Consider the following 57,671-nt stretch of genomic DNA (forward strand, 5'->3'; position numbering starts at 1 on the left):
GCGGTCCACCCGGGTGCGCAGCACTTCGTGGCCCGCGATGATGCCGGCCAGGGCCGCATCCAGCTGCTCGCGGCGCAGCGTCTCGGGCAACCGGATGGCTTCGGTCTGGGCGAGCCTGCGCGGGTCGCCGAATTCGTACAGCCATCGACCGTTGGGCAGCAACGGCATTGGCCCGGTCTCGGTGTCCTGCCGATGGGTGGCGTCCGTGGTTTCCGAATCGATCGCCTCGGCCAGTTCGCGGACGTTGCTGCACTCGAGGATGAGCCTGGCGCGCAGCGCAATTCCGCGTGCTCGCGCCGATTGCACCACCGACAGCGCCATGATGCTGTCCAGCCCCAGCTGCAGGAAGTCCGCGGTGACGTCGATTCGCGGTTGCCCGAGCAACTCGGCGAGCAGTTCGGCCAGTGCGGATTCGGTGGCGGTCTCGGGCTTCGCCGCGCCGACCTCGGACTCGGCGGCGTCGATCGCGGTCAACGCGGTTTCGTCCAGCTTTCCGTTGGGGGTCAACGGAATTTCATCGACCATGACGATGCGTTGGGGAACCATGTAGCGCGGCAACCGGGTGCCGAGCACGCTCCGCAGCTCCGACGCGGTGGGCCGGCCGGTCGCCGGGTCGGTGGCCACGTATGCGGTGAGCCGTGCGACGCCGCGGCGCTGCCGCACCAGCACTCCCGCGTGGCGGACCGCCGGATGCGATTCGAGGGCGGCCGCGATTTCGCCGGGCTCGACGCGGTGGCCGCGGATCTTCACCTGGGCGTCCGCGCGTCCCACGTATTGCACTGAGCCGTCGGGCAACCGGCGCACCAGGTCGCCGGTGCGATACATGCGTTCGGAAGCCGTGAACGGGTCGGCGACAAAGCGCGCCGCGGTCTCCGGGGCCCGGCCCAGGTAGCCGCGGGCCAGCTGGGCACCCCCCAGATACAGTTCGCCCGTCGCGCCGCATGGCACCGGGCGCAGCGCGGAATCCAGTACGTAGCCACGGGTGTGCCGGGTCGGGCGCCCGATGGAGGGCTCGTCGTGCTCGGCGATGGCGGCGACCATGGCCTCGACCGTGGTCTCGGTCGGGCCGTAGCAGTTGTATGCCGTCATCGGAGTGGTGGCGCACGTGTTGCGGATGCGGGCCCACGCCGCGCTGCCGACGGCTTCGCCGCCCAGCGCCAGCACGGTCGGCGGCGCATCGGTCAGCAAGCCGAAAGCCTCGAGTTGGGCAAACATCGACGGGGTGGTGTCGATCATGTCGATGCCCTGCACGGCGATCAGCGCGACCAGCGCCTCGGCATCGGTTTGCGTCTGCTCGTCGACGAGGTGTACGCCGTGCCCGTCGAGCAGGCCGACCAACGGCTGCCAGGCGGCGTCGAAGGCGAACGACCACGCGTGTGCGATGCGCAGCGGCCGGCCCAGTTTGGCTGCCGCGGGCCGTAATACGCGGTCCAGATGATCGTCGGCGTAGGCGCCCACCGCGCCGTGGCTTCCGATCACGCCCTTGGGTTCGCCCGTCGTGCCCGAGGTGAACACGACATATGCGGCCTGCGCGGGTGACACGTCGACGGGGCTGAAATCGTCGTCGCGCGGTTCGCCGGCCTGCAGGAGTTCTGTGGTCAGCTCTTCGTCCAGCACGGTCAGTGCGCCGGATTGGCGCAGGATCGAGTTCACCCGTTCGGGCGGCATTCCCGGCTCCATCGGCACGCACATGCCGCCGGCTTTGAGCACGGCGAGCATGGCGATGATGTACTGCGGGCCGCGCGAAAGCTTGATGCCCACCGGTGTTTCGGGTGTGACCCCACTGCAGGCGAGCCGCGCCGCGAGCCGACTGGTGTGCAGATCCAGTTCGCGGTAGCTCAGTGTGCCGCCCGCCCAGCTGACCGCCGGGTTGTCCGGTGCCCTGGTCACCACGTCGGCAAACCGCGCGTGGATGCTCAATGGCGACAACGGCTTTGGTGCGGCGGTGGGCAGCGGATCGGCCTCGCCCTCCAGCAGCACACTGACGTCGCGCAGCGGGCCCTCCCAGCCTCTCAGCAGCCTCTCGGCGGCGGTCAGCACGCGCTGCCCGAACACGGCGGCCGGAATGGCGCCCAGCGCCCCGTCGATCGCTTCGATCAGCACCACCAGCTCGCCGGCCTCCATGTGGGCGGCGATGGCGATGGGGAAATGCGACAGGGTTTGCAGGGCGGACGGCCGGAATGTCGCACCGCCGGCGGTCAATTCGCCACCCGCGCTCAGTCCGTCCATCGGGAAGTTCTCGTAGACCAACAGGGTGTCGAACATCTCCCCGACGCCGCCGAGGGCCCGAAGTTGGGCGTGCCCGAGGTAGCTGTGCTCACGCAGGCGTGCGGAGTCGCGCTGCACGGCGCGGCATTGCTCGCCGGTGGTCGCGGCCGGGTCGAGGCGCACCCGCAGCGGCACGGTGTTGATGAACAGGCCGACCATCGTCTCGACTCCGGTCAGTTCGGGCGGCCGACCGGAAACCGTGACCCCGAAGACCACGTCGTGAGTGTCGGTCAGCCGCGCCAACACCAGCGCCCACGCCATCTGCATCAGGGTGTTGACGGTGATACCGCGGGAGCGGGTGTCATCGATCAATCGCGCGGTGGTTTCGGCCGGTAGTCGCAGTCGGGTGGTGCGTGGCAGCCCCGTTCGCCGGCCCTCGGTGGTGTCCACGGATCCCAGCGAGGCCGCGAGCAGGGTGGGGCCGGGCAGACCCGCCAGGTGCTCGCGCCAAACCCGCTCGCTGGCTTCCGGATCGCGGCTCGCCAGCCAGCCGATGTAGTCGCGGTAGGGCCGCGGCGCCACGGGCAGTGCGGACAGATCGCCGCCGGCCTGATACAGGATCATCATTTCGTTGACGAACACCGGCAGCGACCATCCGTCGATCACGATGTGGTGCGCGGTGAGCACCAAACGCCATCGTGCGCGGGGCAATTCGATCAGCAGGAAGCGGATGGCCGGCCCGCGTTCCAGCTCGAACGGTCGCCGGCGTTCGCCGGTCTGAAGCGCCGCCACGTCCTCGGGCGTAGCGGTCACCAGCCGCCAGGGCAGTTCGACCCGGGCCGGCACGATCTGTACCGGTCGGGGGATGCCACGGCTAAAGAAGCTGGCCCGCAGATTCGGGTGCCGCACCAACATCTTCTCCGCGCACTCACGCAACAGTGCGACGTCGAGTCCCCCGGAGATGTCCGCGGCTATCCCGATCACGTACGGGTCGTCCGCCGCTTCGCCGTCGGCGAATTCGGCGAGCGTGGTCAGGGAATACAAGCCCTCCTGCAGCGGGCTCAGCGCCATCACGTCCTCGATGTCGGGCGCGGCTTCGGTCTTGGTGGCCGTCATGTCGTGGCCTCGCGTGAGGCCGACCAAAGTTCCGTCACGGCAGCCAGATCCGAGGACGACAGCCCCGAGGTACTCATCGGCTCGAAACGGGTGTCGGTCGCCTGCCCGTCGTGTTCGATGCCGGCCTCCGCGTCGCCGAGGGCGTCCAGCGCGGCCGCCAACTGCTGCACCGTCGGATTCTCGAAGATCATCCGCGGGCTCACGGCCAGACCGGCCACCCGGGCCCGCGAGGCGAGCTGCACGGACAGGATGCTGTCGCCGCCGAGCGCGAAGAAGTCGTCGAACCGCCCGACCTCGGCGGTCGACAGCAGCTCGGCGAACACCTTGGCAAGCGCCCGTTCGGTGCCCGTGCGCGCGGGTTCGGTCTGCCCGCCGGTGCTGACCGCGGGACGCGGCAGGCCGGGCCGGTTCAGCTTGCCCGATTCGGTTTTCGGAAGGGCGTCGAGCACGGTCAGCGACGACGGCAGCATGTAACCCGGCAGGGTCATCGCGATCGCGGCGCGGACCTCGCCGGCGAACGTCGCCCTCTCGGCGTCATCGGCGATCGGCCGTTGCGGCACAACATATCCGGCCAGCGATGTGCCGCCGTGCACCTCCCAGGTGCGCGCTGCCGCGGCGGCGACGCCGGCGGCGGCCGCCAGGGCCGCCTCGACCTCGGCCAGTTCGACGCGGAAACCACGGACCTGGACCTGGTGGTCGGATCGTCCGACGAATTCCAGTCGGCCGTCCTCGGTCCACCGGGCCAGGTCACCGCTGCGGTACAGCCGCGAACCCGGCTCGACACCATAGGGATTGGCGATAAACCGCGTCGCGGTCAGGCCCGGACGTTTCCAATACCCTCGCGCCAGCTGGTCACCGGCGTAGTACAGCTCCCCCACCACGCCGACCGGCACCGGACGCAGCCCGTCGTCGAGCAGGTAGGCCGCCGCACCCGGAACCGGACTTCCGACAAGCGGATTCGGCAGCCCCAACCGCCCGCGGGATACCGCGCCGGAGGTCTCGGTGGAGCCGATGTTGTTCAACAGTTCGGTGCCGGCGCCGTCCTCGTCGGCGCACACCGACACCAGCTGCTGCAGCAGCGACGCGCTCACCGGTTCGCCACCGCACACCAGCCGTGCCAGCGAACGCACGGCCTCGGGCCGGCTGTCCAGCAACGCCGAGACCAGGCTCGGTACCGCGGTCACCTGGGCGACCGAATGCCGATTCATCAAGTCGCCCAGGGCCTCCGGGTCGCGGTGCTCGGCATCGTCGGCCAGGATCATGGTCGCGCCGGCCGCCAGGCCGGCCAGCATCTCCATGCCGCCCTCGAGGAAGGTGATCGAGGCCTGCGCCAGTCGAACGTCGTCGGTTCCCGGCGGGTAGTGCCGCAGTTGCCAGTCGAGCCGCGCGGCCATGGAGCGATGCGTTCCCACTGCGCCTTTGGGCTTGCCGGTGGACCCGGAAGTGAACACCAGGTACATCGGGTCGTCGGGGTGCGGCGGTCGCAGCGACTGCTGATCGACGTCGTCACTATCGATGAGGGCGCGTACCTCGGGATCGTCCAGCGAGATGAGCTCGACCCCGCGCACCTGCGGCATGGTGTCCACCGCTTCGGCGGTCGCGACCACCACCGGCGGCCGGACGTCGTCAAGCATGAATTGCTTTCGCGCCGCCGGATATCCGGGATCGATGGGGAAGTAACCGGCGCCGGCCTTCATAATGGCCACCAGCGCCACCACCAGGTCGATGCTCCGCCGGGTCGACAGCCCCACCAACGATCCCGGGCCGACGCCGTACTTGACCAGCAGCGCGGCCAGGTTGTCCGAACGGCGGTGCAGCGCGCGGTAATCGATGTGCTCGCCATTGCAGCGCACAGCGATCCGGTCGGTTCCCCACGCCCGGCTGGGTTCCAGCAATTCGGGTATGGTGCGCGGCCGGTCCTGTGGCGCGCGTTCACCGCGGCTCCAGTCCTGCAGAATGCGGTGCTGTTCGGAGGCATCGATCAGCTGGACGTCCCGCAAGGTCTGGTCGACATCGTCGGCGAACTCGGTGAGTGCCCGGGCCAGCCATCCGGCCAACCGCTCGATCGTGGATCTGGCGTAGAGCTCGGTGCGGTAGATGACATTGCAGTTGTAGCCGATGCCGCCGGAACCGTCGGTGCCGAAGAAGTTGACGCTCAGATCCGCGTGCGCCATGTCGAAAATGGGATCGAGCGACGTGCACACGGTGTCCTGCTCACCGCTGCCCGCGGGAGCGGCCTCGATGACCCGGGTGGCGGACAGGTGATCCCGGACGTGCACGACGACCTGGAACAGCGGATTGCGTGACAGCGAACGCACCGGGCTGACGCTGTCGACCACCCGGTCGAATGGCAGGTCTTGGTGAGCGTAGGCCGCCAGCGCCGTCTCTCGGGCCCGCTTGAGCAGTTCGCGCAACGTCGGGTTGCCGTCCATGTCGTTGCGCAGCACCAGGATGTTGACGAAAAACCCGATCAGCTGGTCCAACTCGGGTTCGAGGCGGCCGGCGACCGGGGTGCCCAGCGGAATGTCGGTCCCGCCACCGGCTTTGTGCAAGACCACGGCGACGGCCGTTTGCAGCAGCATGAATTCGGTGATGCCCAGCTCGCGGCACAGCTCGCCGAGCTTGGCGCGGGTGGCCGAGTCGATCTGGAAGTCGACGGATTCGCCTTCGCCGCTGGGCACCGGTTGGCGCGGGAAGTCCGGGCGCAGCCCGGTGTCCTCCGGCAACCCGGCCAGCTGACGCGTCCAGTACTCCCGCTGCTCGCCCGCAATGGCGGATTCCTGCCCGCCCGCGTCACCCAGGAACGTCCGCTGCCACGCCGCGTAGTCGGCGTACTGCACACGCAGCGGGGCCCAGGACGGCGCTTCTCCGCCGCGCCGGGCCCGGTAGGCCGTCATCACGTCGGAGAACAGCACGCCCGCCGACCAATGGTCGGAAGCGATGTGATGCACCACCAGTGACAGCACGTGTTCCGCGGTGTTCTCGATGCGCAACACCGCGACCCGGATCGGCAATTCTCCGTCCAGCTCGAAGCAGTGGCACCGTTCGACGTCGAGTTGCCGCCGCAGCCAGGTCTCGTCGGGCCCGTCCTCGCGGCGCACGGGTACCTCGACCCCGACGGGGCCCACCACCTGGTAGGGCACGCCGTCCAGCTCGACGTAGCTGGTGCGCAGGATTTCGTGCCGGGCAACGACATCGCCGACGGCGGCGATCAGCGCGTCGATGTCCCACGGCCCGGTCAGTTTCGCCGCGAAGGGAATGTTGTTGACCCGGCTGGGCCCGTCCACCCGGTAGGCGAACCAGCTGCGCAGCTGCGAGGCCGAGAGCGGCATGGGCTCGTCGTGCGCGGTGGTGATCAGCCGGGGCCGCGACTGTGTCAGTTCGCCCGCACTGAGCTGGTCGATCCGCCCCGCCAATGCGCCGACCGTGGCGAGTTCGAACACGTCGCGGATCCCGATCTCCACACCGCACTCCGCGCGGATCGCGGTGACCAGTTTCGTGGCGACCAGCGAGTGGCCACCCAGATCGAAGAACGAGTCGTCGACGCCCACCCGCTCGTGACCGAGCAGACCGGAAAACAGTTGCGCGATGCGGTGTTCCGTGGGGGTCGTCGGGTCACGGTATTGGGTGACCGGCGCGAGCTGTGGTTGCGGCAGCGCGGCGCGGTCGATCTTCTGGTGCGCGGTGATCGGGATCTCGTCGAGCACCACGTAGGCGGCCGGGGTCATGTAGTCCGGCAGCGCGGCGGCCACCCGGGCGCGGATGCGCTCGACGTCCACCGTTTCCGTGCCGGCGCCCTGGGCCGGCGTCACGTATCCCACCAGGCTCTTGCCCAACTGCGGCAGGTCCATGGCCAGCACGACGGCCTGTCCGACGCTGGGGTCGACCGAGATGGCGGCCGCGATCTCGCCCAGCTCGATGCGGAAACCGCGGATCTTCACCTGCTCGTCGGCGCGGCCGACGAACTCGATGTCACCATTGGCGTTGCGGCGGGCCAGGTCCCCGGAGCGGTACATCCGGCCGCCGGGTGTGAACGGATCGGCGACGAAGCGCTCGGCGGTCAACTGCGGCCGGCGGTGGTATCCGTGCGCGACATGTGTTCCAGCGATGTAGATTTCACCGATCACGCCGACGGGCACCGGCTGCAGCGAGCTGTCGAGCAGATACACCTGCGTGTTGATCTTGGGCCGGCCGATCGGGACCACCCGGGTGCCCTGAGCGCCTTCCACCGGATAGCTGGTGCAGTTCACCACCGTCTCGGTCGGCCCGTAGAAGTTGTACAGCGACGCGTCGAAGGTGGCGTGGAACTTGTCGGCGATCTCGCCGGGCAGGGCCTCCCCGCCGATGGGCACCCGCCGCAGGGTCCGCCACTGGCCGACGCCGGGCAGGGACAGGAAGAGCCCCAGCAGCGAAGGCACGAAGTGCATTGACGTAATGCCTTCGCGGGCCAGCAGATCGGTGAGGTAGCCGATGTCGCGCAGCCCGTCGGGCCGCGGAATCACCAGGCGGGCGCCCATGATCAACGTGCCGAAGATCTCACCCATGGACACGTCGAAGCTGGGCGAGGCGACCTGCAGCAGCCGGTCGGTGTCGTCGATGCGGTATTCCGCACCGAACCAGACGAAGTACTCGGCGATGGGCGCGTGGGGCACCGGAACACCCTTGGGCAGCCCGGTGGAACCCGAGGTGTAGATCAGGTAGGCGGTGTTGTGCGGGCTCAGCGGCCGGATCAACTCGGCGGGCGCGGAGGCCGGATAGCGCGCCGTGTCGGTAACCGGTTCGCGCAGCACCAGTTTGGCGTCCGCATCCTCGAGAATGAAGCTCAGCCGGTCCTCCGGGTAGGTGGGATCCACCGGCAGGTAGACGCCGCCCGCCTTGAGCACCCCGAGCGCGGTGATGACCAATTCGGGAGACTTGTCCAGCAGCACCGCGACACGGTCCTCGGTGCCGATGCCTTGCTCGATGAGCCAGTGCGCCAACCGGTTCGACTCTTCGTCGATCTCCCGGTAGGTGTAGGCGCGGCCCTCGTAGACGACGGCGACCGCGTCGGGCGTCAACGCCGCCCTCCGGCCGACCAGCTCGGGCAACGTGCTGGCCGGGGTGACGAATTCCTCGCCGGTCGACACCGCGCGCAGCCACTCCGCGTCTTCGCCGCTCATCAGCGCGCACGCCGACAGCGTCGCGTCGGGCTCGGACAACAGGCTGTCCAGCAAGGCCGCGTAGTGGCGCAGCAATTGCTCGACCAACTGCTGGTCCAGCACCTCAACCAGATACTCGGCCTCGACCACCGCACCGCCGGCGCGGTCGGGTGTCCGATCGAGCTCGACCATCAGACTCAGCGGCAATTGGTTGAAATGACCGCGCAATTCGCCGCGTTCGCAGCGGACGCCCGGCGGGCAGAAGCCGGTGCCGTCGGGCTCCCGTTGCCCGAAGCTCACCCGCGTCATCCGGTCGGCGCCGTGCCGGCGATCGGGATTCGACTCGCGCACCAGCCAATCCAGGTCGGCGCGGGAATGGGCGAAGGCACCCACCGCGCCATCACGAGTTTGGGCCAGCAGGTCGCGGAAAGTCTGGTGCGACTGCGGCCGCAGCCGGATCACCACGGTGTTGCCGTGATAGCCGATGACGTCCTCGGTGCCCACGCCGCGGTTGAGCACCGGGGCCGCCACCAGGAAGTCGGTCGACTGGGTGTACCGGTGCACGAGCGCGCCGAACGCGGCCATCAGCACCATGTACGGGGTGGCGCCCGTCTCGCGGGCCAGCGCGGCGGCCCGCTCGACGGTGTCCGCCGACAACCGCGCGACGGCCCGCTGGGCACGCCAGGTGGTGGGCACCACCGAGCCGTTGGCGCCGGGAAGCTCGAGGGGCTCCGGGAGGTCGGCCATCAGCGGCCGCCAGTAGTCCAGGTCCGCCGGGCGGATGGCGGTCGAATCCGCGCACATATCCGTCAGTACCCCGCCGTCGGCGAAGTCGCCCGGGTCGGTGTAGGCGCGCGTGAGATCGGCGAAGAACGGTGCCCACGAGCCGTCATCCCAGGCGATGTGGTGGGCGGTGATCAGCAGCATCAGGTCGTCGTCGGCCAAGCGCGCCACCGTGACGCGCAGCGGTGAATCCTTGCTCAGATCGAAGGGCCGCCGAAAGTCCCGCTGCGCCAGCACATCGAGCCGCAGCCGGCGCGCCTGGTCGGTCAGCCCGGCCAGGTCGTGCTCGGCCCAGTCGGGTCGCAGGTCCGCGCGGATCACCGGGTGCGGGTCGCCCGCCTCGTCGGTGCCATACGTCGTGTGCAGCACTGGGTGCCGCGCGGCCACCGCGTCCACCGCGCGGTGCAACCGCGCGGTGTCGACGTAGCCCGAGAGGCGGTAGGAGACGCAGATGTTGAGCAGCGCGCTGTCGGGGTCGACGGACTGCACGAACCACATCCGGTGCTGCCCGACCGACATGCGTGGCCGCTCGCCGGTCGCCACGGGCGCCGCGGCCGTCGCCCTGGCCAGGCCGCGTTCGGCGAGCTTGCGGCGCAGTAATTCCAGGCGCTCATCGTCGAGATGGGTGCTGACGCCGGTGGTGTCTGTCACGCTAGGAGTCCAACCTTTCTAGCATCGCGAGCATTGAGTGGTGCGCGCCGTTGGCGGCGCCGGCGCGCTCGAACGACGCGGGCCCGCCGCCGTTCGAGTCGGTGCGCAGCGCGTCGATCAGCTCCGTCACGGTGATGCCGCCGAGCATGCGGGACACCGGAACCGAGTTGCCTACCGTACGGCGCAGCCGCTTTCGTAAATCGAGTGCGAGCAACGAGTCCACACCCAGGTCGATCAGCGACGCGCCCGGGTCGATCGACAGCGAATCGCCCAGGTGTAGCGTCGCGGCCAATTCGGCCCGCACGACGTCGGCGAGCGGCTTGGCGGCGAAGACCTCGCGGTCCTCGCCCTCTCCCGGGCACGAGACGCTGAATGGCATTGGCATGCCCTGGCTTTCGAAGAAGACCTGGAGCCGCTCGAAGTCCGCGTCGAAAATCAGGGGATCGCCGTCGTAGCGGTACAGACTGGCCTCGATAGCCCGTCGCGGCTCCATTGCCACCAGGCCGGAGCGCTCGGTGCGGGTGATCTCGTCGCCCACCACTACCCCGGCGCCCTGCCACAGGCCCCAGCGGATCGCCGTGCAGTCGCGCCCCGCGGCACGCAACTGGGCGACCAGCACGTCGAGCATCCGGTTGGACGCCGCGTATGCCGCGTGGCCATGGCCGCCCCAGACCCCGAACACCGACGAGCAGGCCAGAATTCGGCAGTCCGGCCGCATCGGCCACACGTCGGCCAGCAACGCCAATCCGTGCACCTTGGCCGCGCATACCGCCGCCACCCCCGAACCGGTCAGGTCCGCATGCGAGCGCGCCTGCGCGATGCCGGCGGTGTGAATCAGCAGGGACGCGCCCGCACCCGCATGTCGGGCGGCGACGGCGGCCAGCGCGACGCGATCGGTGATATCGCACTGCGGGGCAATCACTTCGGCGTCGTTCCGGTCGGCGAGCTCGCGCAGTGCGACCGGATCAACGCCGCCGCGGCTCAACAGGGTGATCGTTCTGGCACCGCGGTCCAGGCAATACCGGGCGTACTGCAGTCCGATGGCTCCGCTGCCCCCGGTGATCACCACGTTGTCGAGGGCGGCGGCATCGAGCGGTCGCCGGGTTGCCGATTCGCGGCACGGGCGGAACGTCCGGACGTGGCGGCGCGGTGATCCGGTGCCCCGCAACGCGACCTCGGCCGAGTCGCCGAGCAGCACGTCGACGACGGCCCGTGCCGTGGCGGTATCGACGTCGCGGTGCTCGAGGTCGAGATGCCCGAAGGCCTGGTCGGGGAATTCGAATCCGACGCTGCGATGCATGCCCGCCACGGCCGCCTGCGCCGGAGAGACGGTGGGGTCGTCCCGGTCGACCCGTTCGGCACCGGCGGTGATCAACCAGACGGCCCGGCATCGGGGGCCGATGAGCGCGGGGTAGTCGGGAAGGCCCGCATCGGGGCGGCCGGCGATCTGCTCGATCGCGGAGGTGGCGTCGAGCTGATCCAGTTCGGGGGCGACGATCGCGAGGATTTCCGCCTCGTTCGGTGGCACCGCTCGGCAGCCACCCTGTGCCGCAACGGCATCGGCGAGGGTCTGCGTCAGCCGCCGCGCACCGAAGAAGCCGATGTCACGAGCGCTCGCGCTCGACGTGATCGGCGCCGTCGCCGGCCGCCAGTCCTCGACGGCCACCGTGAGTGCCGGCGTCGGTGCCGCTTCGGTGACTCGCTGCGGCGCCACCCACAGGTGCACCGCGCGCATCGGCGCGTTCGGGAACCCTCGCAGCGCGGGGCGGTCGACCGTCGGGACCGCGTCGGTCCAGCTGCAGCCGGGGTCGGCGGTCGCGATCGCGACGAGGCTCGCCGACAACGAATCGGTGATGGATCGGTCGCGGTGCCCCGACCCGACGATGACGGTCGACTCGTCGTCGACGATGTCACCCAGCGGGTACAGCAACGACGGGTGCGCCGAGAGCTCCACGAAGGTGTCGGCCCCGCAAGTGCGGGCGTGCCGCACGGCGAGATCGAATCGCACCACGCCGCAGAGGTTTTCGTACCAGTACTGAGAGAAGTCGGCCGTCGCGCCCACCTCGGCGCCCAGCGTGGAACCGATGAACCGCACCGGCCCGTCCCGGAAAGCCGACTTCGGGGTCAGCTCGGCCAGGCCGGCGCGCAACGGTCGTAGCGCGCTGGTGTGTCCGGGATAGTCGACGGACAGTTGCTGGCTGAAGATCCCCCGCTGTTGGGCGAGCCGCACCGCGGCGGCCACCGCCTCATGATCACCGGCGACCACGGTCGATGACGGCCCGTTGACCGCCGACACTTCCAGCCAGCCGCGCGCCTCGGCGAGCAGCGACTCCGCGTTGTCGAGGCCGGTGCCGAGCACCGCCATCGCGTAGCGGCCGGTCAGCTGGTCGACGACGGTCGCGCGCGCTACCACCAAGGCGACCGCGTCCGGCAGCGAAATCGTCTCCGCCACATAGGCCGCCGCCACCTCACCGAGGCTGTGACCGATGGTGATGTCGGGCAGCACCCCATAAGAACGCCACGCTTCGGCCAGGCTCACCGCATGGGTGAACTGCGCGCCCTGGATCTCGGGGCGTGACCAGTTCCGCTCGTCGTCGCCCACCAGGTAAGGCAGCGGGGAGGGGAATCCGGCGGATGCGAACACTCGCGCGCACTCCTCGGCGGCCTCCCGGTAGGCCGGTATCCGTTGGTAGGCACCGGCTCCCATCGCCTGCCACTGATTGCCCTGGCCGGGGAACACGAACGCGATGCGCGGGGGCGTCGTCGTCGCGGAGTGCGAGACCAGCTCGTGTTCCTCGCCGCGGGCGATCGCCGACAGACCGGCGACGAGTTCGGTGCTGTCGGCGGCTCGCACCACCGCGCGATGGCGTCGCGGCCGGCGCAACCGCAGCAGGGTGGCGGCGACGGCGGCGGTCAGCTCGGCCGAGTCGTCGATGCGGCCCAGGTAGTCGACGATCGCCGCGGCTTCGCGGCGGATCAGCTCGGGGTCGTGGGCGCTGAGCAGCACCGGGATGCGCCCGTCCGGCAGGCCACGGGTGAGCATCACGCGACCTCGGGGATGGAGACGATCAGGTGTGCGTTGGTGCCGGCGATCCCGAACGCGGATGCCGCGGCGGTGCGCTGCCCGTCGACGGCCGGCCACGGTGTCAGGGTTTGAGCCAGCCGCAACCCTTGTGCCTCCCAATCGATTTCGGTGCTGGGATCGTCGGCGTGCAGGGTGGCCGGCACGGCGCCGTGTTCGGCCGAGACCAGCACCTTGGCCAGGCCCAGCGCGCCGGCGGCGGCCAATGAGTGGCCCACGTTGGATTTCACCGAACCCAGCAACGCTCCGGCGCCGGATTCGGTATCACCGTAGGTCTGGGCGAGCGAGCGCAACTCGGTCCGGTCGCCGAGGCGGGTGCCCGTGCCGTGGCCCTCGATCATCTGTACCTCGGCGGGCTTGATCCCGGCCTGGTTGATGGCCCGCTGGAACAGCCGGACCTGGGCATCACCGCTGGGAGCGCTGAGCCCCGCGCTGCGCCCGTCCTGATTCATGGCGGTCGCCCGCACCTCGGCCACGATCTGCCGGCCCGCGCGCAGCGCGGCCGATTTGCGTTGCAGCACAAACATCGCCGCGCCCTCGGCCCACACGGTTCCGCTGGCCTGCGCGCTGTAGGGGCGGCAGTATCCGTCGTCGGAAAGCGCGTGTTGTTTGGAGAATTCGACGAAGAAGCCCGGCGAGCCCAGCACGTTGACCCCGCCCGCGATGGCCAGATCGCAGTCGCCGTTCTGCAGGGAACGCACCGCGACGTGGAAGGCCACCAACGCGGACGCGCACGAGGAATCCAGGGTCAGTGCCGGACCGGTCAGGCCCAGCGTGTAGGCGATGCGGCCCGAGATCACGCTGAGCGCGGTGCCGGCGAGCAGATGACCGCTGTGCTCGGAGAACCGCGCCATTTCGGGTCCGTAGCCGGTGGTCGAGGCGCCGACGAAGCAGCCGACCTCGTGCCCGGCCAGGTCGTCGGGGTTGATGCCGCTGTTCTCGCAGGCGCGCCAGGCGACCCGAAGCGCCACCCGCTGTTGCGGATCCATCACGACGGCCTCGCGGGGCGAGATGCCGAAGAACTCTGGGTCGAATGTGGTTGCCCCGTCCAGGAATCCGCCGCGGTCATGAATCTCTTTGAAGCCGTTGCGCCGCGAGCCGGCGAGCAGTTCGCGCACCGCCCAACCGCGGTCGGTGGGAAACGGGCCCAGCGCCTCGCGGCCGTGCGCCAGCAGATCCCAATACGCCTCGGCGGTTTCGATGCCGCCGGGTGCCTCCACGCCCATCCCCACGATCACCACCGGGTCGGCGCGCTCGGCGTCGTAACCATCATCAGACATCGATGTCACCCGGCATTCACCTGCGCGGCGATTGCCTCAACGTGGTCATAGACGTAAAAGTGCCCGCCGTCGTACAGCGACACGGCGAAGGACCCGGCGGTGTGCCTTTCCCACTGCCGCAGCACGCCGGCGGCGATGCGGTGGTCATGATGGCCGCCCAGCACGTGAATGTCGGCACCGATGCGGACGTCGGGGCTGGGGTCATACCCATTGAAGGCCCGGTAGTCGGCGCGCACCGCGGTGGTCAGCAGTTCGGAAAACTCTTCGTCGGCAAGCAGTTCGGGGTCGGTACCACCCAAGTCGGCGATGTCGGCCAGCACCCCGTCGTCACTGGTCGGTAGTTCGGGCATGTCGGCCACGACGCAGGGCGGCGGGCCCGCCGAAACCCAAAGTTTCCGCACGGCCGTGCCGTGCGCTTCGGCGACGCGGGCGAACTCGAAGGCGACGACGGCGCCCATGCTGTGCCCGAACAACGTCAGCGGTGCGACGCCGGGCCATGGTGCGGACTGGAAGAGGCTGATGGCCAGGTCGTGCACGCTGTCGTGCGCGGGTTCGCTGAGCCGGTCGGCCCGTTGCGGGTATTGCACGATGTAGGTGTCGTTGCCCGCGGCCAGCGCCGCGGCCAATATCCGATAGCTTGCGGCGGCCGCGCCGGCATGCGGGAATAGCACGGTGGCGCCGGTGGATGGCTGGTTGCCGCGGCCCGGGGTCAGCTTGATCCAGGACGGAAACGTGGCGGACACGGTGATCAGGTCATTCAATGTCATTGCGCAGTCTACGATTTCGTGGATTGTTGAGAGGCCGCCAGAACCGATTCGGCGTCCATGCCGATCACCTCCAGATACAGCTCCGCGACCTGGTCGAGCCGGCCGGGTTCGTCTTCGGCGGCGCCGAGCACCGTGGCCAGCGCCGAGACCGTCCGGTTGGCGAAGATGTCGGCGACCATGACGTCGGGTGCGTCCAGCCAGGCGCGAATTCGGGCCACCGCCTGGGTGGCGAGCACCGAATCACCACCGAGCGCGAAGAAGTCATCGTCGACGCCGACGTTTTCCCGGCCGAGCAGGTCGCCGACGATCATCGCCAACGCGGATTCCACGGGCGTCGACGCCGCGCGGTGGCCCGGCCGCTGCGATCGCGAGGCGGCGGTTTCCAATTCGCGTGCGGCGGCCCGGCGGTCGAGCTTTCCCGCATCGGTGAAGTCGATCCGCTCCACCATCGCGATGTGGCGCGGAACCATGTGCGGGGGCACGAGGTCGCCAAGCGACTGCCGGATCCGCTCGACGGTCAGCGAGGCGTCGTCGGTGCACACCTGCGCGGCCAGCGCGTCGGACTCGCCGGACACGGCGATCAGCGCGGCTACCGCCGTCCGCACCCCGGGCACGCGCCGCAGCGCCGTCTCGACCTCGCCCAGCTCGACGCGATACCCGCTGATCTTGACGCGGTGGTCGGCGCGGCCGACGAATTCCAGGGTGCCGTCCGGCCAGTAGCGCACCAAATCGCCGGTGCGATACCAGATTCTGCCGTCATGGTGGACGAAGCGTTCGGCGGTGAGGTCCGGGCGCCCGCGATAGCCGCGCGCGATGCCGCGGCCGGACACCCAATATTCGCCGGGGACCCAGTCGGGGCAGTCGGCGCCGGTGTCGTCGACGACGCGGCAGGCGTTGTTGGGCAGCGGGACGCCGAAGGGCAAGGCCGTCCATTCCTCAGGTATCGCACCCGTCACCTCGAAAATGGTGTTGTGCACCGGGGTTTCGGTCGCGCCGCCCAGGCCCGCAAGGCGCAGGTTGGGCGCTTCGGCTTGGAGGCGGCGCACCACTTCGGGCCGGACCCAGTCGCCGCCGGTGGGGATCACCCGCACCGAGGACAGCCGCCCGCGGCCGACTTCGATCAGCATCTCCAGCCAGCCGGGCATGAAGTGGAGCACGGTGACCTGGTGTGTGTCGATGAGCCGGGCCCAGGCGTCGGGATCCCGGCGCTGCGCTTCGTCGACCACCACGATGGCCCCGCCGGTCCGCAGGGTGACGAACACGTCCATCACCGAGATGTCGCCTTCCAACGTCGACAGGGCCAGGCATCGATCCGCGGGGCCGATCTCGAAGTGGCGGCCGATGAATTCGACGGTGTTCATCGCCGCGTCGTGGGTGACCTCGACGCCTTTGGGTTCCCCGGTCGAGCCGGACGTGAACAGCACGTAGGCGAGCTTGGCGGGATCGACTCTGGCGCAGTCATTCTCGGCACCGGCGGGCGCGTCGCGAAGCACCTGTGCGAGCACCAGCTCGTTGACCGGTACGGACAACGGTCGCCCCCCGCACACCAGGGCCAGGCTCACCCCGCCGGATTCGAGGATGCGCTGCGCGCGGTCGCGCGGCTGGTCGACGCCGATCGGCAGATAAACAGCACCGACGGACAGGATCCCCAGCAACGCCGGAATCTGTTCGGCGGTCTTCGGGCCCAGCACCGCGACCGTGTCGCCGGCGGCGATATCGGCCGCGCGCAGCGCCGCCGCCACCGCCAGCGCCTGGTCGCGCAGTTGTGCGTAGCTGAGGTCACCCGTGCTCGCGAACACCGCCGGGGCGTCGGGCTGCCACTGGGCTTGCCGGAAGAACCCGTCGTGCAAGGCTTCTCCGCTGGGCTCGGCGGTGCGGGCGTTGGCCGCCGTGCGCACCGCCCGCTGCGCTTCCGGCAACGCCGCGGGGCCCAGCGCGTCCCACGCGTCGTCGGCGGAGGCCAGCCGGAGCAGCTCGTCGATGTGGTGGGCGAACATGGCGTCGATGACGCCCGGGGGGAACATGCCTTCGCGCACATCCCAATTCACCAGAATGCCGCCGTCGAACTCGGTGACCTGGGCGTCGAGTAGCACCTGCGGCCCCTGGGAGATGATCCATTCCGGGGTGCCGAATTGGCCGGTCACGTCGCGGCTGAACAGGTCGCCGAGCCCCAGCGCGCTGGTGAACACCACCGGCGCGAGCACCTGGGTGCCGCGATGACGGCTGAGGTCGCGCAGCACGGACAGCCCGGGATAGGCGGAATGGGCCGCGGCCGCGCGCATCGCGTCCTGCACCACCTGCGCCCGCGCGGCCGCGGTGTCCGCCCCGGTGAGATCGACGTCGAGCAGCAGCGAGGAGGTGAAGTCACCGACGAGCGAATCGACGTCCGGGTGCACGGGCTGACGCCCAAATAGCGGCACGTTCAACAGGAATCGCGACGTGGTCGACCAGCGGGCCAGGGTGTTGGCGAACCCGGCGGCCAGCGCCATCGCCGGGGTGATGCCGCGCGCCTGGGCGCGGGCGAACAGCGCGCCGCGGGTTTCCGGGTCCAACCAGTGCCAGCGCCGGGTGCTCCGGTTCGAGCCGCGGGCACCGGTCGTCGGTAACGCCGGCGGATCCGGCAGCTCCGCAAGGCGCCGTGCCCACCAGGCCCGGTCGTTCTCGCGCGCCGGTTGCGGCCGCGCGTCTTCGGCCTCGATGGCGTGGCGGTATTGCCGGAAGGTGTAGCCGAGCTCGGGGAGCTCGCGCCCGCGATAGAGGGCCGCCAGGTCGGCCATCAGGGTGCGATAGCTCATCGCGTCGGCAGCCTGCATGTCCAAATCGACGTGCAGCCGCGACCGGGCGCCCGGTAGCAGCGTCACCGCCAGTTCGAACACGGCGCCGTCGAGCTGCTGGTGTGATTTGGCGTCGCGGATGGCGGCGAGCCGCCGCTCGACCTCGGCGGCGCCCAGCGACCGCAGGTCCTCGACACCGACCGGGAAGTCGCCGCTCTCGTCGGCCGGGGTGATGCGCTGGGTGCCGTCGGGCAGGAACTGCACCCGCAGCATGGGATGGCGCCGGGCCAGCGCGGTGGCCGCCGTGCGCAGGCGTTGCGCATCGATCGGGCCACCGTCGAACTCGACGTAGAGGTGTCCGGCCACGCCACCCAGTTGCTGGTTGTCGTGGCGGCCGACCCACATCGCGTGCTGCATCGGCGCCAGCGAAAACGGCTCGTGCTCCCCGGACAGCTCGGCATCGCCGGACCCCTCAGGAAAAGTCTGCGGCTCGGCGCCGTTCCCGCCCGACGAGACCAACCGGGCCCAGGCCTCGATGGTCGGCGTCTCGGCCAGCGTGGCGAAGTCGACGGCGATGCCCTGGCGGCGCCAGCGGCCGGCCAACGTCATGATCCGGATGGAGTCCAGGCCCTGGCCGATGAGGTTGCTACCCGGCTGAACTGCATCGACGTCGACGCCGAGCAAGTCGGCCACCTCCGCCCGGATGTCCTCCGAGCGTGCCGAGGCGTGCACCACAGACCCTCCCTGAATTAGCACAGGCTGCCCTAATTTTTTGGTTACCCTATCCTTACTCCCTGCGTCCCCGCTACTAGCCCTGTTCGAAGCCCCCCGCTGAAGGAGCCATGAGCCCGAACACACCGCAGCCACCGGCCGGAGTCCTCGACGGGTTCGTGCCATTCCCCGCCGACCGGGCCGCCGCCTACCGGGCGGCCGGCTACTGGACGGGACGGACCCTGGACACGCTCCTGACCGACGCGGCCCGGCAATGGCCCGACCGGATCGCCGTCCTCGATGCCGCGGGCGACGCGGGCCTGCGCTATGCCGACCTCGACGACCAAGCCAATCGCGCCGCCAACGGGCTGCGGGGCACCGGTATCGCGCCCGGCGACCGGGTGCTGCTGCAGTTGCCGAACGGCTGCCAGTTCGCGGTGGCGTTGTTCGGGCTGCTGCGGGCCGCGGCGATCCCGGTGATGTGCCTGCCCGGCCACCGGGCCGCCGAACTGGGGCATTTCGCCGCGGTCAGCGAGGCCACTGGGCTGCTGATCGCCGATGCCGCAGCGGGTTTCGACTACCGGACGATGGCGCGCGGTCTGTCCGAGCAGCACGCTGCGCTCGAGCACGTCATCGTCGACGGCGACCCGGGGCCGTTCACCTCATGGGCGCAGGTACGCGATCAGGCGGCCACCGGCACGCCGCCGTCGCGGCCCGACCCGGGAACGCCTGCGCTGCTGCTGGTTTCCGGCGGCACCACGGGCACCCCGAAACTAATCCCCCGCACCCACGACGATTACCTGTTCAACGCGAAGGCCAGCGCCGAACTCTGTGGATTGACCTCCGACGATGTCTATTTGGCGGTGCTGTCGGCAGGCCATAATTTCCCGCTCGCCTGCCCGGGCCTGCTCGGCGCGATGACGGTCGGAGCCACCACCGTCTTCGGCACCGACCCCAGCCCCGAGGCGGCCTTCGCGGCCATCGCACGCCACGGCGTCACAGTGACCGCCCTGGTGCCGGCGTTGGCCAAGTTGTGGGCGCAAGCCTGCGAATGGGAACCGGTGACACCAAAAAGTCTGCGGCTCTTACAGGTTGGCGGTGCGAAGTTGGAACCCGAGGATGCCCGGTTGGTGCGCGGCGCCTTGACCCCGGGCCTGCAGCAGGTGTTCGGGATGGCCGAGGGGCTGCTGAACTACACCCGGCTCGACGACCCCCCGGAACTCACCGAACATACCCAGGGGCGGCCCATGTCCGCAGCCGATGAGCTGCGCGTCGTCGATGCGGCGGGCGAGCCGGTGCCGCCCGGCGAAGAGGGCGAACTGCTGGTCCGCGGGCCGTACACGTTCAACGGCTACTTTCGCGCCGAGCGCGACAATGAACGCAGCTTCGACGCGCAAGGCTTCTTCCGCAGCGGTGACGTGGTGCGGCTGCGCGACGACGGCTATCTGGTGGTGACCGGTCGCGTCAAAGACGTGATCTGCCGTGGCGGGGAAACGATTTCCGCGGCGGACCTTGAGGAGCAGATGCACAGCCATCCGGCGGTCTACTCGGCCGCCGCGGTGGCGCTGCCCGACCCTTACCTGGGCGAGAAAATCTGTGCGGCAGTCGTTTTCAACGGTCGCGAGCTGTCGCTCGCGGAGCTCAACGGCTATCTGGACAAGCGTGGCGTGGCCGCCCACGCCCGCCCCGACGTCGTGGTGGCGATGACATCCTTGCCCACCACCCCGATCGGCAAGATCGACAAGAAGGCGATCGCAAGCCAGGTTTCGGCGCACCGAGCGCAACCGCGCTAGGGCCGCGCGCTTCCCAGCCGGCCGGTCGCAACCGCGCGATCAGCCCATCGCCGCATAGAGATCGGACAGCAGGCCCGCCGTGGTCCGAAAGTCCATGCACTGATCGGTCACGGATTGGCCGTAGACCAGCTCGCCGCCCAGCGACTGGGCACCGGCCACCAGGAAGCTTTCCAGCATCAGACCGGCGATCCCGCGTTCGCCCGCGGCGATGCGTGCGGTCACCTCGGCCGTGACCTCGGCTTGGCGCTCATGGTCTTTGGCGGAGTTGGCGTGTGAGCAGTCGATCATGACTTGCTCGGAAAGCCCTGCCCTGCTCAGCCGTTCGATGGCGGTGGTCACCGAGGCGGTGTCGTAATTGGGCCCGGTGGTGCCGCCCCGAAGGATCACGTGACAGTCGGGATTGCCCATGGTCTCGACGACGGCCGCACGACCGAAGTTGTCGGTACCGAAGAAATTGTGCGGCGCCGCAGCGGCTTTGACGCCGTCGATGGCCACCTGGACGTTGCCGTCGGTACCGTTCTTGAACCCGACCGGCATCGACAGCCCGGATGCCAGTTGGCGGTGCACCTGCGACTCGGTGGTCCGGGCGCCGATCGCGCCCCACGCGACGGCGTCGGCGATGTACTGCGGGCTGGTGGGCTCCAGGAATTCACACCCGACCGGGAGGCCGACGTCGATGATGTCGAGCAACAATCCACGCGCGATGCGGATGCCGCGCTCGACGTCGAAGCTGCCATCCATGTTGGGATCGTTGATGAGTCCCTTCCAGCCGATGGTGGTGCGCGGCTTTTCGAAGTAGACGCGCATCACGATCTTGAGACGATCCGCGTATTCGGCCGAAAGCGGCGCAAGCCGGCGCGCGTAATCGAGTGCGGCGACGGGGTCGTGCACCGAGCAAGGCCCCACCACCAGGAGGAGCCGATCGTCGCCGCCGGCCAGGATCGCCGAGATCTCTTCGCGATCGCGCTGCACGGCCTGGGCACGCCGAGCCGTCAACGGCAGTTCGGTGCGGATCACGGCGGGAGCCGAGAGCTCGCGGAACGAAACGATCCGATGATCGGACGTATCGATGGTCGTCTCGCAATTGATGGTGGACATGGGGGTGTGTGTGCCTTTCTCTACTGGCTCCCAGGGCACGCCCGTTGGTTCCCGATGCCCTGAAAAACGAAAAGCAGCGACCTCATGGTCACTGCTGGGCTCCGGGTATCAGGCGCGCGGTTGCGTCAACCAGACGCTGCATCGCTGGCTCCACCCGGAGCCACGATAAAGCGCCAATACGCGCGCACGCCGATCTTCACGTCGGCGAAGATATCATGCCGGGGCGGGGCCGCCCAACCGGCCGCCGCTTTCCGCTCGTCTACCCCTGGCGCACGTCGCGACGGGCTAGTCAATAGTGTTGGCGCGCAACGCATTCAGCAGTCTGTTCATCACCGCGCCGGCGTCCGCACGGGCCCGGACATGGTCGTCGGCTCGGGCAATGTAGAGCGTCGCCTCGCGCAGTGCCCCCATGATCGTCAGGGCCGTCGCCTCGACGGGCTGACGGGGGATGCTGCCGGACTCGACGGCGTCGGTGAGCAGTCCGGTGACGAATCCGATGTTGTAGCGGTGCCCGATGTCGCTCCAGCGTTCCCATCCCAGCACAGCCAACGCCTCGAGCAGCACGATGCGCTGGACCTCGGGTTCGGCACACGCGTCTAGCCACAGCCCGGCGCACAGCCGCATGATCTCGACCGGATCGGAGTGCCCCGCGGCCGCGACGGCCTCCCCCATCCGGGCGGCCATCTCGCCCTCCACCTGCTCGAATACCGCGGCGAACAGCTCCGTCTTGTCGGCGAAATGGTGGTACAGGGCGCCGCGCGTCACCCCCGCGTTGCGCACGATCGTTTCCAGGGACGCGTCGGCGAATCCCACTGAGGCAAACAGCGGCCGGGCGGCACCGATCAATGCGTCGCGCGTCTCGGCCGCACGTTCGGCCTGCGTGCGGCGACCGTCCTTCGCCATCAGCCCTTACCTTTCACACCGGGTATGCATTCTCCTACATACCGTATGAAGGTCTGGGATGCGCTCGGATCAGAACACCCTGAGCCGGCGAACGATGTCCAGTGTCGGCGGGTCACCGTCGGCCCGCACACCCAAGTTCTCCCAGGTGCCACGCTGGGTGATCCATCGCACGAAGGCCTGGGAATCGGACGTGATGCGCGCCGCGACATCGGAGTGGCTGCCGAGATGTAGGGTCCGGCCGCACATCCCGTCGAGGTGGACCTGCACCCCGGCGGGTAAGTCGTTGAGCAGCTGCACATTCTGCTGGGGCAGTGCCGCCTCGATCCACTCAAGCGTGGGGGCAAGCCGCAGCTCGTCGACGGGCGGCGGGTCCCCCGGTAACGGCCCATTCGGACCGAACAGGTCGTATCGGGTGTGAACGAGAGCCTCGAAGACGAAGGTTGTCGGCACCACCGAGGCCGGGTAGGTACCGACGTCGCCGATGGGTATGTCGACGTCCTGACCCTCTATCGCAGCGAGCACTTCGAGCCCTCGCGCGCTCACCGATTCATAGTCGGCCACAACCTCTTTGGGGGTCATCGAGCGCCGCGAATCGACGTACAGGTCCGCCGCGCGCTCGGCGGGTAATCCGCCGGGATTGGGTAGCGCCGATGGATCGACGGCCAGCCAGAAGCTGCACGCCATGTGGGACACGAGGTCCTGGACCGACCAGCCGGAGCAGCCACTGTTCTTTCCCCACAACGAATCCGGCATCTGCGAGCACAGTTCGAGAACGATGGTGCGTTCTTCCGCTATGGCGTCGAGCGTGGCGGTCATGAGCCCCTCCTCTTCCAGATACATACTGTATGTATGAACATACGCACTGTATGTATGAAGTCAAGGCGTGGGAGCGAAAAAGTTGGGGCGGTGTGCAGACCGCCGCGGACCAGGGGCTCTAGGCGGACACGGACCGCGGGACGCCGATCAGGCTCGACCAACGCCCGCACGACGGATCAACCGGATTAACCGGTGCCGAGCAGCCGCTGCTTTTGTTCGGTGAATTCGGTCTCCGTCAACGCACCTTTGGCACGCAGTTCGGCGAGTTTTCCTAGCACGTCGGTGATTTCACGCAGCTCGGCCGCGGCTCCGCTGGATGCTTGGCGCGGCACCTGGCACCGCTCTTGCAGAACGGCGCCCGCCGGAATCGGGCGGCCCGGCCCATCGCCCGTGCCCGCCGATCGGCGATCCCGGGAATCGGGTGTGCCGCGGGCGGGCAGGGCCATCAGCGGCGCACCGCCCAACAGGGGCGTCTGGCCCAGTAGTCCGGGACTCGGGCGGCCGGCCTGCACGTTGCCGGCGGCGGGCGACTCGAGCGCGGTGAGTCGCAGTTCCGGTGCCGCTGTGGACCAGCCCTGCGGCACCGACATGTTGCCCAGCGAGGCCGCGCGGCCCATTCCCGCGGACACCGTGGTCGCCTTGCCCGACGGACGCGGCGCTTTCGCCTCCGCGGGCTTCTCCGGCGCGGCCTTCGGCCCCGGTTCCGAGATCTTGTGTTCAGCGTCGGAGATGAACCCCGCGGCGCCGGAAACCCCGATCAGCCCCACGCCATTTCCCACAAACCCCGAGCCGAGCGACACCAGGTGTAGGGATTCATGAAACTGGAGAAGTCGCTCAGCCCCGAGGCCGTGGACGAAGTCGTGAGGTGTTGCAGCGCGTTTGGGACAGCGTTCATCGCATTGCCCGACAGCGCGGATTGCACGCGCCCGGCCGAGGTGCCGGCGGCCTGGGCGACCGCGGCGTTCTGCGCGGGGAGCCCGCCCTGGTGGGTCGTCTGCTGCGGCGGGGCGAACGGCGTCAGCTGCGAGGCCGCCTGCGAGGCGCCGGCGTAGCCGTACATCGCGGCGACGTCCTGGGCCCACATTTCGCCGTAGGCGACCTCGGTGGCCGCGATCGCCGGCGTGTTCTGCCCCAACATGTTGGTCGCGACCAGCGACGTCAGCTGAGAACGGTTCGCTGCGATCGCCGATGGGTGCACCGTCATCGCGTACGCCGACTCATAGGCCGTCGCAGCGGCTTTGGCCTGGGCACCAGCCTGCGTCGCCTGCTCGGCGGTGGCGTTCAGCCAGGCGAGCTGCGGGGCGGCCGCGGCCGCCGCCGTTACCGCGGACGGCCCCTGCCACGGCTCATCGGTGAGCCCTGAGATCACGGACTCGATGTCGGCCGCCGTGGCGTGCAGCTCATTGGCCAGCTCGTCCCACGCCGCCGCCGCTGCCAGCATCGACCCCGAGCCGGGGCCTGCGTACATGCGGCCGGAGTTGACCTCCGGCGGCAATACCGCGAAGTGCATTGATTTTCCTCTGGGATCGTGGAGGCGCCGGTCCTACAGCCCCCGCTCACGTTCCCTGTCGTACCACGCACTCCGGATTCTCAATCCTGCAGAAATAGTCGGCACCTCAAAGCGTGGTCCCGCGATGACGTTTGTCGATCGCGGTGCTGCGCTGGCATTTCGACGGGCGATCCAAAGTTGTTGCCTACGGCCACGACTGGCGAATCAGGCGAAAGTGAACATACTCACATCGTCATCCCGGTACCCATCACCGGCGGCCCGCTATTTCGACAGCCGAAGCGTTCACGGGCCGGTGGCGTACTCGGGGAGCCAACGCACCTGCGCGATGCGTTCGGTGAGTTCTGCGTCGCTACGCGCCGGAGCGACACCATCCGAGACGGCCTGCACGGCGACGGCGTGGGCGATCCGGACCGCAATCCCGGGCACATCGGACCACGCAGGCAGCAGCGGCTGGTCGGGATCGGCCAGGGCGGGCGACGCCTCCCCCAAGGTCTCCGCGGCGACCCGCATCATTTCGTCGGTGACGCGAGTGGCCTCGGCGGCGGTCACGGCAAGACCCATCGCGGGAAAGATGTAGACGTTATTGCATTGAGCGACAGAGTGTTCCACACCGTTTCGGTGCAGCGGCGCGAACGGTGAGCCGGTGGCGATCAGGGCGCGTCCGTCGGTCCACTGATCCAACTCCGCGGGGTGGGCTTCGGCGCGGCTCGTCGGGTTGGACAGCGGAAAGATGATCGGCCGCTCCGTCTTGGCGGCGAGCTCGCGCACGATGGGTTCGGTGAAGGCACCGGCCGCGGTCGACAGGCCGAGCAGCACACCCACGTCGACATGGTGAACGACGTCGGCGAGCTGAGCGGGAGCCGACAAACCCCAGCCCGCGACACGACCGGCCGGCTGGGCGAACCCACGCTGGGCGTCGGACAGGTCGGTGCGGTCATCAGTGAGCAGGCCAACCACGTCGACAACCCAGATGCGCTGCGAGGCAGCCTGTTCGGATAACCCCTCATTCATCATCTGCCTGCGAATCATGTCGAGCACCCCGATACCGGCCGAGCCGGCGCCGAGCATGATGACCTGTTGCTGCGAGAGCGGGCGGCCGGCGACCGTGGCGGCGCCGTGCAGCGCTCCGACGGTGACGGCGGCGGTCCCCTGGATGTCGTCGTTGAAGGTGAGGAGCTTGTCGCGGTAGCGGGCCAGGATCGGCAGCGCATGCGCCGTCGCGAAGTCCTCCCACTGCAGCAGCACGTTCGGTAGGTGCTTGCGCACCGCGGCGACGAACTTGTCGATGAACGCGTGGTACGCGTCGTCGTCGATGCGCCGGTGCCGCCAGCCCAGGTATTGCGGATCGTCGAGGAGTTCGCTGTTGTCGGTGCCCACGTCGAGCACGATCGGCAGGGTGCGCGCGGGATCGATGCCGCCGATCAGGGTGTAGAGGGACAGCTTTCCGATCGGGATGCCCATCCCGCCGATGCCCTGGTCGCCGAGGCCGAGGATGCGCTGCCCGTCGGTGACCACGATCACATCGACCTCGCGCTGCGGCCGGTTGTTCAGCACCTCGTCCAGACAATCCCCCTCGGCATAGGACACGAACAGTCCCCGCGGGCGCCGGTAGATCTCACTGAAACGCTGGCAGGCCTCCCCTACGGTGGGTGTGTAGACGATCGGCAGCGCCTCGGCGATGTGGTCGAGCAACACCCGGTAGAACAACGTTTCGTTGCGGTCCTGCAAAGCCCGCAGATAGATGTGTTTGTCGAGATCATCGCGACGAGTGGAGAATTCGTGCCAGCAGTGCTCGGCTTGCTGCTGCAATGTCTTCACCGTCGTCGGCAGCAAACCCAAAAGACCAAGCCGCCGTCGCTCGGCCTCGGTGAAGGCGGTGCCTTTGGTGGTCAACGCATCGAACAGTCTGGCCGGTCCCCGGAGTTCATCGGCCATCGACAACGTCCCTTCTGTGGGGATCTCGCGGCGAGGGTAAACGACGGTCTGTTTAGACCATCTTCGATCATCCTGAGCGCTTTGTCCGCGCGTCGCCGTCCCCGCGCTGCCGCGGCCACCTGCATCCACCAACTTGAGATCAACGCTGAGGACGTTTCGTTTGGCGGACCGCTGGGTTCACCGCGTACGGAACCACCTGCTGAATAGCGGAGTTCGCTGCTCATCCAACTGGCGCGCAGAATTTCGGCTGGCGCTCACGAATTTTCATGCCGTTCTGCGCACTTCGTTTCCCGGATACCCAGGGCGGGACTCAACCCTGGGTCACAGTTTGCTATCGGTGTCCCGGTTCGCATCGAACTTCGTTACGACGGTTGACATCATCAAGGCGTACGACGCAGTAACGCGGCGTTTTTGCGGATCGACGGGTTGTTTGCCCGAATCATCGACGAGAGGAATCTTTGGCTGACACTATTCCAATACGGCCGTAGATCACGATATGGTAACCGAGGCGCGGTTCTGGCAGGCCCGCCGGCGTCACGCGTGGCCTCGCCAAGACAGCGCTCGCTCTTCGGGTGGGAATCGACAGATTGGGTCATCGCGTCGAGGTAAATGCTTGTTTGTCCAGTGGTTCCGTGTTAATCATGCGCAAATTGAATGACCCTCATTTGTCGACTACATCACACGAGCAGCAAACGGTTGGCAGAAATCTCCTGGGCGATTGCTCGGGCCCGAGAGGGGAATCTTATGATTGCGCCGCGGGATCGCCGGCGAGTCATTTATTTGCGCTGCTTGACCCCATGCGGACCGCCAACCCAGACCACAGCTAGTTCACTGAATGGTGCGCATTGGTCGACGCAGCGCGCTGCAAGTCACTTGCTGGGCCTGCGGACGAGGAGCGCTGCGGCCATCAACTCGCTCAGCAAGTCGTGCGCGTTGCCGTTAAGGTCATCCGGACCGGTGTCGCCAGCTGACGAACGAAAGGTAGCGCATGTTCTTGGGCACGGTTGAGGACTGGACAGCCGAGGGCACCGTCGTATCCTGGTATCCCACCGCGGCCACTTATCGGCGCGCCGCTGAGGCGCAATACGATCCCGCCCCGGTGAGTTATCAGCAGTCCCAGCATCTCCGCTATTACCGGCGCCAGGTCAGCCGCGGCCGCGATATCCCGCGGTTGTGCATTGGAGCCTGGGAAATCAGCGGCGTCTGCGATATCGATGCGATGACATACGCTCTGAACACTCATCTGCGGCGGCACGACACCTACCACGACCGATTTGCGTTCGGCGACAACGACGAAATCCTTCGCTACGTCATCGCCGACCCGGAGGTCATCACCTTGGTGCCAACGGATCTCGGCACAATGGCTCCGAACCAGATCCGCAAACTGCTTCTCGATACGCCCGATCCGCTGCAATGGGACTGCTTTACCTTTGGAATCATCCAGGCCGAAGACCGATTCACCATCTATATCGCCGTTGACCACTTGCGCGCCGACGGCATGTCGGCCGGTGTGATCTTCCTCGACATCCAGACGATGTACTTCGCCGCGCTGCAAAAAGCGCAGAATCCGCTGCCACCCGCCGCCAGTCATCGTCAATACAGCGCGAATCAGCATGCGTACACCAGGGGCCTGAACGAGGAGTCGCCCGAGATCCAGTCGTGGCGGACCTTCCTCGCGGCGAATAACGGAGCGCTACCGAAGTTTCCGCTGGAGTTGGGCGAGGCGAACGCGGATACACCCGGGGCCATCGACGTGTTCGACCTGATCGACGACGACCAGGGCCGGCGGTTCGAAGCGGCGTGCCGCGCCGCGGGGGCACGTTTCAGCGGTGGCGTGTTCGCATGCGCTGCCCTGACGGAGCATCGGTTGACCGGCGCCGCAACGTATTTCGGGCTCACACCGTTCGACAACCGGCGCGATCCCGCGCACGCCACCGCGGTCGGCTGGTTGGCCAGTTTCGTCCCGTTGGCCATTCCCACCGCCGGTGCCTCATTCGATGAGGTGGTCGGCGCCGCCCAGGCGTCTTTCGACGGCAACACGGCCCTGGGCGCCGTCCCCTACTATCACCTGCTCGAGTCGACGGACCCCTCGTCGAGCCCCATCGAGGTGCCGGACCGTCCGGTCCCCATGCTGTCCTACATCGATATCCGCAAGTTGCCGTTCGGCGACTACTTCGACGGTCTGCGCGCCGGTGTTTGGGGTGACAACCGGCTGTCGGAGACGGTGTGCATGTGGGTCAATCGCATGCACGACAAGACGCAGCTGGTCGTCGCGTACCCGGGCACCGAGGTCGCCCACAGGTCCGTGTTGCGCTACGTCAAGACGATGCGTGCCGAGTTCGCCCGGGTGTCCGACACCGGGCCGCACATCGATGCGTGACGCGGTTCTGCCGCCGTCAGGGGTCGGAGTATGAGTGCCCTGGTGGCACTCACGCTGCGCACCATGGCGGCCTCCCGGCGCGACGCCGACCTGCTTTTCGCCGCGCTGGCACCCGTGGGCTGCTTCCTGGGGTTCACGTTGGTGTTGGGCGGCCTCATTCACCCCGGTTCGATGACCTACCCGCAATACGTCCTCCCGGTGGTCATCGTGCAGGCGATGCTGTTCGGGGCCATGACCACGGCCGACCGGGCGGCGCGAGACCGGTTGTCCGGCTTCGGTTCTCGTCTTCGTACCCTACCGGTTTCCGCGGCGGTACCGTTGGCCGCGCGGATGCTCTATTGCTTCATACGCTCGGTCATCGCGCTGGTCGCCGCCGTCGCGGTCGGGTGGTCGTTTGATTTCCGGATGGACGGCGGCCCAGGCGATTCCGTGCTGTTTGTGATTATCGTCGTGGCGTTCGCGATGGCGGTGTGCCTCGGTTCGGACGCCCTCGGCTCCCGGGTCGGCTCCGTCGAATCGTCGAGCCAATTGTTACTGCTCCCCCAGCTGGTCCTGGTGCTGTTGTCCACCGGCATCGCGCCCGCGGAGTCATTCCCGGCCTGGCTTGGACCGTTCATTCGCAACCAACCGGTGTCCCAGGTCACCGAGACGCTGCGCGGCCTTTCCGCCGGTGCCGTCACCGGCAAGGAGCTGGCCGTGACGTCGGCGTGGTGCCTTGGGCTGCTGGCGGTTCTCGGCGGACTCGCGGTGCGCATGCAGCGGCGCGTCAGCGCGGGAAGTTCGGGCGCGGCCCGGTTCGCCGGCAAGGTGGCGCGTCAGGACGCCACACCGGCGGGAGACCCGGTCGCAGACCAGCCCGCGATGACGGTGAACACAGATGCGCGGCAGAGGGTCTCGCATGCGACATCGCTGACGGCCTTCGCCAGCCAGAGCGCTTCGGAGGCGGGGCGGCTGCTGCGCCGTTGGCGACGCGACCCGATCGTCGCGGTGCAAGCGCTGTTGTTTCCGACCTTTCTCCTCATCATCTACAAGCTGCTGGTGGGCAAAGCCGTCCTGGCCGTCACCGGACATGACAGCCTGTACGGGCTGGTCCCGATGTGCGCGGTGGTCGGCGCGGTATTCGGCACTCTCGGCGCCGGTTTGGCTTTGCCATCGGAACGGGAGGCCGGCGTGCTGACCAGGCTGTGGGTGCAGCCGGTTCATCGGGCCAGCACCGTGGCGGGCCGGTTGGTCGCCGAGGCCGCCCGCACCACCACGTCCGCCGTCGTGCTCACCGTCTTCGGGATCGCCCTGGGTCTGCGATTCAGTTACGGCTGGATCGCAATGCTGGCCTTCGTGCTGGTGCCCGTGGCGATTTCGGCGGGGATGGCGACATTGGTCATCGCCATCGCCGCCCGCGCGGACGGCAAGGCGATGGTGACCTGGCTGGGCGCGGCATGCGTGGTGCTGCTGTTCCTCAACACCGGAGTCGCGCCCGCCCAGGCGTTTCCGGGCTGGTTGCAACCGGTGGTGCGGTTTTCACCCATCTCACCGACCATCGAGGCGATGCGCGCGCTTGCGGAGGGCGGGCCGGTGCTGTCGCCGCTGTGGCAGGCCGGGCTGTGGGGCGGTGTACTCGTCGCGGTGTTCGCGCCGGCGGCGGTGCGCGGGTATCGCGCTGCGGCCGAGGCGGGGTGCTAGTGGCGAGGCTGGCGCTGCTGGACCAGGCCGCTTTCCTGCGGCTGCGCGCCATTGGTCAAGGCAGCACGGTGCAGTGCACGTGGATCTACGATCGCACCGTCAATGTCGACGAATTACGGTCCTTTGCAGATAATCTCGGTGCCGGGCTGCTCGGACGCCGGATCGAGCGTTCACCGCTGCCGTTCGGGCGTCACCGCTGGGTAGTCGACCACCACTCGCCCGAGATCGCTTGCGAACCACGGCAACCCCGGCGCGAGATCGGCCCTTGGCTCGAAAGACGCGCACTCGTGCGGGTGGACCCCGAGCACGGCCCGACGTTTCACCTCGGCGTCCTGCCGCTCGACGACGGCGGCGCGGCGGTCACCCTGGTGGCATCGCACTGCGTTGTCGACGGACTCGGTATGGCAACCGCCGTCGCCGAAGCGGTGAAGGGGGAACGACGCAACCTTGGCTATGCACGGCCGAATTCGCGCGGCCGGTGGCGCGCGGTGGTTGAGGATCTGGCCGACGCCGTGGCCTCCCTGCCGGCCGCAATCCGCGCGCTGATCGCGACTCTGATGATATTGGCCCGGGCGTCGTCCGGTCAGCAGGCTCAGCCGCAGGCGCGGCGGCACCTCGGCCGTATAGAGGATGGCCAGAACACGTTGCCGTCGGTGGCAATCCAGATCGACGATGCGGCATGGGAAGCGCGGGCGCGCAGCCTCAACGGAAGCAGCAACTCACTGTTCATCGCATTCGCGGCGCGCCTGGCGCACCGGATGGGCAGGGTACTGCCCGACGGGAACTCGGTGACCGTGGTGCTTCCGGTCAGCGACCGCACCGCCGACGACGACCGCGCCAACGCGCTGACCTCGATCACACTCACCGTCGATGGCCGCGCGGCGGCCTGCGACTTGGGCGTGGTGCGCGCCGACGTCAAGGAACTGCTGGCATCCATGGTCGAGCGCCCCAACGAAATGCTCGCCGGACTGCCCCTCATCCCGTTCACACCGCGCTGGTTGGTCCGGCGCGCCGAAGGCATCGCGATGTCGACCGGTCAACTGCCGGTGGGCTGCTCCAACCTCGGCCGGTTTGACGCCTCCTTCGGCCGCATCGATGGTGCGGATGCGTCCGAGGTCTCCATGCGGCTGGTCGAGCAGGGCGTCACCCGCAGCCGCATCGAGCAGACGCACGGCCAATTGTTCTGCAGCACAGGAACGATCAATGGCAGCCGTTTTGTCGACGTCATTGCCTACCAGAGCGGCTCCGACAACACCGCGGCCGCTACGCGCGAGTTGGTGTGTAGCGCGCTGGCCGACCTGCAGCTGTCCGCCACCAGCGTCCGCGAGGGCCAGATTTGATCGTGGACACGGGCCTCGCGGTGAAGGAACACGCCCGGCGTCGTCTTCTGTACGGCGGTGCCGGCGCGGCGATTGCGGCCTGGTCGGCCGTGGTGCTGTGGTTCGCGATCAAGGTCGTCCCGCTTGACGTCTACTGGATGTCGTATTACACGGCCGACTACCGACAGGGCTTCGTCCGTCGCGGGCTCGCCGGTGAGCTGGTTCATTTGGTCCCGGGACACTACTTCGCGGCCACGCTCGTTCTGCGGTGGCTGTCCACGGCGATCTACCTGTGCGGCCTGGCAACGATCGCGGGTGTGGTGCTGTTCGCCCGTCCTCGGTCGAAGCGCCGGCTCCTGGTTGCGTTGCTGATTCCGTTGCTGCCGTTCGGTGTTCCGTTTGCGGCCTTTTCGGCTCGACCGGACCTGTTCGGTGGCGCGGCGCTCGCGCTGTTCGGCTCGGCGTTGGTGTTCGCACGTTCGCGCGCCGTCGCGATGGGGTGTTGCGTGGCCTACGGTGTCGCGATCGCCGTGCTGGCGCTGGTGCACGAGGCGATAGGGCTGCAGTTCGCGTTGGGCGCCGTGCTGGCGATCATCGTCCTGGGCGGTGCGCTGGGAAACAGTCAGCGTCTTGGCGTGCTCGCGGCCGTTACGCCGGGGGTTCTCGTCGCGGCCGTGGTGGCGGCGTTCGGCCGTCACCACATCGCCTCCCGACTGTGTGCGGCCGTACCGCATCATCTGATGGCCAACCCGTTCGCCAGGGTCACGTCGCCGCGGACCCTGATGCGCTTCGTGATTGACGGGAAGGCCAGTCAGACTGACTATCACGATTGGGTGTGCCGCAACGTGATGCCGTACTACGACAACGGAATCGTGGACGCCATCCGCACCGTCGGGCACATCGGCGCACTCGGCCTCACCGTCTCGCTGATTTTCGGTGCGGCAGCCGCCGCGGTGACGATGTGGGGTCTGAGCGAACTTTCGGGGGTACCGCTGCGAGCGTTCGTCGAGGCGTTGCACGGCCGAATGGCCTGGGTTGCCGCCGGCCTGCTGTTGATCGTCCCGGTTTTCCTCACCGGCTACGACTGGACCCGCTGGCTGACTATCGTGACGTTCGACGTCGCGGTCGTGTTCGTTCTTTTCGCGGCGCGTCGGCCGGAGGTCGAGCAAGAGCCCACCCCGAAGACGTTGCGCTCGTTCATTCTTCTCGCCATCGGTTTCGCGCTGATTCCGGTGGGCACCGTTCCCGGTTTCGGCGGCCCGCGGATGGTGTGACCGGCGACACTTGCTCGGCGGGGACGTAACGTCACAACTCGACTCGGGGCGCCAGCTCCGCGCTGCTCGCCGCACCCTCGATGGCCTTCTCCAGCAGGCTGGCGTCGACGTGGGGCTTGACGACAACGCGATCGCACTCACGCTCGCTGAGGGTCTTGCTCGGGCAGACTGGCCACCAGCGGTGTGTCGACGCCGAGCGGACCCATCTTGGCCGCCCCGCCCGGTGACCCCAGGGGCCCGTCACGGCCACTAAGGGTTTCGGTAAAGAACGCCGCGTTGTCCGCTTGATAAGGCTGCAACTCCTCGGGCAGGTCGTCCTCGTAGTAGATGGCCTCAACGGGGCAAACGGGTTCACACGCACCACAATCCACGCACTCGTCAGGATGGATGTACAGTGCACGACCACCCTCGTAGATGCAGTCCACCGGGCACTCCTCCACGCAGGCCCGGTCCATTACGTCAACGCATGGCTTCCCTATCACATATGCCATGGCGTAGAGTTTACACAAGTGCGTTTGTATAAACTAGACGAAGTGTGAGCGCCCCATGATTGACAGGGAAACCTACTTTCTGCGCCCGCAGGATGATCACGACGCCGACAAACAGCCTGATTCGCTGCCGCGCGCCGGGGCCACTAGCCCGTGCGATGGTCAAAACGCCACGCCCAAAGACGACGTCCGCGATGACAGTCATGATCCGGGCTATAGCGCAGAGTTGCTTTCGGCCGAGAACATCGTCGACCCGGAGACCTGGGCCGGCGGCCTGGAAGACAAGCGGGCGATTGCACCGCGTCTACGCGTCGGCCGTGACAGGTGGCTAAACCTATTGTGGCTCATTCCGATTGGATTAGTCATGCTGGTCGCGGCCGTGGCAGTGGGCAAAGGCCTGCACAACATGCCGGCGGTGCAAGCATTCATCCAGCGGTATCCGGGCACCCAGCCGACTTCTGGGATTAGCCCGGGCGTCCCCGCCTGGGAGGGCTGGACGCACTTCTTCAACCTGTTCCTGATGATGTTCATCATCCGCTCCGGAATTCAAATCCTGTGCGACCATCCACGGCTCTACTTCAACCGCAACTCCACCCCGGGCAAAGACGAGTGGCTGCGAATCGCAAAGCCCGTACCTGATGACCCGCTGTGGACGGCCAAGGACGACTCAGTCGGCCTGCCCGGTCAACTGGGGCTACCGGGAATTCGTCACTCGATCGGGCTGGCACGATGGTGGCACCTTGGCATGGATGTCTTATGGCTGCTCAACGGGGCGGTCTTCTATGTGCTGTTGTTCGTCACCGGCCAATGGCGTCACATCGTTCCGACCAGTTGGGGCGTTTTTCCCAATGCGGCATCTGTTGCGATTCAATACCTATCGCTGAACTGGCCGACAGATAACACCTGGGTGGCCTACAACGCACTGCAGTTGCTGGCGTACTTCACCACCGTCTTCATCGCCGCACCGCTCGCCGTCATCACCGGTCTCGGAATGTCGCCGGCCCTCTCGATGCGTTTCACGGTGATCAGTAAGCGGTTGAGCATCCAGGCCGCCCGATCACTACATTTCCTGGTACTTGCGTATTTCCTGTTGTTCATCGTCGTACACGTCACGTTCGTCTTCACCACCGACGCATTGCGCAACCTCAACCACATGTTCGCCGCCCGCGACGACAACGGCTGGGTCGGATTCGCGATGTTCGCCGTGGCCATGACGGTCGTCACCGTCGGCTGGGTGGCCGCCACGCCGCTCACCTATCGCCATCCCCGTGCCGTGCAACGGGTCGGCTACGCGCTCGTCGGGCCGCTGCAGCGGCTCTTCGAGCACACCAACCCGAGACCGGGCGCGTTCACCGAGCGGGACATCTCACCGTACTTGTGGCACAACGGCACCTACCCGCAAAGCGTTGAATACAAAGGGTTGGAGAAGAACAACTTCATCGATTGGCGGATGCGCGTCTACGGCCTGGTCGAGCGTCCGACCGAGTTCTCGCTGGCCGACCTGCATGAGTTGCCTTACCACGAACAGATCACCCAACACTTCTGCATCCAGGGCTGGTCGGGTGTCGCCAAATGGGGTGGCGTGTCGATGCAGACGATCATGGATATCGTAAAACCGTTGCCCGAAGCCAAATGGGTCGTGTTCTACTCACTGGGCGCAGGGGCGGACGGCGGAATCTACTACGTAGCTCATCCGATCGAGCAAATGAGTCACCATCTGACCATGCTGGCCTACGACATGAACGACGAACCGCTGAGCTACGGCCACGGTGCGCCGCTGCGGCTGCGCAACGAACTACAGCATGGCTTCCGACATGTGAAGTGGATCAAGGGTATTGAGTTTGTCGCACACTACTCCGAGCGGGGCAGCGGATACGGCGGCTACAACGAAGACCACGAATACTTCGGGCGTCACCAAACCATCTGATGCGTGCGGAGGCTACTGACACCATCGGGGAGGGCGGAAGCCTTCCCTACTGTGCACACACGGGAAAGTGCCTAGAACAAGGCCGATTGTGAAAACTCAGGAGGGCGTTAAACCTATGGCCGACAACGGACTCGACGTGCGGCGGTTACCCAAGACCGACAAACAATCGACAGCCGCTGATATCGCGGTGCCCGCCGTAGAACCGGACACGTTCCAGGTGGTCGGGAAGTCCGACGTCGGCGGAGGCGACCTGGACTGGAATGTCATCACGTTGGCACCCAACGGCGAAATCGACACCGCCCCCGGAGCCGAAGTCGACGTCTTGATCCATGTGCTGTTCGGAAGCGGCCGGCTCACCACCAAGGAGGGCACGATCCAACTGGCCCCCGGTGCTCTGTTATGGCTGCCAAGTCGGTCGCGGCCGCGATTCACCGCCGGCCCGGACGGACTTCGCTACCTGACCGTGAACCAAAAATGGGAAATTCTGCCCCCCACCGCCACAATGCGGCCGGTCTGATGGCCAACGTCGCGCAATGCGGTCGCCCGGCCAAGGGGACCCAACTGCTCGCCGAGCATGGTCTGGTTGTCGACGCTGACACGCACGTCGAGGTGGATTCGTAAGAAGAACACAGCACCAAAGTGGAGGAAGCAATGGCCGTCGAAGTCGTGTCACGAACACTGTTGGCTCGCCGACCATTTCCCGCGCGGAAGGGCCCCACCGGAGGCCTGGCATACAGACTGATCACGACCACCGATCACAAACTGATCGGCATGATGTACTGCGTTGCCTGCTTCGCCTTCTTCTTCATCGGCGGACTGCTGGCGCTGTTCATGCGTGCCGAACTCGCCGCGCCGGGCTTGCAGTTCTTCTCCAATGAGCAGTACAACCAGCTGTTCACCATGCACGGCACCGTTATGTTGCTGTTTTATGCCACCCCCATCGTGTTCGGGTTTGCCAACCTGGTGCTGCCGCTGCAAATCGGCGCGCCCGACGTGGCCTTCCCGCGCCTCAACGCGTTATCGTTGTGGCTGTTCGTGTTTGGCGCGCTGATTGCGCTGGCGGGGTTCATCACCCCAGGTGGGGCCGCTGACTTCGGCTGGACCGCCTACACGCCGCTGTCCGACGCCGTCCACAGCCCCGGCGTGGGTGGCGATTTGTGGATCGTGGGTCTGGCGGTGGGCGGTTTGGGCACCATCCTGGGTGCGGTCAACATGATCACCACGGTCGTGTGCCTGCGCGCGCCGGGGATGACCATGTTCCGGATGCCGATCTTCACCTGGAACATCCTCATCACCTCGATCATGGTGCTGATCATCTTTCCCCTGCTGACCGCGGCGCTGCTCGGGCTGGCGGCCGACCGCCACCTCGGCGCCCACATCTACGACACAGCGAACGGCGGAACGATGCTGTGGCAGCACCTCTTCTGGTTCTTCGGACATCCCGAGGTCTACGTCATCGCATTGCCGTTCTTCGGCATCATCAGCGAGGTGGTGCCGGTGTTCGCCCGCAAACCGATCTTCGGCTACACCACACTGGTCTACGCGACGATGAGCATCGCCGGGCTCTCGACCGCGGTGTGGGCCCACCACATGTTCGCCACCGGCGCGGTGCTGCTGCCGTTTTTCTCGTTCATGAGCTATCTAATCGCGGTGCCGACCGGGATCAAATTCGTCAACTGGATCGGGACCATCTGGAAAGGGCAGCTGACGTTCGAAACCCCGATGTTGTTCGCGGTGGGCTTCATGGTGACGTTTCTGCTCGGCGGGTTGTCCGGGGTGATGCTGGCCAGTCCCCCGATCGACTTTCACGTCACCGACTCGTATTTCGTCGTCGCGCACTTCCATTACGTGCTGTTCGGCACGATCGTGTTCTCCACCTTTGCCGGCATCTACTTCTGGTTCCCGAAGATGACCGGGCGGTTGCTCGACGAGCGGTTGGGCAAGCTGCATTTCTGGCTGACCCTGATCGGCTTTCACACCACGTTTTTGGTGCAGCACTGGCTGGGCAACATGGGCATGCCCCGCCGCTACGCGGACTACCTGCCCACCGACGGCTTCACCGCCCTGAACGTCGTCTCCACCATCGGGGCGCTGATCCTGGGTGCGTCGATGCTGCCGTTCGTCTGGAACGTGTTCAGGAGTTGGCGCTACGGAAATCCGGTTGCCGTCGATGACCCGTGGGGACACGCTAACTCGCTGGAGTGGGCCACCAGTTGCCCGCCGCCGCGGCACAATTTCACGGAGTTGCCGCGCATCCGTTCCGAGCGGCCCGCCTTCGAACTGCACTACCCGCACATGACCGAGCGCATGCGCAGCGAGCGGCACGTCGGGCACAATGTGAGCGGCGATGCCGGTGCCGAACGACAGAAGACCGTGACCGTACGGAGGAGCTGATGGCCTACAACGGGATCATTCGGGTGTGGCGCGGCGACGAGCAGGGTGGCGAGCTCCGTGACTTCACCGTCGAGATCAACGAGGGTGAAGTCGTGCTAGACGTCATTCACCGGCTGCAGGCCACGCAAGTGCCCGACCTGGCGGTGCGCTGGAACTGCAAGGCGGGCAAATGCGGTTCCTGCTCGGCTGAGATCAACGGCTATCCAAAGTTGATGTGCATGACTCGCATGTCGACCTTCGCCGAGGACGAGGTTGTCACGGTCACCCCGATGCGAGCCTTCCCGGTAATTCGCGATCTCGTTACCGACGTCTCGTTCAACTATGAAAAAGCCAGAGAAATGCCGTCTTTCGCGCCACCCAAGGATCTACGGCCCGGGGAATACCGAATGGCTCAAGCCGACGTCGAGCGCTCGCAGGAGTTCCGCAAGTGCATCGAATGTTTCCTGTGCCAAGACGTCTGCCACGTGATCCGTGACCACGACGACAACAAGCGAGCGTATGCCGGGCCGCGCATGTTCATTCGCCTCGCGGAACTGGAAATGCACCCCCTCGATACCGCGGATCGTCGAGACCTCGCCCAGGACCAGCAGGGCCTGGGGCTGTGCAACATCACCAAGTGCTGCACCGAGGTCTGCCCGGAGCACATCAAGATCACCGACAACGCCATCATCCCCATGAAGGAACGCGTCGCGGGTCGCAGGTATGACCCGGCGGTCTGGCTGGGGCGCAAGCTGTTCCGCCGGTAGCACGCCACGAGAGCGTTCAGCGCGCGACCGCGCTGTCGAGTTCTGGTGTGTCCGTGCCCGTCAACCGCCGGTGCATGGCCCAGGCGATTCTGGCGCCCTGAATCTTCGCGCGTTCGGCGATGGGCCCTTGGAACATCGAATCGACGGTCTCGTTCCACACCGTCAGCCAGCGGACAAAGTGGCGGCTGCTCAACGGGGTTCGCCGATGGATGTGCTGGTGGGCGTGCAGGGCGCTGCCGCGGTAGAGTCCGGCACGGAACAGGGCAGTCTCCCAAAAGTCGGCCATCACCGGGATGTGCGAGTCCAGGCCCTTGCTTCGCAACTCTGCGAAAGGCTCGACGAGCACATCGTCGACCATCACCCGGCCGTAAAACCGGCGCAAGAGCGCCTCGACGTCCGCGCGGGTAGCGAGATCTGAGATCCCTTGGCCGACCGGGGCGCACAAGTTAGTCACGCGCGATCACCCTGGCGAGACACAGTTCAGGTTCGACGAAGGGTTCCAGCTCGGCGTGCATCGCGGGCGCGGAACCAACCGGCTCCGTCGGGCCCGCCAAGCCCTGCAACAGCCCGCGGTGCAGAGCGCACGCCACCTCCGGGTGATCACGGGCCAGATCACGGACCGGGCAACTGTGCAGGCGGATGGTCCGCTGGTTGCCGGGAGTCGACTTTTCGGGCGGGACCAGCTCGGGATCGAATCCCATGCGGTCGAACACCGTCGTGATTTTCCTCGATCGTTCTTCAGCGGCCTTTCTGCGGGTAAGGCGCTGTGGAACATGTTGCCCCGCAATATCTTCGTGGGAGTCGTCCTCCGTGATCCGCTCAGCCCATCGCCGGCCGGCGGCCTCGGCGCGGCGGCGCCGCTTGTCGACGGTCTCACCGAGTTCCAGCGCCAATATCTCGGCCAGGATTCGATAGTCCAGCCGCTCGCGCACCGCGCGGTAGCCGGTGCGGGGGCGGCCCACGCCGGCGCGTGTGATCCGGGTGCGCTCAACGAGCCCCTCGGCGCACAACGCGTCAAGATGAAAGCGCACGGTCGTCGTGTGCAGTCCGAGCCGGGCGCCGAGTTCGGCCGCGTCGACCGGTCCGTCGTGCTCGCGCACGAGTTCCAGAACTCGTTGACGCTGCCGGTTGCGTTCCCCGCGGTGCTGCCGCCCGGCCTCGTCCTCGTTGTGCTCGCCCACCCCATCAGTCCTCTCGTCCGGTTGCCCTTCAGCTATTTAGAGGATATTATTCATTAATAATAGCACTGAACGCCCCGGCGTCTCCACTAGCGCGACGACCTTGGGGCAGCAGGGAAACCGGAGGTGCGCCGTGTCGGACACCATGTTGGAAACCACAGTCATCGAGAACGCGGTCCGGATCGCCTGCCGTGCCCCGTCGCTGTACAACACCCAGCCGTGGCTGTGGGTGACAGACGGCGCCGGGCTGGACTTGTTTCTCGATACGAGCCGCGTCGTGCACATGGACCGATCGACGCGAGAGGCCCACATCGGCTGCGGCGGGGCGCTCGATCATCTTCGGGTGGCGATGGCGGCCGCGGGCTGGATCGCCGATGTCGAGCGATTTCCCGATCCAGCTAATCCGGCCCACCTGGCGCGGGTGAAATTCGTCCCCGCGCAAGGCGTGACCGACGAACAGCGTCGCCGCGCCGACGCGATGCTGAAACGCAGGACTGATCGGCTGCCATTCCTAGCGCCGGTCGACTGGGAATCGTTCGAGCCCCTGCTACGCAGCGGGATCGACGGCGGTGGGGTGCGCTTGGACGTGCTACCGGAGGAGACGCGTCCACGCCTGGCCGAGGCAGCCGAGTTCACCGAGTCGCTGCGTCTGTACGATTCTCCGTATCATCTCGAACTCGATTGGTGGACAGCCCCGTTCGAAGTATCCGAGGGCATCCCCTATAGCTCGCTGATCTCGGCCGCCGAGTCGCATCGGGTAGGCGTCAATCGCCACTTTCCCTTCACCCGCAACCTGGACAGGCGCGCCGGGATCACGCGAGATTTCTCGAAGATCTTGATGCTGTCCACCGAGGACGACACCCACGCCAACGCCCTGGCGTGCGGCGAGGTGCTGTCGAGTGTCCTCCTGGAATGCACAATCGCCGGGTTGGCCACCTGCCCGGTGTCGCAACTGACGGAACTGTCGGTCAGTCGTGAACTGCTCGCGGCGATCACGGGTCACACTGACCTGCCCCAGGTCCTGATCCGGGTGGGTGTCGCACCGGCACTTGACGGGATGCCACCGCCCACGCCGCGGCGAGCGCTCGCCGACGTGTTGCGACGCAAGAGCTGAGTCTCGGCGGTGGCAGCGACCCGGCGGCGACAGCCGCTCGTAGCGACCTGGCGGTTTCGAAACCCGCGGTTGCGAACTCGCTTACAGGTTGAAGCTCGGGTAGACGTAACCGGACGACCAGTAGGGCAAGCATCCGTAATACCCACAGACGCGGCTCTGATAGTCATCATTGTTGACCAGTCCTGCCTCATATGCCGGTGCCCCGCAGATGTGATCGTGCGCATCGCCGACGAAGACATCATCACTGGTGGTCGCCTCGATCACGTCGACTGGGATGAAAGACTTCTTTTCGCCGATGCCGAGAAGGCCACCATGGTCGACGAGGAGGAAGCGGGGCTTGCGCTCACGGTCGTCCACAAAGACGTCATGCACCCTGCCGAAGTGCTTGTGGTCCTTGTCCTTTACCTGCCGTCCACGCATGTCATCGGTGGCGTTCTTGACCTTTACGACCGTACCCGTGAGCTTGATGAGAGCGGTGTCAGCCTCGGTTGTCATCGGGACTCCTGGTCAATGGTGAGCGTCGAGATGGCTCAACGTTGCCGCGCACTCGACGGGTTTCTAGCGTGCCGTCTGCTGATTGCGACTGGATGGTCAGCTCCGGCATGCACCCAGTATGCGACCGGCCTGCAAGAGGATGTTCATCGAATTCTGGCGATTCGCTCGGGCCCGTGTGCCAACCTGCGACTCTTGCCCATGTAGTCAATTGCCGTAGGCTCGAATTACTAGCCAGGCAGCGCGTAAGGGGGTTTCTCATGGCCTCGGACAGCTTCGGAACGCGTGATCAACTTGCCGTTGGCGGCACCACCTACCAGATCCACCGCCTGGCACGGATCGACGGCGCGGCTCGGTTGCCCTACAGCTTGAAAGTCTTGTTGGAGAACCTGTTACGCAACGAGGACGGCCGGCTGGTGACCGCCGAACAGATCGGCGCACTGGCGGCCTGGGATCCGGCGGCCAAGCATGGGCGGGAGGTGGCCTACACCCCGGCGCGGGTGCTGATGCAGGACTTCACCGGGGTGCCGTGCGTGGTCGACCTGGTGGCGATGCGCGACGCCATCGCCGATCTCGGCGGTGACACCAAACGCATCAATCCGCTGTGCCCGACCGAGCTGGTGATCGACCACTCGGTGATCGCCGACGTCTTCGGCCGGCCGGACGCCTTTCGGATCAATGCCGAATTGGAGTTCGAACGCAATGCCGAGCGCTATCAATTGCTGCGCTGGGCACAGCAGGCGTTCACGGATTTCAGTGTCGTGCCACCGGATACCGGGATCTGCCACCAGGTCAATCTGGAATATCTGTCCCGAGTCGTGTTCACCCGCCAGGGCCCGGACGGTCCGCAGGCCTATCCGGACACGCTCGTCGGCACCGACTCGCACACCCCGATGGTCAACGGGCTGGGGGTGCTCGGCTGGGGTGTGGGCGGTATCGAAGCCGAGGCGGCCATGCTCGGCCAACCGATGAGCATGCTGATACCGCAGGTGCTGGGCCTGAAGCTGACCGGTGAGCTACCGCCCGGCACCACGGCCACCGACTTGGTGCTGACGGTGGCCGAGCTGCTGCGTCGAACCGGTGTGGTCGGCAAGTTCGTCGACTTTTACGGACCCGGTGTGCTCAACGTGCCGCTAGCCAACCGGGCCACCATCGGCAACATGAGCCCCGAATACGGCGCCACCTGCGCCATTTTCCCGATCGACGACGTCACCCTGGACTACCTGCGGCTGACGGGTCGCCCCGAAAACCAGATCCGGCTGGTGGAGACCTACGCCAAGGAACAGGGGCTCTGGCACGAGACTGGTCATGAGCCGACGTTCTCGCAGACTCTCGAACTCGACCTGGGCTCCATCGAGCCGTCGATCGCCGGGCCCAAACGACCGCAGGACCGCATCCCGCTGCGGGTGGCCCCGCACACGGTCGCCGCGCTGCTCAACGGCGCCGAGACCACAGCGGAGGCGTTGTCGGCTTTGGACAAGGCATCGGCGGACTCGTTTCCGGCCAGCGACCCGATCGCCTTTGGCGACCATGCCCAGCCGGAAGGCAAACCGCGCGCGCCCTGGGACCATGGCGAGAAACTCCCGTGGGTGACCGCGCCGACACCGGTCGAGTTTGCCGACGGCACGCGCACGGACATCGACAATGGACATGTGGTGATCGCCGCGATCACCTCATGCACCAATACCTCCAACCCGTCGGTGATGGTGGGCGCGGGGCTGCTGGCGAAGAAGGCGGTGGAAAAAGGGTTGGCCCGCAAACCGTGGGTGAAGACCTCGCTGGCGCCCGGGTCCCGCGTCGTCACCGACTATTACGAAAGGGCCGGGCTCACACAGTATCTGGACAAGCTCGGCTTCAACCTGGTCGGCTACGGCTGCACCACCTGCATCGGCAATTCCGGCCCGCTGATTCCCGAGGTGAGCCGGGCGATGACCGACAACGACCTCACGGTCTGCTCGGTGCTGTCGGGTAACCGCAATTTCGAGGGGCGCATCCACCCGGAGACCAGAATGAACTTCCTCGCGTCGCCGCTGTTGGTGGTCGCGTACGCATTGGCGGGCACGCTGCGCACCAACCTGCTTCAAGACCCGATTGGCACCGGCAGCGACGGCCAACCGGTGTACCTGCGCGATATTTGGCCGTCGACCGAGGAAATTACTGCAGTCGTCGACGAGAACTTGCGCGCCGAGATGTTCACCAAGAGCTATGCCGACGTGTACGCCGGCGACGATCGCTGGCGCTCGCTGACGGTCCCCGACAGCAACACCTTCCAGTGGGACCCCGAGTCGACGTATGTGCGCCGGCCGCCCTACTTCGACGGCATGGGCCGCGACCCGCAACCGGTCGGCGACATCACCGCCGCCCGGGTGCTCGCCAAGCTCGGTGACTCGGTCACCACCGATCACATCAGTCCGGCCGGCTCCATCAAGGTCGACTCACCCGCGGGAAAGTACTTGTCCGAACACGGGATTGACCGCAAGGACTTCAACTCCTACGGCTCGCGGCGTGGCAATCATGAGGTGATGATCCGCGGCACCTTCGCCAACATCCGGCTGCGCAACCAACTCGCCCCGGGCACCGAAGGCGGATGGACACGCGACTTCACCCAGCCCGACGGCCCGGTGGCGACCATTTACGACGCATCGGTGAACTACGCAAAGGCGGGTACGCCCCTAGTCATCCTCGCCGGAAAGGAATACGGCTCCGGGTCATCGCGCGACTGGGCGGCCAAAGGCACCGCCCTGCTCGGTGTGCACGCGGTAATCGCCGAGTCCTACGAACGGATCCACCGCTCCAACCTGATCGGGATGGGGGTGCTGCCACTGCAATTCCCCGAGGGGCAAAGCGCGGACTCGCTGGGGTTGACCGGCAAGGAGACCGTCGACATCACCGGCGTGACTGCGCTCAACGAGACCATCCCCGACGCCGTGCGTGTCAACGCCGGCGGCGTCGAGTTCGACGCGATCGTGCGCATCGACACCCCCGGCGAGGCCGACTACTACCGCCACGGCGGCATCATGCAGTACGTCCTGCGCCAACTGCTCGGCAACGAGCCCGCCGCCACAAAGCGCTGACAATGCAGTCCGACCCAGGAAGGAGACACCATGGCCGAGGAGATGTACCACGCCACCACCCCCGAGATCCACAAGCTCCGCAAGGAACTCGTCCCGCATACCCACGACGCGTTCGAGGCGTTCAGCCGTGCGGTGTTCGCCGATGGTGCCCTACCCGAGAAAACCAAACAGCTCATTGCGGTCGCGGTCGCTCACACCACCCAATGTCCCTACTGCATCCGCGGGCACACCCGACTCGCCCGCCGGAAAGGTAACAGCGACCAAGAGGTCATGGAGGCCATCTGGGTCGCGGCCGAGATGCGCGCCGGTGGCGCCTACGCGCACGCCACGCTGGCCCTCGAGGAACTCGCCAAATAACCGCCGGAGACATGAAATGGCGAGCGAACAGAATCAAGCTATCAATACCGGAAACCCCGAGGCCGGGATCGCCGCGGAGGTCGCCTCGTGCGTGATCCGGGTGTCGGACTTGGACCGGTCGCTGAAGTTCTACTGCGACGTGTTCTCCTGCAGGGTGCTCATTCGGGAGTCCGACATGGCCCTGCTGTTGGCGCCCAACGGCTTTCAGCTATACCTGCATTCGGAGCGTACATTCCGGCATCGCGGACCGGGCACGCTCGGCGTGCAGTATCTGATGTGGGCCACCGATAGCGAAGCCAGTCTGGAGCAGATTGCGCAGCGTTTGAAGACTCACGACGTCGCCGCCTATTCCTATACCCAGGGTGGGGTGACCTTCGTCGAAGGTTGCGACCCCGATAGGGAACGGGTGATCGTTGCCTACCCGAGTCCCCGCCGGTTGCCCCGCGAGGTCATTGCTAAGCGCCTGCACGGCTGACCCAGCGCCGCAAGCACCGGCCGTGAGAGCAAGGAATCGGCATGTCTCCCAACGCCGCGCACCGCACCGCAGTCATCGCCAGGATCGAAACGGTTCCGCTGCGTATCCCGTTGAAGGCGGGCAGCGTACCTGGGGCGTCCCTCTGGGGCGACAGGTTGTCTGCCGCAGACTCGTTACTCGTCAAGGTGACAACCCGCAACGGAGTGGAGGGCTGGGGGGAGGCCTTCGGTTTTCGCGCCGTCGATTCGGCCAAGCTTGCTGTCGATGAACTGATCGCGCCGCTATGCATCGGCCGGGACGCCACTCGCATCGGGCCCCTGATGCTGGAGGTTCAAAAGAAGCTGCATGTTTTCGGACGCGGCGGTGCCTTGACGTACGGACTCTCGGCGGTGGACATAGCTCTTTGGGATATCGCCGGTAAGCTCGCCAACGCTCCCGTGTGCCAGCTCCTTGGCGGCGGAATGACCGCAATGCCTTGCTACGCAAGCTTGGCCTGCTACTCCGATCCCGCACCGGTTCGCGCCGTGGTTCGGCAAGCGCTTGATGCCGGATTTCGAGCAATCAAGCTGCACGAGGCGAGCATGTCGGCAATCCGTGCAGCCCGCGAGGAGGCCGGCCCTGACGTCGAGTTGATCGTCGACGCCGGCTGTCCCTGGACCTTGACCGAAGCCAGTGTTTTCGCTCGAGAACTCAAGCCGGTCGGGCTCAAATTCCTCGAGGAGCCACTTTGGCCGCCGGAGAATTTCGACGGTCTTGCCGAACTGCGAAGAACCAGCGACCTCCCCATTTCATCGGGCGAAAACGTCTCCACCCTAATGGAATTCGAGCGCATGCTCACCGCTCGGGCGGTGGACTTCGTTCAGCCGAGCCCGGCCAAGATGGGCGGCATCAGCGAACTGCGTAAGGTTTTTCCCCTCGCCGCGACCCACAACGTCCCGGTGATGACGCACTCCTTCTACGACGGCCCGGGCCTGCTCGCGGCGATTCATGCGACTGCGGCGCTCGGTACCGCCGAATCCATGGTCGAGTGGCGCTGGTTCGATCTGGAAGCACTCGTCTACGGCGATGCCCTGGCCCCGACGGCGGGCCGGATATCGGTCCCTCAGGGACCGGGCCTGGGGATAGAACCCGACCCGGATGTGATACGCGCTTACCGACGGTCAACGACACCATGACGATGGCCCGGTGGTTTGCGTGCGCTCAGGCGAGGATGCGCAGCGGGCGTTCGAGCAGCTTCACAAGATCCGCGAGAAACACGGCGGCCGTGGCGCCGTCGAGCACGCGGTGGTCAATGGACAACGTGAGCTTCAAGGTGGTGGCCGCGGTGAGCTGACCGCCCCGGACGACGGCCTCTTCCTGGACGGCGCCCACGGCGAGGATCGCGGCCTCGGGCGGGTTGATGACGGCGGTGAAGTGGTCGATTCCGTACATCCCGAGGTTGCTTACCGTGAAGGTGCTACCGGTCAATTCGTTCGGTGTGAGCTTGCCGGCCCGCGCCCGGTCGACGAGCGCATGCGCCTCGATGGCGATCTCGGTGAGGCTTTTGCGGTCCGCATCGCGGATGACGGGCACCAGAAGCCCGTTGTCGGTAGCGACGGCGCATCCGATGTTCACGTGGCCGTGCCGCACAAGGTGATTGCCACCCCACGAGGAATTGACGTGCAGATGGGTGCGCAGCGTTAGCGCGCTCGCCCGGATCAACACATCGGTGACGCTGATTTTCGGCCCGGTATCCGAAAACTCCGCGTTGAGTTCATTGCGTAGCCTCTGCAGCGCGCCGACGTCGGCGACCGCGGTCAGGTAGAAGTGCGGCGCGGCAGCGCTTTCGGTGAGCCGCTGCGCCGTTATGCGGCGTATCGACGACAGCGGCACCTGCTCGTCGTCTTCGCCACCATTTGCCGTCGGGACCGCCGTCGAGGCATCAGGCGGTGTGGCAACCGAACGCTGGTTGATGATGCCGTCGATATCTTTGCGCACGATGCGTCCGCCCGGGCCGGTGCCGGTCACGCCGGCAAGGTCAATTCCGTGCTCACGCGCCAGCGTGCGGACGAGCGGAGTGGCGCGCACCGGCGCGGCGGGCGGCGGCGGGACCGGCCGGGCTTCAGGGGGCAACGCCCGGGGTGCGGACGTGTTGGCTTGCTCGCCAACAGTTTTGGGTAGGTCAACCGCTGTTCGGTCGTCGATGACGGCGATCGGCTGACCGATGGGTACGGTGCTTCCGGGGGGAGCGATGATGCGCGTCAGCACGCCGCCGTCGTAGGCCTCGAGTTCCATGGTGGCCTTGTCCGTCTCGATTTCGGCGAGCACGTCGCCAGGCGCGACAATGTCACCCTCATCTTTAAGCCATTGGCCGACAACGCCTTCGGTCATAGTGTCCGACAATCGCGGCATCAGCACGTCGACCATGGCGGGTCCCTCTCAGTAGGTGAACCGGCTGGCGTCGAGAACCTCGCCGATGACCTTGGTCAGGTCGGCGGCATCCGGCAGGGCCGCCAGTTCGAGCGGCTTGGCGTACGGCAGTGGCACCTCGGCGCTGGCGACCCGTCGGATCGGGGCATCGAGATAGTCGAAGGCGCCTTCGGCGATCGTCGCCGCGATCTCCGCACCCACGCCGTAGCTGAGCCAATCATCCTCGAGGATCACGGCTCTGCTGGTCTTGCGCACCGAGGCGCAGATCGTTTCCCGGTCCAGCGGCCGCAGGCTGCGCAGGTCGACCACTTCGATGGATACCCCGTCGTCCTCGAACCGGCGGGCGACGTCCAACGCGATCACCGTGGACCGCGAGTACGCGAGGACGGTCAGGTCGGTTCCGGGCTTGGCGATCGAAGCCTTCCCGATTTGGCCGATTTGCTCGCCGTCGGGAACCTCCCCCTTGGTGTTGTAGAGCGCCAGATTCTCGAGCAACAGCACCGGGTCGTCGTCGCGGACGGCCGCGGTGAGCAGCGCTTTGGCATCCGCCGGGGTGGCCGGGGTAAGCACTTTCATCCCGGGCACGTGTGCGTACCAGACTTCCAGGTTCTGCGAGTGGGTCGCCGCCAGTTGCTGCCCGCCGCCGCCGGGGGTGCGAATCACCAGCGGCACCGACACCTGGCCCGCGAACATCGCGTGCATCTTGGCGGCATGGTTGACGATCTGGTCGATGGCCAGCAGGCTGAAGTTGATCGTCATGATCTCCACGATCGGGCGCATGCCAAGCATCGCCGCACCGATCGCGGCACCGACGAATCCCCCCTCGCAGATCGGTGTGTCGACTACCCGGGTGGGCCCGAATTCCGCCAAGAGCCCCGCCGTGATCTTGTAGGAGCCATCGAAGACACCGATCTCCTCGCCGATCAGAAAGACCGACTGGTCGCGCAACAATTCGGCGCGCAGTGTGTCGTGCAGCGCTTGCCGATACGTCATCACAGTCATGGCTGTTTCACCGCACCGGAAACGACGGGATCACCCGGCAGCTGGCGTGGCGCATTGGCAACCGCCGTGGCATAGACATAGTCAAACAGCTCACCGGGATTCGGGTCGGGGCTGGCGGCGGCGAACTCCACCGCGGCGTCGATCCGCGCCTCGGCCTGTTCCTCAACGTCGTGCGCCGCCTTTTCGTCGAGAATGCCCGCCTCGATCAACCGATGACGAAACGCCGGAACGGGATCAAGCGCGCGTAGCCGCGCAACCTCGTCGCGGGAGCGGTACTTGGCCGGGTCCACCACGGAGTGGCCGCGCAACCGCTGGCACATCGCCTCGAGCAGGCCGGGCTGACGTTCGGTTCGGGCACGCGAGAGTGCGGCCTTGGCCGCGTCGCGCACCGCGAGCGCGTCGTCACCGTCGACACGTTCCCCGGGGATCCGGTAGGAACAGCCGCGTTTGTACAACTCGGGCTCCGCCGCGGCCTTCTCCACCGGGGTTCCCATACCCAACCCGTTGTTGACGATCACGTACACGATCGGCAGGTGCCACAACCCGGCCAGGTTCAGCGCTTCGTGAAACGAGCCGATGTTGGTTGTGCCGTCACCGAGCACGCACATCACGGCTTCGGCATCGGCGCCGGCGCCGTCGCGGTAGGTAAGAGCCAAAGCCGCACCGGTGGCCGGCGGGATCTGGCCGCCGACAATGCCGTAGCCGCCGAATAGGCGCAACGTGCGATCGAAGAGATGCATCGAGCCGCCGCGGCCCCCGGACACGCCGGTGGACTTGCCGAAAAGCTCTGCCATGACACGACCCGGATCGAGTCCGCGGGCAAGGGCATATCCGTGCTCGCGATAGGTCGTGTACAGGTAGTCGCGCGGCTCCAGTGCCGCCATCAGGCCGACCACCGCGGCTTCCTCGCCCAGGTTGAGGTGGCAGTATCCACCGATTTTCGCCCGCTGATACATCTCGGCTGACCGCAGTTCGAACGCCCGGATCAGCGCCATCTGCCGGTAGTAATCGCGGAGGGTCTCAGCGGGTTCCTGGGCCGGGAATCCGGCGGGCCCACTGAGACCCGGTCTCGGGGTCGGAGTCGGAGTCGGCTGAACTGTCATTGCCCTCCTGCCTGGGCGCCACTAGGTACCCGGTGGTTGCTCCTGCAGGGCGAATTGCGCACCTCCTGCATGGCATTTCGGACACGCGCTGGGGGGATGCTGACCGCGCACCGGCTCACCACAAACCTGGCACACCCATTCCGTCGCCATGACCGCCACCAAGTCATGGCGGCTCACGATCCCGACCAGGCGGCCGGCCTTCATCACCGGAACCCGGCGGATACGCCGGTCGATTAGAAGATGCCGGATATCGTCGGCAGCACTATCCACGGTCACGCTGACCACCGCGGTGGTCATCAGGTCACTCGCCACTTCGCCGGTTTTCGATAGCAGGTCGTACTCGCTGAGCAGACCCAAAAGCGTTCCCGTGTGATCGACTACGGGTACCGCGCTGATCCGGTGCCGGGCGAGGGTGTCGGCCACCTGCTGTGTGGATGCGTCGGCCAGGACAGTGATCACCGGCGACGACATGACGTCTCCGGCTGTCACGTGGGCCAGCGACACCGCCGTGCCGTATTGCGGATCCACATTCGCGAGGTTACGCCTGCCGGGCGTGACTGACTAAGGCTTGCTGCGGGTCTCACCGAGCCATCGCGCCAGAACCGCTGCCTGGCTGTGGTCGACGTCGCGGGTGGCCGTCAGCAATACCAGGTCGCTTTTGCGGGCGATTTCCTTTAGATGCTCGAGGGCGCCGCGACGTTCCGGCGACTTCAATTCCGCCAGATAGCGCCGCCGGAATTCGGTGAATTTCTCGGGTTCGTGGGAATACCATTGCCGCAATTCGGTCGAGGGCGCTGCCTCGCGCAACCACTCGGTCAGCTGGAGGGCTTCCTTCCGCATGCCGCGCGGCCAGACCCGGTCAACCAGCACACGTGCGCCGTCGGACGGCGAAACCTCGTCGTAAACCCTGCGATAGGAGACATGACCGCTCATGGCTCACCCCTCATTGACTCCGCCAGCAAGCGTACTCCGATCGCGTATCGAGAGCGGGCAATTTCGATGACGGTAGGATGACGCAGGAGACCGAATGCCACACCGTGACCAGAACGGCGCTCCGCAGTCGGCCGAATTCGACCGCTGCGCCCCCGATTACCCCCGGCACGCGGCGGCCGACGCCCGGACACCGGGCGCGTTGGAGGCGCGGTTGATTCAGTGCCGGGCTTGCCCCCGCCTGGTTGCCTGGCGCGAGCACGTCGCCGTGGTCAAACGCCACGCGTATCGAGACTGGGACTATTGGGCCAAACCTGTGCCCGGGTTCGGACCGATGGATGCCACTGTCGCGATCGTCGGTCTAGCGCCGGCCGCGCACGGCGGAAATCGCACGGGCCGCATCTTCACCGGTGATCCGTCTGGCGATCTGCTCTATGCGGCCCTGCACGCCATTGGTGTTGCCTCGCAACCCTTCTCCACACGCCGTGGCGACGGCATGGAGCTGAACGGTGTCCGCATCACCGTCCCGGTGCACTGCGCCCCGCCGAACAATCAGCCGACCACCGGCGAGCGCAATACCTGCCGCCCCTGGCTGGTCCGAGAACTGCAGTTGCTGAGCCCCACCCTGTCCGTCATCGTTGCGCTGGGTGGATTTGCGTGGCGGGCAGTGCTCCCGGTCCTTGCCGATGCGGGTTGGTCACTCCCCAAGCCCCGTCCCAAATTCGGTCATGGAACCCACATCCTGATCGCGGATGAATCCCGCCGCCGCGAACTGCATTTGTTCGGCTGCTATCACCCCAGTCAGCGCAACGTGTCGACGCGCACCCTCACCAGCGCCATGTTCCGCGATGTCCTGCAACGTGCTGTGGCGATCGGTGCCGCAGCGCCGCCTTCCCCGTAGTTGCGCCACTGGCGTAAGGCGGATCGCCGGGACAGCCGTCGTGGCGGGCGGTGCCGGCCGGGCCGCGACGAAGCCGCATCCCGGGCACTGTGCACTCGGCGGCCGGAGAGGGATGATAAGACCATGGGCGAGGACGGCATCAGCGACGTTGATCGCAGCGCGGTGATTGATGGCGCGGGCTTACAGCAACTCATATCCGAGCTGATCGATCGCGGGTACCGCGTCGTGGGTCCCACGCTGTCGCGTGAAGGTAACGCGATCGTGCCGGCCGAGCTGACCTCTGCCGCCGATCTCCCCCGGGGTTGGGGAGTGGACGTCGGCCCGGGGCATTATCGGCTGCGGCGCCGAGGCGACGACGCGCTGTTCGGCCATTCGGCCGGTGCCCAATCGTGGAAGCAGTTCCTTCACCCACCGCGGCAGAAGTTATGGTCTGGCACGGCAGATGGCGCGGAAAGCACTGAGCCGCAACAAACTCCGCAGTACGCGTTCATCGGGGTACGCGCCTGCGACCTGTCGTCGATCGCGATTCTCAACGGTGTGCTCGGCGTCGGCGACTACCCGGACCAGGGGTTCGTGGCGCGCCGCCGCAATATTTTCGTGGTGGCGGTCAACTGCACCGAGCCGGGCGGGTTGTGCTTTTGCGCATCGATGGGAACCGGACCTGCGGTCGGGCCGGGCTTGGGGCACCGCTACGACCTTGCGCTGACCGAACGCATCGACAGCAATGGTTGCCGCTACGTCGTCGACGTGGGCAGCGCAGACGGCGCCGCGGTGCTGGCCGCGGTGACGCACCGAGACGCTACCGCTACCGAGATTGACGCGGCACGGTGCGACGTCGCCGATGCGGCCGGCAAGATGGGCCGGCAAATGCCCGGTAGAGACCTGCGCGAGCTGCTGATAACCTCGCGCGAATCCCCGCGTTGGGACGACGTGGCGAGCCGTTGTCTGACTTGCGGCAACTGCACGATGGTGTGCCCGACCTGTTACTGCACAAATGTCGAGGACATCACCGACCTGGCCGGCGAGCACGCTGAGCGCTGGCAGCACTGGGCCTCGTGTTTCGAATTCGATTTCACGTTCATCCACGGGGGCGGCAGCGTGCGGCAGTCCGGCCAGTCGCGATACCGGCACTGGATCACCCACAAGCTCGGAACCTGGCAGGACCAGTTCGGCAGCACCGGCTGTGTGGGCTGCGGACGCTGTATCGCGTGGTGTCCCACGGGGATTGACATTACCGAGGAGATGAATGCGCTTGCCGTCCTCGCCGACGGCGGAATACCAGCGCCAGGCGTGATCGCCGGGTACGACGAGGATGCTCGGGGAGGCCAGTGAACTGAGAACTTGCTGCAGTCAAAGGCGAAGCCGACGACCACCCCGGCGGCTAACCGGCGCAGCTTAACCCACCGATAGGAAGGGAGTCCCTAACACGCGAGCATTGATGTCGTCCTGGCACGTATCGGGTGTAGTCGGCAAACCCAATCAGCTTGGCGCGCATGGTGCCCACACCATGTCTACGGATGCGATTCGCCACCGATGATCAAGCATCCTTCGTTCCGGATGGAACCGTGGTGTCTGCGTTGTACATCGCTCGACCTGGAGATGCTTGCGCAAATCGAATCGCTGTTCGCGCTGTCGAATGGGCACATCGGTTGGCGGGGAAACCTCGATGAGGGTGAGCCACACCGATTGCCGGGCAGCTACCTCAATGGGGTTCACGAGCGGCGAACCCTGCCGTATGTGGAACCCGGCTACGGCTACCCGGAGTCTGGGCAGGTCGTCAAAAATGTGACCAACGGCAAGCTGATTCGCCTGCTTGTTGACGACGAGCCCTTCGACGTCACCTACGGCCGGCTGGACGCCCACGAGTGGTGCCTGGACTTTCGCGACGGAATCTTACGTAGGCGCACCGACTGGGCATCGCCGGCGGGGTGCGCTGTGCGGGTGTCCTCGACCCGGCTGGTGTCGCTGGTGCAGCGTGCCATCGGCGCCATCCGCTATGAGGTCGAAGCTCTCGACCATGTGGTGCGGGTGGTGATCCAGTCCGAACTGGTCGCCAACGAGGCGCTGCCCGCGCCCCCGCCCGGCGACCCGAGGGCGGGGCTACCAGAACTCGCGCCGCTCATCGCTTGCGAACACGTCGCGAGGGGCACCCTCGCAGGACTGGTCCATACCACCGCCAACAGTGAGTTGTGTATCGCTGCGGTGATGGAGCATGTCGTCGACGGGCCCGCCACTACGGTGGTGACCTCCGAGAGTTTCCCGCATCTGGGCCGGGTGACCATTACGGCCGAGCTCCGACCCGGGGACCGGCTGCGTCTGGACAAGTTCGTCGCCTACGGATGGTCGGGGCACCGCTCACTGCCCGCCGTGCGTGATCAGGCCGACGCGGCCCTGTTCGCCGCGCAACAGACCGGCTGGGACGGTCTGCGCGTCGCACAGCGCGCCTTCCTCGACGAATTCTGGTCGCGCGCCGACATCGAACTCGACGGCGATCCCCAGATCCAGCACGCGGTGCGGTTCGCGCTGTTTCACATCCTGCAGGCCGCCGCCCGCGCGGAGGGCAGGGCGATTCCCGCGAAAGGACTCACCGGGCCCGGGTATTTCGGACATAGCTTCTGGGACACCGAAGCCTACGTGTTGCCGGTGCTGACCCAAGTCTTCCCCGACGCCGCTGCGCAAGCGCTGCGCTGGCGCCACTCCACTCTGCCGCTGGCGACCGCACGCGCCGCACAACTCGGGCTGGCCGGTGCCACGTTCCCGTGGCGCACCATCCACGGCGAAGAATGCTCCAGCTACTGGCCGGCAGGCACCGACGCGTTTCATATCAACGCCGCGATCGCCGACGCCGTCATCCGCTACCGTGACACCACCGGTGACAGCACATTCGAGCGTGACATCGGCGTTGAGTTGCTCGCCGAAACCGCCCGGCTCTGGGCATCTCTCGGTCACTATGACATCGACGGGCGTTTCCGTATCGACGGAGTTACCGGCCCCGACGAATACAGTGCGGTCGCCGACAACAACGTCTACACGAACCTGATGGCGCAACAGAACCTGCGTGCAGCCGCCGACGCCGCCGACCGCCACCCCGATCGTGCCCATGCGCTCGGCGTCGACGACGAGGAGACCACCCGATGGCGGGCGGCCGCCGAGGCCATGTACGTCCCCTACGACGAGGTGCTCGGTGTGCACCCACAGGCCGACGGCTTCACCACTCATCAGGTCTGGGATTTCGAAGCCACCCCGGCCGAGCGGTACCCGCTGCTGCTGCACTACCCGTACTTCGACCTGTACCGCAAACAAGTGGTCAAACAAGCCGACCTCGTTCTGGCAATGCACCGCCGCACCGACGCCTTCACCCCCGACCAGAAAGCCCGTAATTTCGCGTACTACGAAAAGCTGACCGTCCGCGACTCGTCACTCTCCGCATGCACCCAGGCGGTCATCGCCGCCGAGGTCGGGCACACCGCACTGGCTTACGACTACCTTGGCGAGGCCGCTCTGATGGACCTCGACGACCTGGAACACAACACCCGCGACGGGCTGCACATGGCCGCCCTCGCCGGCAGCTGGATCGCCCTGATCGCCGGGCTGGCGGGCATGCGAGACCAAAACGGAGCCCTCACCTTCGCCCCGCGTCTGCCCGACGCGTTGACTCGGCTCGCCTTCACCATCACGTTGCACGGGCGGTGCCTCGCCGTCGAGGTCACGGCATCATGCGCAACGTATGCCCTGCGTTCGGGTGGACCACTGCACCTGGCCCACCATGGCCAGCCGATCACCGTCCCCGCCAGTAAGCCAATCACTCTTGCGATTCCCCCCGTATCCGTGAAGGTCCCTCCGCCGACGCAGCCACCCGGGCGGGCACCGAGTCCACGAAGTCACCGCTCGTAGCCTGACTCCGCAACTGCCTTGACCGTCATTTCCGTTGCACGTTCGCGTCACCAAGTCCGAATCGCACGGAGCCGGGGTATTACCGGCCTGGCCGGAGTCCGAACAGAATTCACCATTGCACCATTGATCGAGCATGTGCCGACGATTACTTCGGCCGCTACCGACGGAATAGCTTGTTGCCCAGCCACACTGCCGGATCGTAGCGTCGGCCGCAGACGCGTTCCTTCATTTCGTTGTCGGTGATCGTGATGCCCGCTGGACTGACCTCGAGGGCGCTACACCCGCATCGCCGGCGTTATACGTCAATTGAGCTCCGTACTGGCTACACTTGCCTGGGAGCTATTTAAAGGATATTATTCATTAATAATAACATGTGGTCAACGGCGCTAAGTCGTCGCGCGGGCACGAGTAATCCGATCAGGCTCTCGGCGGCGTGGTTACCCGATCGTCGACGAGAGAGCAGCGAAAGGCCCCTGCCATGAGCACTCAGTTTCCAGACACCGAGACGCTTTGCGCGGTCCTCACACTGGCCACCCGGGCGCCTTCCATCTACAACACGCAACCCTGGCGGTGGCGGGTGGATCGAACGAGCCTGCACCTCTACTCCGACCCGCGCGTACAGCTACCCAACACCGACCCCGACGGCCGTGACGCGATGCTGAGTTGCGGTGCGACGCTGAACCATTGCGTGGTCGCTTTGGCGGCGACGGGTTGGCGCGCCGGGGTGCATCGCCTACCCGATCCGGACGACCCCAGCCACCTCGCGGCCATCGAGGTGTCCCCCCACGCCCCCGATCACACGGATGTCGCGCTGGCGGAAGCGATCTCGCGGCGCCAGTCTGATCGGCGGACTTACAGCGCTTCTCCGGTGCCGGCCGGTGACATCGCCGCGATGGTTGATCTCGCCACCCGGATGGCGGTCATCGTGCGCCAAGTCGACGCCATGGACAAGCTGACCAAGATCGTGAAGCAAGCCGCCCGGGATCACGCAACCAATCGCGATTACCTCGGCGAGCTCACCATGTGGAGCGGGCGATACAGCGCCAGGGCGGGCGTCCCGTCCCGTAACACCCCCCAGCATGATTGCAGTGCGCGGATACCCGGCCGCATCTTCGCGGGACCTGCGCTGGCGCAGCCGCCGGGAGCCTCACCCGCCGCGGACAACGCCGTCATGCTGGTGCTGGGCACCGAGGCCGACGACCGTCTGGATCAACTCCGCGCCGGCGAAGCAGCCAGCGCGATACTGCTGACCGCGACGATGCTGGGACTGGCGAGTTGCCCGATCACCGAACCACTGGAGATCCCGACAACCCGAGACGCACTCCGCTCCAACGTGTTTGGCATCGATGCATATCCCCAGATGCTGCTCCGGGTGGGCTGGGCGCCGGTCAACGTCGATCCATTGCCGCCGACGCCGCGGCGGAGGCTTTCCCGCGTGGTGGAATGGACGAACGTGCCCCAACAATTAGCCAGCATCGGATGAGTGACCGACCGACCACCCAGCGAGCAGTCCATCCTGACGCCTCTGCACGAAATGCGGCGTGCCGGCGCGACATTGCGCGGCTTCAATGCATCAAACGCTTGCTCAGTCGACAAGCCGCACAACCCTCTAGCCAACACGCGCCGCCATGGTCTAGCGTTTACACAGTCACGCTTGTAAAAACTGGCCCCTTGGGTCGCCGATAAGGGAGTCGCGGAGTATGAGCATTGCCGAACGGAGCACGCAGACCCAGTGGGAGGGCCCGCTGGCGTCTGGCCAGGGAATGCTGTCGCAGGGCAGCAGCGCGGCTCTGGATGGCCTGCCGTTGACCTGGGCCTCCCGGACTGAGCAGCCGGGCGGCAAGACCAGCCCCGAGGAGCTGGCGGCGGCGGCACACTCGTCGTGTTTCGCGATGGCACTGGCGTTGAAGTTGGGCGAAAACCACACGCCGCCACAGCGACTCGATGTCACTGCCACCGTCATCCTGGA

The 57,671-nt window shown here is 66.7% G+C and carries 38 protein-coding genes and 2 pseudogenes (2 of these 40 cut by a window edge); 19 read left to right on the forward strand and 21 right to left on the reverse strand.

What is annotated here, in order from left to right; genetic code table 11:
• The 6 genes in view from A5688_RS16935 to A5688_RS16960 are tightly spaced (at most 8 nt apart) and all read right to left on the reverse strand, a layout consistent with a single transcriptional unit that may run on beyond the window.
• Nucleotides 1-3,324: the 5' portion of a non-ribosomal peptide synthetase gene (locus A5688_RS16935; RefSeq protein ID WP_067911740.1), read on the reverse strand. The gene continues 1,107 nt to the left of window position 1, outside the view; the window shows 3,324 of its 4,431 coding nt (coding positions 1-3,324); it begins with the start codon at nucleotides 3,322-3,324; the stop codon falls past the left edge of the window.
• Nucleotides 3,321-9,896 (reverse strand): non-ribosomal peptide synthetase, encoded by a 6,576-nt coding sequence (locus A5688_RS16940; RefSeq protein ID WP_067911744.1) that lies wholly within the window; start codon nucleotides 9,894-9,896, stop codon nucleotides 3,321-3,323. The genes A5688_RS16935 and A5688_RS16940 overlap by 4 nt, the downstream gene beginning before the upstream one ends.
• 1 nt (nucleotide 9,897) lies before the next feature.
• Complete coding sequence (gene mbtD, locus A5688_RS16945; protein WP_067911747.1) at nucleotides 9,898-12,939, reverse strand: mycobactin polyketide synthase MbtD; 3,042 nt, start codon at nucleotides 12,937-12,939, stop codon at nucleotides 9,898-9,900.
• Complete coding sequence (locus A5688_RS16950) at nucleotides 12,939-14,258, reverse strand: polyketide synthase (RefSeq protein WP_067911929.1); 1,320 nt, start codon at nucleotides 14,256-14,258, stop codon at nucleotides 12,939-12,941. Before A5688_RS16950 ends, mbtD begins: the two co-directional genes overlap by 1 nt.
• A gap of 5 nt (nucleotides 14,259-14,263) precedes the next feature.
• The gene (locus tag A5688_RS16955) at nucleotides 14,264-15,025 is read right to left on the reverse strand and encodes a thioesterase II family protein (protein ID WP_067911750.1); all 762 of its coding nucleotides are present in this window, start codon (nucleotides 15,023-15,025) and stop codon (nucleotides 14,264-14,266) included.
• Between the two features lie 8 nt (nucleotides 15,026-15,033).
• Complete coding sequence (locus tag A5688_RS16960; RefSeq protein WP_067911753.1) at nucleotides 15,034-18,534, reverse strand: non-ribosomal peptide synthetase; 3,501 nt, start codon at nucleotides 18,532-18,534, stop codon at nucleotides 15,034-15,036.
• Nucleotides 18,535-18,641: 107 nt separating this feature from the next.
• On the opposite strand from A5688_RS16960, the gene A5688_RS16965 reads away from it, so the two are divergent.
• Entirely contained in the window at nucleotides 18,642-20,303 is a 1,662-nt protein-coding gene (locus A5688_RS16965) for a (2,3-dihydroxybenzoyl)adenylate synthase (RefSeq protein WP_067911756.1), read from the forward strand.
• 39 nt (nucleotides 20,304-20,342) lie between these two features.
• On the opposite strand, the gene A5688_RS16970 is transcribed toward A5688_RS16965, so the two are convergent.
• The 5 genes and pseudogenes from A5688_RS16970 to A5688_RS16990 form a co-directional block, all read right to left on the reverse strand.
• Nucleotides 20,343-21,401, reverse strand: coding sequence for a 3-deoxy-7-phosphoheptulonate synthase (locus A5688_RS16970; protein WP_067911759.1), 1,059 nt, complete (start codon nucleotides 21,399-21,401; stop codon nucleotides 20,343-20,345).
• Between the two features lie 285 nt (nucleotides 21,402-21,686).
• Nucleotides 21,687-22,304 carry a TetR/AcrR family transcriptional regulator gene (locus A5688_RS16975; protein WP_067911762.1) on the reverse strand — a complete coding sequence of 206 codons (618 nt, stop codon included), beginning with the start codon at nucleotides 22,302-22,304 and terminating at the stop codon, nucleotides 21,687-21,689.
• A 69-nt stretch (nucleotides 22,305-22,373) separates the two neighbouring features.
• A complete protein-coding gene (locus tag A5688_RS16980; protein WP_082955128.1) occupies nucleotides 22,374-23,120 on the reverse strand; it encodes a maleylpyruvate isomerase family mycothiol-dependent enzyme in 747 nt (248 codons plus the stop codon).
• 185 nt (nucleotides 23,121-23,305) lie between these two features.
• Nucleotides 23,306-24,630, reverse strand: a pseudogene (locus tag A5688_RS28580) (PPE family protein, SVP subgroup).
• A gap of 282 nt (nucleotides 24,631-24,912) precedes the next feature.
• The gene (locus A5688_RS16990) at nucleotides 24,913-26,565 is read right to left on the reverse strand and encodes an NAD-dependent malic enzyme (RefSeq protein WP_067830190.1); all 1,653 of its coding nucleotides are present in this window, start codon (nucleotides 26,563-26,565) and stop codon (nucleotides 24,913-24,915) included.
• A gap of 988 nt (nucleotides 26,566-27,553) precedes the next feature.
• Here A5688_RS16990 and A5688_RS16995 point away from each other — a divergent pair.
• From A5688_RS16995 to A5688_RS17010, 4 genes are read left to right on the forward strand one after another with little or no spacing between them, the layout of a single operon-like run.
• The gene (locus tag A5688_RS16995; RefSeq protein WP_067830187.1) at nucleotides 27,554-28,945 is read left to right on the forward strand and encodes a condensation domain-containing protein; all 1,392 of its coding nucleotides are present in this window, start codon (nucleotides 27,554-27,556) and stop codon (nucleotides 28,943-28,945) included.
• 30 nt (nucleotides 28,946-28,975) lie between these two features.
• Nucleotides 28,976-30,625: an ABC transporter permease gene (locus tag A5688_RS17000; protein ID WP_067911765.1), complete on the forward strand. Its 1,650-nt coding sequence runs from the start codon at nucleotides 28,976-28,978 to the stop codon at nucleotides 30,623-30,625.
• The gene (locus tag A5688_RS17005; RefSeq protein ID WP_067911768.1) at nucleotides 30,625-31,965 is read left to right on the forward strand and encodes a hypothetical protein; all 1,341 of its coding nucleotides are present in this window, start codon (nucleotides 30,625-30,627) and stop codon (nucleotides 31,963-31,965) included. The genes A5688_RS17000 and A5688_RS17005 overlap by 1 nt, the downstream gene beginning before the upstream one ends.
• Nucleotides 31,966-31,967: 2 nt before the next feature.
• Nucleotides 31,968-33,218, forward strand: coding sequence for a hypothetical protein (locus A5688_RS17010; protein ID WP_431602668.1), 1,251 nt, complete (start codon nucleotides 31,968-31,970; stop codon nucleotides 33,216-33,218).
• Between the two features lie 137 nt (nucleotides 33,219-33,355).
• Here the strand turns inward: A5688_RS17010 and fdxA are convergent, their stop codons facing one another.
• Nucleotides 33,356-33,709 (reverse strand): ferredoxin, encoded by a 354-nt coding sequence (fdxA, locus tag A5688_RS17015; RefSeq protein ID WP_067911938.1) that lies wholly within the window; start codon nucleotides 33,707-33,709, stop codon nucleotides 33,356-33,358.
• Between the two features lie 55 nt (nucleotides 33,710-33,764).
• Between fdxA and A5688_RS17020 the strand changes: the two genes are divergently transcribed.
• The 4 genes from A5688_RS17020 to A5688_RS17035 all read left to right on the forward strand — a co-directional run bounded on the left by A5688_RS17020 (nucleotide 33,765) and on the right by A5688_RS17035 (nucleotide 38,773).
• A complete protein-coding gene (locus A5688_RS17020; protein ID WP_082955120.1) occupies nucleotides 33,765-35,633 on the forward strand; it encodes a molybdopterin-dependent oxidoreductase in 1,869 nt (622 codons plus the stop codon).
• A gap of 115 nt (nucleotides 35,634-35,748) precedes the next feature.
• Nucleotides 35,749-36,150 carry a hypothetical protein gene (locus A5688_RS17025; protein WP_067911771.1) on the forward strand — a complete coding sequence of 134 codons (402 nt, stop codon included), beginning with the start codon at nucleotides 35,749-35,751 and terminating at the stop codon, nucleotides 36,148-36,150.
• Nucleotides 36,151-36,284: 134 nt separating this feature from the next.
• Nucleotides 36,285-38,027 (forward strand): aa3-type cytochrome oxidase subunit I, encoded by a 1,743-nt coding sequence (gene ctaD / locus A5688_RS17030; RefSeq protein WP_067911774.1) that lies wholly within the window; start codon nucleotides 36,285-36,287, stop codon nucleotides 38,025-38,027.
• Nucleotides 38,027-38,773 carry a succinate dehydrogenase/fumarate reductase iron-sulfur subunit gene (locus A5688_RS17035; protein ID WP_067911777.1) on the forward strand — a complete coding sequence of 249 codons (747 nt, stop codon included), beginning with the start codon at nucleotides 38,027-38,029 and terminating at the stop codon, nucleotides 38,771-38,773. Before ctaD ends, A5688_RS17035 begins: the two co-directional genes overlap by 1 nt.
• Nucleotides 38,774-38,789: 16 nt before the next feature.
• On the opposite strand, the gene A5688_RS17040 is transcribed toward A5688_RS17035, so the two are convergent.
• Nucleotides 38,790-39,227, reverse strand: coding sequence for a group III truncated hemoglobin (locus A5688_RS17040; RefSeq protein WP_067911779.1), 438 nt, complete (start codon nucleotides 39,225-39,227; stop codon nucleotides 38,790-38,792).
• Nucleotides 39,220-39,954, reverse strand: a complete 735-nt coding sequence (locus tag A5688_RS17045; RefSeq protein WP_067911781.1) for a helix-turn-helix transcriptional regulator — start codon at nucleotides 39,952-39,954, stop codon at nucleotides 39,220-39,222. The genes A5688_RS17040 and A5688_RS17045 overlap by 8 nt, the downstream gene beginning before the upstream one ends.
• A 130-nt stretch (nucleotides 39,955-40,084) precedes the next feature.
• Between A5688_RS17045 and A5688_RS17050 the strand changes: the two genes are divergently transcribed.
• Complete coding sequence (locus tag A5688_RS17050; protein WP_067911791.1) at nucleotides 40,085-41,065, forward strand: Acg family FMN-binding oxidoreductase; 981 nt, start codon at nucleotides 40,085-40,087, stop codon at nucleotides 41,063-41,065.
• Between the two features lie 81 nt (nucleotides 41,066-41,146).
• On the opposite strand, the gene A5688_RS17055 is transcribed toward A5688_RS17050, so the two are convergent.
• Nucleotides 41,147-41,560, reverse strand: a complete 414-nt coding sequence (locus tag A5688_RS17055) for a PRC-barrel domain-containing protein (protein ID WP_067911795.1) — start codon at nucleotides 41,558-41,560, stop codon at nucleotides 41,147-41,149.
• 257 nt (nucleotides 41,561-41,817) lie between these two features.
• Here A5688_RS17055 and A5688_RS17060 point away from each other — a divergent pair, with 257 nt between their 5' ends.
• Genes A5688_RS17060 through A5688_RS17075 form a run of 4 tightly spaced genes read left to right on the forward strand, consistent with a single transcriptional unit; the run spans nucleotide 41,818 to nucleotide 46,638 of the window.
• Entirely contained in the window at nucleotides 41,818-44,631 is a 2,814-nt protein-coding gene (locus A5688_RS17060) for an aconitate hydratase (protein WP_067911798.1), read from the forward strand.
• 30 nt (nucleotides 44,632-44,661) lie between these two features.
• The gene (locus tag A5688_RS17065) at nucleotides 44,662-44,988 is read left to right on the forward strand and encodes a carboxymuconolactone decarboxylase family protein (protein WP_067911801.1); all 327 of its coding nucleotides are present in this window, start codon (nucleotides 44,662-44,664) and stop codon (nucleotides 44,986-44,988) included.
• Between the two features lie 16 nt (nucleotides 44,989-45,004).
• On the forward strand, nucleotides 45,005-45,463 hold the full coding sequence (locus A5688_RS17070; RefSeq protein ID WP_207546686.1) for a VOC family protein: 459 nt from the start codon (nucleotides 45,005-45,007) through the stop codon (nucleotides 45,461-45,463).
• Between the two features lie 41 nt (nucleotides 45,464-45,504).
• Nucleotides 45,505-46,638 (forward strand): mandelate racemase/muconate lactonizing enzyme family protein, encoded by a 1,134-nt coding sequence (locus tag A5688_RS17075; protein ID WP_067911805.1) that lies wholly within the window; start codon nucleotides 45,505-45,507, stop codon nucleotides 46,636-46,638.
• 25 nt (nucleotides 46,639-46,663) lie between these two features.
• Here the strand turns inward: A5688_RS17075 and A5688_RS17080 are convergent, their stop codons facing one another.
• The 5 genes from A5688_RS17080 to A5688_RS17100 are packed head-to-tail and all read right to left on the reverse strand — an operon-like array spanning nucleotide 46,664 to nucleotide 50,910.
• Nucleotides 46,664-47,869 carry a dihydrolipoamide acetyltransferase family protein gene (locus A5688_RS17080; RefSeq protein WP_067911808.1) on the reverse strand — a complete coding sequence of 402 codons (1,206 nt, stop codon included), beginning with the start codon at nucleotides 47,867-47,869 and terminating at the stop codon, nucleotides 46,664-46,666.
• 12 nt (nucleotides 47,870-47,881) lie between these two features.
• Complete coding sequence (locus A5688_RS17085; protein WP_207546689.1) at nucleotides 47,882-48,865, reverse strand: alpha-ketoacid dehydrogenase subunit beta; 984 nt, start codon at nucleotides 48,863-48,865, stop codon at nucleotides 47,882-47,884.
• Nucleotides 48,866-48,870: 5 nt separating this feature from the next.
• On the reverse strand, nucleotides 48,871-49,977 hold the full coding sequence (pdhA, locus tag A5688_RS17090) for a pyruvate dehydrogenase (acetyl-transferring) E1 component subunit alpha (RefSeq protein ID WP_067911815.1): 1,107 nt from the start codon (nucleotides 49,975-49,977) through the stop codon (nucleotides 48,871-48,873).
• Between the two features lie 21 nt (nucleotides 49,978-49,998).
• Nucleotides 49,999-50,505, reverse strand: coding sequence for a CBS domain-containing protein (locus tag A5688_RS17095; protein ID WP_207546687.1), 507 nt, complete (start codon nucleotides 50,503-50,505; stop codon nucleotides 49,999-50,001).
• A gap of 33 nt (nucleotides 50,506-50,538) precedes the next feature.
• Nucleotides 50,539-50,910: a DUF488 domain-containing protein gene (locus A5688_RS17100; RefSeq protein ID WP_067911818.1), complete on the reverse strand. Its 372-nt coding sequence runs from the start codon at nucleotides 50,908-50,910 to the stop codon at nucleotides 50,539-50,541.
• 94 nt (nucleotides 50,911-51,004) lie between these two features.
• Between A5688_RS17100 and A5688_RS17105 the strand changes: the two genes are divergently transcribed.
• The 3 genes from A5688_RS17105 (at nucleotide 51,005) to A5688_RS17115 (ending at nucleotide 55,702) form a co-directional block, all read left to right on the forward strand.
• Nucleotides 51,005-51,808, forward strand: a complete 804-nt coding sequence (locus A5688_RS17105; RefSeq protein WP_067911820.1) for a uracil-DNA glycosylase — start codon at nucleotides 51,005-51,007, stop codon at nucleotides 51,806-51,808.
• A 123-nt stretch (nucleotides 51,809-51,931) separates the two neighbouring features.
• Complete coding sequence (locus A5688_RS17110; RefSeq protein WP_082955121.1) at nucleotides 51,932-53,140, forward strand: 4Fe-4S dicluster domain-containing protein; 1,209 nt, start codon at nucleotides 51,932-51,934, stop codon at nucleotides 53,138-53,140.
• A 201-nt stretch (nucleotides 53,141-53,341) separates the two neighbouring features.
• The gene (locus tag A5688_RS17115) at nucleotides 53,342-55,702 is read left to right on the forward strand and encodes a glycoside hydrolase family 65 protein (RefSeq protein ID WP_067911824.1); all 2,361 of its coding nucleotides are present in this window, start codon (nucleotides 53,342-53,344) and stop codon (nucleotides 55,700-55,702) included.
• Between the two features lie 157 nt (nucleotides 55,703-55,859).
• On the opposite strand, the pseudogene A5688_RS27395 reads toward A5688_RS17115, so the two are convergent.
• Nucleotides 55,860-55,970: pseudogene (locus A5688_RS27395) on the reverse strand (succinate dehydrogenase/fumarate reductase iron-sulfur subunit); the annotation flags it as partial.
• A gap of 210 nt (nucleotides 55,971-56,180) precedes the next feature.
• Here A5688_RS27395 and A5688_RS17120 point away from each other — a divergent pair.
• On the forward strand, nucleotides 56,181-57,185 hold the full coding sequence (locus A5688_RS17120; protein WP_067911827.1) for an Acg family FMN-binding oxidoreductase: 1,005 nt from the start codon (nucleotides 56,181-56,183) through the stop codon (nucleotides 57,183-57,185).
• 217 nt (nucleotides 57,186-57,402) lie between these two features.
• Nucleotides 57,403-57,671: the 5' portion of an OsmC family peroxiredoxin gene (locus A5688_RS17125; RefSeq protein WP_067911832.1), read on the forward strand. It continues 199 nt past the right edge of the window; only the first 269 of its 468 coding nucleotides appear in the window; its start codon is at nucleotides 57,403-57,405; the stop codon falls past the right edge of the window.

Source organism: Mycobacterium mantenii (assembly GCF_001667865.1).
Taxonomy (GTDB): domain Bacteria; phylum Actinomycetota; class Actinomycetes; order Mycobacteriales; family Mycobacteriaceae; genus Mycobacterium; species Mycobacterium mantenii_A.

What these genes read in the sequence shown, in the direction of transcription:
- A5688_RS16950 (WP_067911929.1), bottom strand. Translation starts at nt 14,258, where the DNA reads ATGTCTGATGATGGTTACGACGCCGAGCGCGCCGACCCGGTGGTGATC.
- A5688_RS17000 (WP_067911765.1), top strand. Translation starts at nt 28,976, where the DNA reads ATGAGTGCCCTGGTGGCACTCACGCTGCGCACCATGGCGGCCTCCCGG.
- A5688_RS17120 (WP_067911827.1), top strand. Translation starts at nt 56,181, where the DNA reads ATGAGCACTCAGTTTCCAGACACCGAGACGCTTTGCGCGGTCCTCACA.
- A5688_RS17085 (WP_207546689.1), bottom strand. Translation starts at nt 48,865, where the DNA reads ATGACGTATCGGCAAGCGCTGCACGACACACTGCGCGCCGAATTGTTG.
- A5688_RS17115 (WP_067911824.1), top strand. Translation starts at nt 53,342, where the DNA reads ATGATCAAGCATCCTTCGTTCCGGATGGAACCGTGGTGTCTGCGTTGT.
- A5688_RS17105 (WP_067911820.1), top strand. Translation starts at nt 51,005, where the DNA reads ATGCCACACCGTGACCAGAACGGCGCTCCGCAGTCGGCCGAATTCGAC.
- A5688_RS16970 (WP_067911759.1), bottom strand. Translation starts at nt 21,401, where the DNA reads ATGTCCACCATCAATTGCGAGACGACCATCGATACGTCCGATCATCGG.
- A5688_RS16990 (WP_067830190.1), bottom strand. Translation starts at nt 26,565, where the DNA reads ATGGCCGATGAACTCCGGGGACCGGCCAGACTGTTCGATGCGTTGACC.
- A5688_RS17065 (WP_067911801.1), top strand. Translation starts at nt 44,662, where the DNA reads ATGGCCGAGGAGATGTACCACGCCACCACCCCCGAGATCCACAAGCTC.
- A5688_RS17080 (WP_067911808.1), bottom strand. Translation starts at nt 47,869, where the DNA reads ATGGTCGACGTGCTGATGCCGCGATTGTCGGACACTATGACCGAAGGC.
- A5688_RS16965 (WP_067911756.1), top strand. Translation starts at nt 18,642, where the DNA reads ATGAGCCCGAACACACCGCAGCCACCGGCCGGAGTCCTCGACGGGTTC.
- A5688_RS16975 (WP_067911762.1), bottom strand. Translation starts at nt 22,304, where the DNA reads ATGGCGAAGGACGGTCGCCGCACGCAGGCCGAACGTGCGGCCGAGACG.
- A5688_RS17100 (WP_067911818.1), bottom strand. Translation starts at nt 50,910, where the DNA reads ATGAGCGGTCATGTCTCCTATCGCAGGGTTTACGACGAGGTTTCGCCG.
- A5688_RS17070 (WP_207546686.1), top strand. Translation starts at nt 45,005, where the DNA reads ATGGCGAGCGAACAGAATCAAGCTATCAATACCGGAAACCCCGAGGCC.
- A5688_RS17020 (WP_082955120.1), top strand. Translation starts at nt 33,765, where the DNA reads ATGATTGACAGGGAAACCTACTTTCTGCGCCCGCAGGATGATCACGAC.
- A5688_RS17110 (WP_082955121.1), top strand. Translation starts at nt 51,932, where the DNA reads ATGGGCGAGGACGGCATCAGCGACGTTGATCGCAGCGCGGTGATTGAT.
- A5688_RS17055 (WP_067911795.1), bottom strand. Translation starts at nt 41,560, where the DNA reads ATGACAACCGAGGCTGACACCGCTCTCATCAAGCTCACGGGTACGGTC.
- mbtD (WP_067911747.1), bottom strand. Translation starts at nt 12,939, where the DNA reads ATGCTCACCCGTGGCCTGCCGGACGGGCGCATCCCGGTGCTGCTCAGC.
- ctaD (WP_067911774.1), top strand. Translation starts at nt 36,285, where the DNA reads ATGGCCGTCGAAGTCGTGTCACGAACACTGTTGGCTCGCCGACCATTT.
- A5688_RS17025 (WP_067911771.1), top strand. Translation starts at nt 35,749, where the DNA reads ATGGCCGACAACGGACTCGACGTGCGGCGGTTACCCAAGACCGACAAA.
- pdhA (WP_067911815.1), bottom strand. Translation starts at nt 49,977, where the DNA reads ATGACAGTTCAGCCGACTCCGACTCCGACCCCGAGACCGGGTCTCAGT.
- A5688_RS16980 (WP_082955128.1), bottom strand. Translation starts at nt 23,120, where the DNA reads ATGACCGCCACGCTCGACGCCATAGCGGAAGAACGCACCATCGTTCTC.
- A5688_RS16955 (WP_067911750.1), bottom strand. Translation starts at nt 15,025, where the DNA reads ATGACATTGAATGACCTGATCACCGTGTCCGCCACGTTTCCGTCCTGG.
- A5688_RS17060 (WP_067911798.1), top strand. Translation starts at nt 41,818, where the DNA reads ATGGCCTCGGACAGCTTCGGAACGCGTGATCAACTTGCCGTTGGCGGC.
- A5688_RS16995 (WP_067830187.1), top strand. Translation starts at nt 27,554, where the DNA reads ATGTTCTTGGGCACGGTTGAGGACTGGACAGCCGAGGGCACCGTCGTA.
- fdxA (WP_067911938.1), bottom strand. Translation starts at nt 33,709, where the DNA reads ATGGCATATGTGATAGGGAAGCCATGCGTTGACGTAATGGACCGGGCC.
- A5688_RS17035 (WP_067911777.1), top strand. Translation starts at nt 38,027, where the DNA reads ATGGCCTACAACGGGATCATTCGGGTGTGGCGCGGCGACGAGCAGGGT.
- A5688_RS17075 (WP_067911805.1), top strand. Translation starts at nt 45,505, where the DNA reads ATGTCTCCCAACGCCGCGCACCGCACCGCAGTCATCGCCAGGATCGAA.